48 protein-coding genes (1 of these 48 running past the window's edge) are annotated in these 57671 nt (G+C 70.6%); 19 read left to right on the top strand and 29 right to left on the bottom strand.

Annotated features, from left to right (window positions below):
- Nucleotides 1-1141, top strand: the 3' portion of a protein-coding gene (locus tag VFW71_03555; protein HEU5001841.1) for a DUF4232 domain-containing protein. The gene continues 359 nt to the left of window position 1, outside the view; only the last 1141 of its 1500 coding nucleotides appear in the window; its start codon lies beyond the left edge, outside the window; the stop codon is at nucleotides 1139-1141.
- Here VFW71_03555 and kdpC read toward each other — a convergent pair.
- From kdpC to VFW71_03530, 5 genes are all read right to left on the bottom strand, one after another.
- On the bottom strand, nucleotides 1138-1719 hold the full coding sequence (gene kdpC / locus VFW71_03550; protein HEU5001840.1) for a K(+)-transporting ATPase subunit C: 582 nt from the start codon (nucleotides 1717-1719) through the stop codon (nucleotides 1138-1140). The two genes, VFW71_03555 and kdpC, sit on opposite strands and share 4 nt — an antisense overlap.
- On the bottom strand, nucleotides 1719-3860 hold the full coding sequence (kdpB, locus tag VFW71_03545; protein HEU5001839.1) for a potassium-transporting ATPase subunit KdpB: 2142 nt from the start codon (nucleotides 3858-3860) through the stop codon (nucleotides 1719-1721). The genes kdpC and kdpB overlap by 1 nt, the downstream gene beginning before the upstream one ends.
- Before the next feature lie 16 nt (nucleotides 3861-3876).
- Nucleotides 3877-5592 (bottom strand): potassium-transporting ATPase subunit KdpA, encoded by a 1716-nt coding sequence (gene kdpA / locus VFW71_03540; GenBank protein ID HEU5001838.1) that lies wholly within the window; start codon nucleotides 5590-5592, stop codon nucleotides 3877-3879.
- An 87-nt stretch (nucleotides 5593-5679) separates the two neighbouring features.
- Nucleotides 5680-5874 carry a hypothetical protein gene (locus VFW71_03535; protein HEU5001837.1) on the bottom strand — a complete coding sequence of 65 codons (195 nt, stop codon included), beginning with the start codon at nucleotides 5872-5874 and terminating at the stop codon, nucleotides 5680-5682.
- 197 nt (nucleotides 5875-6071) lie between these two features.
- Nucleotides 6072-8246 (bottom strand): PQQ-binding-like beta-propeller repeat protein, encoded by a 2175-nt coding sequence (locus tag VFW71_03530; GenBank protein HEU5001836.1) that lies wholly within the window; start codon nucleotides 8244-8246, stop codon nucleotides 6072-6074.
- Between the two features lie 242 nt (nucleotides 8247-8488).
- Between VFW71_03530 and VFW71_03525 the strand changes: the two genes are divergently transcribed.
- Genes VFW71_03525 through VFW71_03515 form a run of 3 tightly spaced genes read left to right on the top strand, consistent with a single transcriptional unit; the run spans nucleotide 8489 to nucleotide 11441 of the window.
- Nucleotides 8489-9682 carry a nucleotide sugar dehydrogenase gene (locus VFW71_03525; protein HEU5001835.1) on the top strand — a complete coding sequence of 398 codons (1194 nt, stop codon included), beginning with the start codon at nucleotides 8489-8491 and terminating at the stop codon, nucleotides 9680-9682.
- Nucleotides 9679-10422, top strand: coding sequence for a glycosyltransferase (locus tag VFW71_03520; GenBank protein HEU5001834.1), 744 nt, complete (start codon nucleotides 9679-9681; stop codon nucleotides 10420-10422). Before VFW71_03525 ends, VFW71_03520 begins: the two co-directional genes overlap by 4 nt.
- Entirely contained in the window at nucleotides 10419-11441 is a 1023-nt protein-coding gene (locus tag VFW71_03515; protein HEU5001833.1) for an NAD-dependent epimerase/dehydratase family protein, read from the top strand. Before VFW71_03520 ends, VFW71_03515 begins: the two co-directional genes overlap by 4 nt.
- On the opposite strand, the gene VFW71_03510 is transcribed toward VFW71_03515, so the two are convergent.
- On the bottom strand, nucleotides 11398-13635 hold the full coding sequence (locus tag VFW71_03510) for a hypothetical protein (protein ID HEU5001832.1): 2238 nt from the start codon (nucleotides 13633-13635) through the stop codon (nucleotides 11398-11400). The two genes, VFW71_03515 and VFW71_03510, sit on opposite strands and share 44 nt — an antisense overlap.
- 68 nt (nucleotides 13636-13703) lie before the next feature.
- Between VFW71_03510 and VFW71_03505 the strand changes: the two genes are divergently transcribed.
- Nucleotides 13704-16712 (top strand): glycosyltransferase, encoded by a 3009-nt coding sequence (locus VFW71_03505; protein ID HEU5001831.1) that lies wholly within the window; start codon nucleotides 13704-13706, stop codon nucleotides 16710-16712.
- A 5-nt stretch (nucleotides 16713-16717) separates the two neighbouring features.
- Here the strand turns inward: VFW71_03505 and VFW71_03500 are convergent, their stop codons facing one another.
- On the bottom strand, nucleotides 16718-17914 hold the full coding sequence (locus VFW71_03500; GenBank protein HEU5001830.1) for a hypothetical protein: 1197 nt from the start codon (nucleotides 17912-17914) through the stop codon (nucleotides 16718-16720).
- Nucleotides 17915-18094: 180 nt separating this feature from the next.
- On the opposite strand from VFW71_03500, the gene VFW71_03495 reads away from it, so the two are divergent.
- Both VFW71_03495 and VFW71_03490 read left to right on the top strand, forming a co-directional pair.
- A complete protein-coding gene (locus VFW71_03495; protein ID HEU5001829.1) occupies nucleotides 18095-18733 on the top strand; it encodes an SIS domain-containing protein in 639 nt (212 codons plus the stop codon).
- 64 nt (nucleotides 18734-18797) lie between these two features.
- A complete protein-coding gene (locus tag VFW71_03490; protein HEU5001828.1) occupies nucleotides 18798-19568 on the top strand; it encodes a glycosyltransferase family 2 protein in 771 nt (256 codons plus the stop codon).
- On the opposite strand, the gene VFW71_03485 is transcribed toward VFW71_03490, so the two are convergent.
- The 7 genes from VFW71_03485 to VFW71_03455 are packed head-to-tail and all read right to left on the bottom strand — an operon-like array spanning nucleotide 19565 to nucleotide 25350.
- Nucleotides 19565-20275, bottom strand: a complete 711-nt coding sequence (locus VFW71_03485) for an NTP transferase domain-containing protein (protein HEU5001827.1) — start codon at nucleotides 20273-20275, stop codon at nucleotides 19565-19567. The two genes, VFW71_03490 and VFW71_03485, sit on opposite strands and share 4 nt — an antisense overlap.
- Entirely contained in the window at nucleotides 20276-21253 is a 978-nt protein-coding gene (locus tag VFW71_03480) for a galactokinase (GenBank protein HEU5001826.1), read from the bottom strand.
- Complete coding sequence (locus tag VFW71_03475; protein HEU5001825.1) at nucleotides 21250-22245, bottom strand: Gfo/Idh/MocA family oxidoreductase; 996 nt, start codon at nucleotides 22243-22245, stop codon at nucleotides 21250-21252. Before VFW71_03475 ends, VFW71_03480 begins: the two co-directional genes overlap by 4 nt.
- Nucleotides 22242-23204, bottom strand: coding sequence for an NAD-dependent epimerase/dehydratase family protein (locus VFW71_03470; protein ID HEU5001824.1), 963 nt, complete (start codon nucleotides 23202-23204; stop codon nucleotides 22242-22244). Before VFW71_03470 ends, VFW71_03475 begins: the two co-directional genes overlap by 4 nt.
- A complete protein-coding gene (locus VFW71_03465; protein HEU5001823.1) occupies nucleotides 23201-24073 on the bottom strand; it encodes an SDR family oxidoreductase in 873 nt (290 codons plus the stop codon). Before VFW71_03465 ends, VFW71_03470 begins: the two co-directional genes overlap by 4 nt.
- A gap of 1 nt (nucleotide 24074) precedes the next feature.
- Nucleotides 24075-24746: a transaldolase family protein gene (locus VFW71_03460; GenBank protein HEU5001822.1), complete on the bottom strand. Its 672-nt coding sequence runs from the start codon at nucleotides 24744-24746 to the stop codon at nucleotides 24075-24077.
- 49 nt (nucleotides 24747-24795) lie between these two features.
- Nucleotides 24796-25350, bottom strand: a complete 555-nt coding sequence (locus VFW71_03455; protein ID HEU5001821.1) for an HAD-IIIA family hydrolase — start codon at nucleotides 25348-25350, stop codon at nucleotides 24796-24798.
- A gap of 85 nt (nucleotides 25351-25435) precedes the next feature.
- On the opposite strand from VFW71_03455, the gene VFW71_03450 reads away from it, so the two are divergent.
- From VFW71_03450 to VFW71_03435, 4 genes are all read left to right on the top strand, one after another.
- On the top strand, nucleotides 25436-26968 hold the full coding sequence (locus VFW71_03450) for a hypothetical protein (GenBank protein HEU5001820.1): 1533 nt from the start codon (nucleotides 25436-25438) through the stop codon (nucleotides 26966-26968).
- A complete protein-coding gene (locus VFW71_03445) occupies nucleotides 26965-28863 on the top strand; it encodes a glycosyltransferase family 2 protein (protein ID HEU5001819.1) in 1899 nt (632 codons plus the stop codon). Before VFW71_03450 ends, VFW71_03445 begins: the two co-directional genes overlap by 4 nt.
- A 159-nt stretch (nucleotides 28864-29022) precedes the next feature.
- On the top strand, nucleotides 29023-29751 hold the full coding sequence (locus VFW71_03440) for a hypothetical protein (GenBank protein ID HEU5001818.1): 729 nt from the start codon (nucleotides 29023-29025) through the stop codon (nucleotides 29749-29751).
- Nucleotides 29748-31505, top strand: a complete 1758-nt coding sequence (locus VFW71_03435; protein ID HEU5001817.1) for a glycosyltransferase — start codon at nucleotides 29748-29750, stop codon at nucleotides 31503-31505. Before VFW71_03440 ends, VFW71_03435 begins: the two co-directional genes overlap by 4 nt.
- Here the strand turns inward: VFW71_03435 and VFW71_03430 are convergent.
- The 3 genes from VFW71_03430 to VFW71_03420 form a co-directional block, all read right to left on the bottom strand.
- The gene (locus VFW71_03430) at nucleotides 31500-32672 is read right to left on the bottom strand and encodes a glycosyltransferase family 4 protein (protein ID HEU5001816.1); all 1173 of its coding nucleotides are present in this window, start codon (nucleotides 32670-32672) and stop codon (nucleotides 31500-31502) included. The genes VFW71_03435 and VFW71_03430 overlap by 6 nt on opposite strands.
- The gene (locus VFW71_03425) at nucleotides 32669-33616 is read right to left on the bottom strand and encodes a glycosyltransferase family 4 protein (GenBank protein HEU5001815.1); all 948 of its coding nucleotides are present in this window, start codon (nucleotides 33614-33616) and stop codon (nucleotides 32669-32671) included. Before VFW71_03425 ends, VFW71_03430 begins: the two co-directional genes overlap by 4 nt.
- Nucleotides 33617-33732: 116 nt before the next feature.
- The gene (locus VFW71_03420; GenBank protein HEU5001814.1) at nucleotides 33733-34146 is read right to left on the bottom strand and encodes a hypothetical protein; all 414 of its coding nucleotides are present in this window, start codon (nucleotides 34144-34146) and stop codon (nucleotides 33733-33735) included.
- Between the two features lie 75 nt (nucleotides 34147-34221).
- Between VFW71_03420 and VFW71_03415 the strand changes: the two genes are divergently transcribed.
- On the top strand, nucleotides 34222-35304 hold the full coding sequence (locus VFW71_03415; protein HEU5001813.1) for a glycosyltransferase: 1083 nt from the start codon (nucleotides 34222-34224) through the stop codon (nucleotides 35302-35304).
- 506 nt (nucleotides 35305-35810) lie between these two features.
- Here the strand turns inward: VFW71_03415 and VFW71_03410 are convergent.
- From VFW71_03410 to VFW71_03375, 8 genes are all read right to left on the bottom strand, one after another.
- Complete coding sequence (locus tag VFW71_03410) at nucleotides 35811-36458, bottom strand: hypothetical protein (protein HEU5001812.1); 648 nt, start codon at nucleotides 36456-36458, stop codon at nucleotides 35811-35813.
- Nucleotides 36455-37645, bottom strand: coding sequence for a glycosyltransferase family 4 protein (locus VFW71_03405; GenBank protein ID HEU5001811.1), 1191 nt, complete (start codon nucleotides 37643-37645; stop codon nucleotides 36455-36457). Before VFW71_03405 ends, VFW71_03410 begins: the two co-directional genes overlap by 4 nt.
- Nucleotides 37638-38798, bottom strand: coding sequence for a glycosyltransferase (locus VFW71_03400; GenBank protein ID HEU5001810.1), 1161 nt, complete (start codon nucleotides 38796-38798; stop codon nucleotides 37638-37640). The genes VFW71_03405 and VFW71_03400 overlap by 8 nt, the downstream gene beginning before the upstream one ends.
- Nucleotides 38795-39277 carry a hypothetical protein gene (locus tag VFW71_03395; GenBank protein HEU5001809.1) on the bottom strand — a complete coding sequence of 161 codons (483 nt, stop codon included), beginning with the start codon at nucleotides 39275-39277 and terminating at the stop codon, nucleotides 38795-38797. Before VFW71_03395 ends, VFW71_03400 begins: the two co-directional genes overlap by 4 nt.
- 74 nt (nucleotides 39278-39351) lie before the next feature.
- Nucleotides 39352-40497, bottom strand: a complete 1146-nt coding sequence (locus VFW71_03390; GenBank protein HEU5001808.1) for a glycosyltransferase family 1 protein — start codon at nucleotides 40495-40497, stop codon at nucleotides 39352-39354.
- The gene (locus tag VFW71_03385) at nucleotides 40494-41702 is read right to left on the bottom strand and encodes a hypothetical protein (GenBank protein HEU5001807.1); all 1209 of its coding nucleotides are present in this window, start codon (nucleotides 41700-41702) and stop codon (nucleotides 40494-40496) included. The genes VFW71_03390 and VFW71_03385 overlap by 4 nt, the downstream gene beginning before the upstream one ends.
- On the bottom strand, nucleotides 41699-44026 hold the full coding sequence (locus VFW71_03380; GenBank protein HEU5001806.1) for a glycosyltransferase: 2328 nt from the start codon (nucleotides 44024-44026) through the stop codon (nucleotides 41699-41701). The genes VFW71_03385 and VFW71_03380 overlap by 4 nt, the downstream gene beginning before the upstream one ends.
- A gap of 110 nt (nucleotides 44027-44136) precedes the next feature.
- Nucleotides 44137-44466 (bottom strand): hypothetical protein, encoded by a 330-nt coding sequence (locus tag VFW71_03375; GenBank protein HEU5001805.1) that lies wholly within the window; start codon nucleotides 44464-44466, stop codon nucleotides 44137-44139.
- 81 nt (nucleotides 44467-44547) lie between these two features.
- Here VFW71_03375 and VFW71_03370 point away from each other — a divergent pair, with 81 nt between their 5' ends.
- Complete coding sequence (locus VFW71_03370) at nucleotides 44548-45837, top strand: FkbM family methyltransferase (GenBank protein ID HEU5001804.1); 1290 nt, start codon at nucleotides 44548-44550, stop codon at nucleotides 45835-45837.
- 23 nt (nucleotides 45838-45860) lie between these two features.
- A complete protein-coding gene (locus VFW71_03365) occupies nucleotides 45861-46664 on the top strand; it encodes a class I SAM-dependent methyltransferase (GenBank protein ID HEU5001803.1) in 804 nt (267 codons plus the stop codon).
- 141 nt (nucleotides 46665-46805) lie between these two features.
- Here the strand turns inward: VFW71_03365 and hypF are convergent, their stop codons facing one another.
- A complete protein-coding gene (gene hypF, locus VFW71_03360; protein HEU5001802.1) occupies nucleotides 46806-49157 on the bottom strand; it encodes a carbamoyltransferase HypF in 2352 nt (783 codons plus the stop codon).
- A gap of 80 nt (nucleotides 49158-49237) precedes the next feature.
- Between hypF and VFW71_03355 the strand changes: the two genes are divergently transcribed.
- From VFW71_03355 to VFW71_03340, 4 genes are all read left to right on the top strand, one after another.
- Entirely contained in the window at nucleotides 49238-50167 is a 930-nt protein-coding gene (locus VFW71_03355) for an ABC transporter permease (GenBank protein HEU5001801.1), read from the top strand.
- The gene (locus VFW71_03350; protein ID HEU5001800.1) at nucleotides 50168-51382 is read left to right on the top strand and encodes an ABC transporter ATP-binding protein; all 1215 of its coding nucleotides are present in this window, start codon (nucleotides 50168-50170) and stop codon (nucleotides 51380-51382) included.
- A gap of 113 nt (nucleotides 51383-51495) precedes the next feature.
- On the top strand, nucleotides 51496-53001 hold the full coding sequence (locus tag VFW71_03345; GenBank protein HEU5001799.1) for a hypothetical protein: 1506 nt from the start codon (nucleotides 51496-51498) through the stop codon (nucleotides 52999-53001).
- Nucleotides 52998-53903, top strand: coding sequence for a class I SAM-dependent methyltransferase (locus VFW71_03340; GenBank protein ID HEU5001798.1), 906 nt, complete (start codon nucleotides 52998-53000; stop codon nucleotides 53901-53903). Before VFW71_03345 ends, VFW71_03340 begins: the two co-directional genes overlap by 4 nt.
- Before the next feature lie 56 nt (nucleotides 53904-53959).
- Here VFW71_03340 and VFW71_03335 read toward each other — a convergent pair whose 3' ends face one another.
- On the bottom strand, nucleotides 53960-54247 hold the full coding sequence (locus tag VFW71_03335) for a hypothetical protein (GenBank protein HEU5001797.1): 288 nt from the start codon (nucleotides 54245-54247) through the stop codon (nucleotides 53960-53962).
- Nucleotides 54248-54502: 255 nt separating this feature from the next.
- Between VFW71_03335 and VFW71_03330 the strand changes: the two genes are divergently transcribed.
- Nucleotides 54503-55081: a YceI family protein gene (locus tag VFW71_03330; protein HEU5001796.1), complete on the top strand. Its 579-nt coding sequence runs from the start codon at nucleotides 54503-54505 to the stop codon at nucleotides 55079-55081.
- Between the two features lie 72 nt (nucleotides 55082-55153).
- On the opposite strand, the gene VFW71_03325 is transcribed toward VFW71_03330, so the two are convergent.
- On the bottom strand, nucleotides 55154-56365 hold the full coding sequence (locus VFW71_03325) for a glycosyltransferase family 4 protein (GenBank protein HEU5001795.1): 1212 nt from the start codon (nucleotides 56363-56365) through the stop codon (nucleotides 55154-55156).
- A 9-nt stretch (nucleotides 56366-56374) separates the two neighbouring features.
- The gene (locus VFW71_03320) at nucleotides 56375-57319 is read right to left on the bottom strand and encodes a hypothetical protein (GenBank protein HEU5001794.1); all 945 of its coding nucleotides are present in this window, start codon (nucleotides 57317-57319) and stop codon (nucleotides 56375-56377) included.
- Between the last annotated feature and the right edge of the window lie 352 nt (nucleotides 57320-57671).

Here is a 57671-nt window from a genome sequence, read left to right as displayed (position 1 = left end):
GCAGGGCTCGGGGGCAACGCTGGTGCAGCTGGCCGCTTCCGCAGGGGACGTCGTTGCCCTGACGAGTGCGGGCGGCTCGGCCACCGTCAGCCGGAGCGCCATCGGGCGGCCGGCATGGTCCGCCATCCCGGGCGGCTCTGCGCCGGCACCCGGCAACCCTTCCTCGCTCAGTATGGGGATCAACGGTGGCGCCGGCTACTTGCTGAGCGGCACGACACTTGTCGGCGGCGCGGTGACCGGCACCTGGACGTCGGCGCCCGCCCCCTGCCCGACGGGGCTCGACGCCACCCAGAAGGTCGCTGTGGCCAGCAATGGCGCAGTGGATGTCGCCTGCTCCGGTCCAGGCCAGGGGGGCCAGTACCGAAAAGAGGTGCTGACTACCTACGAGTTCGGGGCTGCATTCGGGCCCGCCAACGGTACGGCATCGAATGCCCCGGCTGCCGGCGCAGTGCAGTTCATCGACGCCGGCGGGCCGACAACCCTGGCAGTCACATCGGCAACGACCAGTGTCTTCCTCCTGAACGGGCAAGCCTGGGACCAGGTCTTCGGTCCTGCAGGGGCAGGGCAGCCGGTAGCCGATTTCGGGTTCACGAACAACTTCCAGGGCCTGCTCATCCTGGGCAACCCGTCGGGGGCGACGGGCCCCGGCGACGGCCTCTACCTCACGGCCGACGCCGGCGAGACTTGGCGTTTGGTCGATTTCACCGCAACCGCGCTCCCCGGCCCATGCTCGGCAGGAAACCTCACCCTGAAGCCTGGCTCCACGATGTTCGGGCTGGGCAACACCGCGTTCAGCCTGTACTTCGAAACCACGGGTGCCCCGTGCAGCCTGCACGGGTATCCCGGCGTGACCGCCGAGGGTTCCGGAAACCGGCCCCTCGCCACGGCGACCAGGAGCCCAACGAGCTACATGGTCCAACCGCACCCGGACGTCCCGGTGGTGGTCAGCCCCGGGCACCCAGCGACCTTCTACATCAGCGACACCGACAACCCGGCGGGGGGTGCTACTTCGTGCCCGACCACAACCCGACTGGTCGTATTCCCGCCGGGAGCCACCGCCACAGTGTCGGTCACGACACAGCTCAGTCTGTGTTCGTTGCCTCCCGTGGTGTCGCCGGTTTTTCCGGGCCGCCAGCACTAGGCGCGCCAGGTACGGTCCAGGGCCAGGTTCAGGGTCAGCACGTTGACCCCCGGCTCGCCGAAGATGCCCAACGACCGGCCCTCGGTGTTTGCTTTGACCAGCCCCATCACTGCCTCGAGGGAGACCCCCCGGGCCTGGGCCACCCGGGGCCCCTGGTCGTCGGCATTGGCGATCGAGATCTCCGGGTCCAGCCCCGAGCCCGATGCCGTCACGGCATCGACGGGCACCGGGGCGTTCGCCGGCAGGCCGTTCTCGGCCCGGTAGGCCGTCACCCGCTGATCGACGTCGGCGAGCAGCGTCGAGGACGACGGCCCCAAGTTCGACGCCCCGCTGGCGAGAGCGTCGTACCCGCTGGCGCCGGCGGCCGAGGGCCGGGGGTGGAAGTACCGGGGGTCGGTGAACTCCTGGCCGAGCAACGTGGAGCCCACAACCGCCCCGTTCACGGTGATGAGCGAACCGTTGGCCTGGCTGCTGAACAGGGCCTGGGCGAGCCCGGTCATTACCAGCGGGTAGCCCAGCCCCAGCAGGATCGTGAGGACGATGGTCACCCGGAGCGCGGGGACCAGCTGGCGGCGCATCAGTGCACCCCCAGTCCGGCCAGGACTACGTCGATGGCCTTGATGCCGAGGAAGGGGGCGAGGACCCCGCCGAGCCCGTAGATCAGCAGGTTGCGCCGGAGCACGGCGGCGGCGCCCAGGGGCCGGAACTTGACCCCCTTCAGGGCGAGCGGGATGAGCACCACGATGATGAGGGCGTTGAAGATGACCGCCGACAGGATGGCCGAGTGCGGGTTGGCCAGCCGCATGACGTTCAGCGTCCGCAGCTCGGGGAAGACCCCCTGGAACATCGCCGGGATGATGGCGAAGTACTTCGCCACGTCGTTGGCAATCGAGAAGGTGGTGAGCGACCCCCGGGTGATGAGCAGCTGCTTGCCGATCTCGACGATCTCCATCAACTTCGTGGGGTTGGAGTCGAGGTCGACCATGTTGCCCGCCTCCTTGGCCGCCTGGGTGCCGGTGTTCATGGCCACGCCGACGTCGGCCTGGGCCAGCGCGGGGGCGTCGTTGGTGCCGTCGCCGGTCATCGCCACCAGGAAGCCGCCCTGCTGCTCCTGGCGGATGAGGGCCATCTTGTCCTCGGGCGTGGCCTCGGCGAGGAAGTCGTCCACCCCCGCCTCCTGGGCGATGGCGGCGGCGGTCAGCGGGTTGTCGCCGGTGATCATCACCGTGCGGATGCCCATCCGGCGGAGCTGCTCGAAGCGCTCGGCGATCCCCGGCTTCACCATGTCCTTCAGGTGGATCACGCCCAGCACCCGGGTGGCTTGCCCCTCGGAGGCGGCCACGACCAGCGGCGTGCCCCCGGTGCGGGCGATCTGCTCGACGACGGGCTCGAGGCCGTCGGGCACGTCACCGCCTTGCTCGCGGACCCAGCGCCGGACCGAGTCGGTGGCCCCTTTGCGGATGCTGCGGGCCGGGGCGCCGTCCGCCGCCCCCAGGTCAACGCCGCTCATGCGGGTCTGGGCGGTGAAGGGCACCAGGGTGGCATCGAGCAGGTCACGCCCGGCCAGGCCGTACCGCTCCCGGGCGAGCGCCACGATGGAGCGGCCCTCGGGGGTCTCGTCGGCCAGGCTGGAGAGCTGGGCGGCCTCGGCGAGGTCGCCCTCGGACACGCCGCCCACCGGGAGGAACTCGGCGGCCTGGCGGTTGCCCAGGGTGATGGTCCCGGTCTTGTCCAGCAGGAGGGTCGAGCAGTCGCCCGCCGCCTCGACCGCCCGCCCGCTCATCGCCAGCACGTTGCGCTGCACGAGCCGGTCCATCCCGGCGATGCCGATGGCGGACAGCAGCCCGCCGATGGTGGTCGGGATCAGGCAGACCAGCAGGGCCACGAGGACGGTGACCGACTGCTCGGCGTGCGAGTACACGGCGAAGGGCTGCAGGGTCACCACCGCCAGCAAGAAGATGATCGTGAGCCCGGCGAGGAGGATGTTGAGGGCGATCTCGTTCGGGGTCTTCTGCCGGCTGGCGCCCTCCACCAGGGAGATCATCCGATCCAGGAAGCTCTCGCCCGGCTTGGCGCTGATGCGCACGACGATCTCGTCGGACAGCACCCGGGTGCCGCCGGTCACCGAGGAGCGGTCACCGCCCGACTCCCGGATCACCGGGGCGGACTCGCCGGTGATCGCCGACTCGTCCACCGAGGCGATGCCCTCGACCACCTCGCCGTCGCCCGGGATCAGCTGCCCCGGCCGCACGACGCACAAGTCGCCCACCGCCAGCTTCGACGACGGGGTCTCCACCAGCTCGCCGGCGGCGTCCCGCACGTAGGCCACCGTCTCGGAACGGGTCTTGCGCAACGTGTCGGCCTGGGCCTTGCCCCGGCCCTCGGCGACGGCTTCGGCGAAGTTGGCGAACGCCACGGTGAACCACAGCCACACCGACACCAGCCCGGTGAAGGCGCTGTCCGCAGCCGGAGCTGAGCCCAGGTACCAGAAGAACAGGAGCGTGGTGAGCACGCTGCCCACCTCGACGACGAACATCACCGGGTTGCGGAGCACGGAGCGGGGATCGAGCTTGCGGATCGAGCCACCCACCGCCCGGCGCAGGATCACCCGGTCGAACATCGACCTGGACGCAGCGGCGGAGCGGCGGTGACCCGAGCCGGGCGGCTGGGCCGGGGTCGGGGCAGCTGCGGTGTGGGGTGCAGTGGTTTCGGTAGCCATCGTCAGGGTCACCGCTCTAGAAGTGGCCCGCCAGGTGCTCGACCAGCGGGCCCAGGGCGATGACCGGGAAGAAGGTGAGGCCCACCACCAGGATCACGACGCCCAGCATCAGGCCGAAGAACTGCGGGCTGCCGGTGGGGAAGGTGCCGGTGGAGGCGGGGACAGGCTGCTTGCGGGCCAGTGACCCACCGATGGCCAGGACCGGGATCATGAGGAAGAAACGCCCGATCAGCATGGCGAACGCCCCGGTGACGTTGTACCAGTCGGTGGCGCCGTTCAGCCCGGCGAACGCCGAGCCATTGTTGTTGGCCATCGAGGTGTAGCCGTAGACCATCTCGGTCAGGCCGTGCGGGCCGGCGTTGGTCAGCGAGCCCAGCGCGGTTTTCAGCAGGATGGCGGTGCCGGCGAAGACCAGGATGGCCAGCGGCGCGGCCAGGAGGTAGACGACGACCAGCTTCATCTCGGCCGCCTGGATCTTCTTGCCCAGGTACTCGGGGGTGCGGCCCACCATGAGCCCGGCGATGAACACCGCCAGCAGAGCGAAGATCAGCATGCCGTAGAGGCCCGAGCCCGTGCCGCCGGGATCGACCTCGCCGAACATGATGTTGAGCAGGGCGGTGCCCCCTCCGAGCGGGGTCATCGAGTCGTGGGAGCAGTTGACCGCCCCGGTCGAGGTCCCGGTGGTCGCGGCGGCGAACAGCCCGCATGAGGCCGGGCCGAAGCGCACCTCCTTGCCCTCCATGTTCCCGCCCGGCTGGGTCGCGGTGGCGGTCTGGCTGGTCCCGGCGGCGGCCAGCTTCACCGAGCCGCCGGTCTCGAAGTGCATCGCCAAAAGGCTCATGCCGAGCCACAGGGCGACCATGGTGGCGACGATCACCCACCCCTGTTTGCGGTCGCCCACCATGCGCCCGAAGGCGAACGGCAGCGAGAACGGGATCAGCAGGAGGAGGAAGATCTCGACGATGTCGGTCAGGCCGTTGGGGTTCTCGAAGGGGTGGGCCGAGTTGGCGTTGTACGGCCCGCCGCCGTTCTCCCCGATCTCCTTGATGGCCTCCTGGCTGGCCACCGGACCGCCGGGGATCTGCTGGGCGGCGCCCTGCACCGTGGTGGCCCGGGTGTCCTGGCGGAAGTTCTGCACCGCCCCCTGGCTCACGAGGAACAGCCCGGCGACGATGGCCATCGGCAACAGCACCCGGGTGCAGGTCCGGGTGAGGTCGACCCAGAAGTTGCCCAGCCGGCGGGTGCGCCGCCGTACCAGCCCCCGCACCAGGGCGATGGCGACCGCCGCCCCGGCGGCCGCCGAGACGAAGTTGTGGAAGGCCAGCCCAGCCATCTGGGTGAGCTGGGCCATCGTCGACTTGCCGGCGTAGTTCTGCCAGTTGGTGTTGGTGAGGAAGCTGACCGCGGTGTTGAACGACAGCAACGGGCTGACCCCGGCGAGGTGGTCCGGGTTGCCCGGCAGGTGGCCCTGCAGGCGGAGCTGGGCGTACAGGACGAGGACCGACACCAGGCTGAAGGCCAGCAGCGAGTAGGCGTAGACCTTCCAGTCCTGCTCCCGGTCGGGGTCGACGCCGCAGAACCGGTAGACCGCCCGCTCGATGGGGCCGAAGATCCGGTCCCCGGGCGCCTTCCCGCCCCCGTAGACCCGGGCGAGGTAGCGCCCGAGCAGCGGGGCGGCCACGGCCAGCGCCCCGACGAGGACGCCGAACTGGGCCCAGGCGGTCGCGGTCACCGGGCTACAGCTTCTCCGGGAAGATGAGGGCGTAGACCAGGTAGGCCGCCAGCGCCACCGCGATGATCAGCCCGATGACGTCGGCGTTCATACCGCCGCCGGGGCCTTCCCGCCGGCCGGTTCGGCCCCGGCGCAGGAGGTGTCCGCGGGAAGGGGCAGCTCGGCGACGGGCTCCTCCTCGAGGCCGGGGTCGGCTCCGATGATGCGGTCGCAGCCCGCCACGAACGCCGCCGCCACGGCGAAGAACGCCACGACCATTGCCACGCTCAGCACGTCCAGCATCCGCCGCCTCCTCGGGAGACCTCTCGCCCCCACTATCGGGGCCGGTCGGGGCGGAACTAGCCGGATGGACGCTTCCTTAACGCCCGCACGCCGGTTCTTGACGGGGCCTTGATGGAGGGGGCCGGGTCGGGGTCGGCCGGGGCGGCCGGGGCGTCGCCACCAGTCCGGCCACGGCGGGCAGGGCCCGCCCGAGACGCCTAGCCGGCCGCCATGCCGACGATCGGCGAGTTGAGCCGGATGGAGCCGGCCGACCCGCAGAACTGGGCGTCGCCGTAGCTGAAGATGCCGCCGTCGGCCGCCACCAGCCAGTAGCCGCCGCCGCCGGGCGTCGCCGCCATGCCCACGATCGGCGAGTTCAGGTGGATGCCGCCCGCCGAGCCGTGGAAGCCGGCATCGCCGTAGTTGAAGATGCCCCCGTCGGCCGCCACCAGCCAGTAGCCGCCACCATCCGGCGTCGCCGCCATGCCCACGATCGGCGAGTTGAGGTGGATGCCGCCCGCCGAGCCGTGGAAGCCCGCCACGCCGTAGTTGAAGATGCCGCCGTCCTTGGCCACCATCCAGTAGCCGTTGCCGCCCGGGGTGGCGGTGGCCGAGGGGGTCGAGGCGATGCCCACCACCGGCGAGTTCAGGTGGATGCCGCCGGCCGAACCGTCGAAGGGTGCGCCGTAGTTGAAGATTCCGCCGTCACTGGCCGCCAGCCAGTAGCCGCCACCCGACGCGGTGGAGGCCATGCCCACCACCGGCTGGTTCAGGTGGATGCCGCCCGCCGAGCCGTGAAAGCCGGCGACGCCGTAGTTGAAGATGCCGCCGTCCCTGGCCACCAGCCAGTACCCGTTGCCCCCAGTTGCTGGTGGGGCGCCGGCCATCCCCACCACCGGGGAGTTCAGGTGGATGCCGCCGGCAGAGCCGTCGAAGCTGGCGTCGCCGTAGTTGAAGATGCCGCCGTCGGCCGCCCCCAGGCGGTAGCCGGCATTGCACGAGATCGTGAAGACCGCCGACTGGCTGGTGCCGCTCCGTTGCGGATTCTGCTGGAACATCGGCCAGGACGCGCCGGACAGCCCGGGCAGGTTGTAGGCAATCAGGGAGCCGGGTTTCGCCGTCACCAGGGCGGGACCGGACCCCAGCTGGCCCACGGCGACCGCCGTCTTGTTGGCACCGTTGAAGGTGGCTACCGGGTTCAGGTTCTTGTCGAGGATCTCCCCATCGACGGCCACCTGAGGCCCGGCGCCGGTGAAGTTGCCCTCCACGGGCGAGCCCTCGACCTCGACCGGGGATATCCAGGTCTCCCGGGTGTAGCCCGTCGAGCTCAGGAAGGCGTCGACCGCGCCGCCGGTGGGGTTGTCGTTGACGTAGTTGACCGAGCCGATGACGACGTCGGCCCGCCCGTCGCCGTCGAGGTCCGACAGGGAGGGAGCCGAGAGGAACGTGTTGTAGGTGGTCGCCTTCGGCCAACCGGGGACGTCGGCGCCATTGTCGAGGTAGAACGCCCAGACCTTGGACGAGTCCGAGCACTGGTTGAAATGCCGGCACCAGTAGGCGCCTGACCCGGTCACGACCGCCATGCGGCCGCTGCCGTCAATCGCGCCGATGGAGGAACCGCCCTGGAAGTCCTCCTGGCTGGAACGCTCCCACAGCTCCACCAGCGTGCCGCCCCGGTAGGCGAGCGCCCGGTAGAGGCCGCCGTTGTGGTACGTGCCCCCGCCCCCGGCGCTGGAGTCGCCGCCGATGAAGATGTCGTCCTGGCCGGAGTGCTGGGCGTCGTACAGGGCGGGCGCCGACCAGATGGTGTCGGCGTTGTTGTAGGACGCCAGCACGTGGCAGTTGTTGTCCAGCACATAGACGTTGTGGTCGAAGGAGCCGAACACGATCTGGTTGCGGCCGTTGCCCACCACGTCGCCGATGGCCGGGGCGTTGAACACCGCCGAGGTGCCGGCGACCGTCTGGGTCAGGTACGTGCAGCGCACCTGACCGTTGGCGTTGATGACCGCCAGGCCACCCTGCCCAGAGACGTTGAGCGACCCCATGCCGACGACGACCTCCTGCTGGCCGTTGCCGTCGAGGTCTCCGACCGCCGGGCTCGAGTCGACGGCGTTGGCAATGTGCACCGGCCACCCGGCCAGGGCGTTGCCCGAGCCGTCGAAGGCGTACACGTTGCCGTTCTCGCTGCCGACCACGACCGCGTTCCCGCCCCCGGTGAGGTTGGCGATGACCGGGGAGGACCACTGGTCCGGCGCCGAGCCCAGGGACTGGGACCAGCGTTGCGTCAGCACCGTCGGCGTGGCCGCCCGGGCCGGAGCCCCGGCCAGGAGGCCCAGCACCACAGCCCACCCGGCAATCAGGGCCAACGGCCGAAGCATCGTCCTACGCAGCATCCACATCTCCTTCAGTTGAGTTATCGGCCAACCGCCTCCGGTGGTTGATGGCCGCCACCAGCCCATCCGGAAGTTCCTCATCTGACAAGACGGGATCACAGGGATGCTACGCTCGCTCGCACCCACCCGGCGCTGACCGGAAAGACTGCATGGCGGCCCCGTCTGCACTAGAGTTTGGGCCGCCGGACCCGGGTATTCCGTTATGGTTGGTACTTCCCAAAGGTGCGTACAAAGGTGAAGGTATGAGCTTTGGGCGAGACGTAGTCATTATCGGAGGGTGCGGGCACGTCGGGCTCCCGCTCGGCATCGCCCTTGCTGACAGCAACCTCAACGTGAGCCTGTATGACATCAACCAGGCCTCCGTGGACCGGGTAAATGCCGGGGTCATGCCCTTCCGCGAGGAGGGCGCCGACGAGATGCTGCGGCGGGTGGTCGACGGGGGGCTGCTCACGGCGACCAGTGACGGGACGGTTGTCTCCAGCGCCGAGATCCTCATCCTGGTGGTCGGGACGCCGGTGGACGACCACCTGAACCCCGAGCCCCTGAAGGTCCTGTCCGCAGTCGAGGACCTGGGTCCTTCCCTGGTCGACGGCCAGTTGCTGGTGCTGCGCAGCACGCTCTACCCGGGCGTGACGGCGCTGGTCGAACAGCTGGTGGGCAAGCTCGGCGTCGATGTGGACGTGTGCTTCTGTCCTGAGCGCATCGCCGAGGGGCACGCCCTCACGGAACTCTACGAACTGCCCCAGATCGTCTCCGGGCGGACAGCGCGGGCCGAAGAGCGGGCGGACAAGCTCTTCCGCCATCTCACCGACAAGATCGTCTTCCTGAGCCCGGAGGAGGCGGAGCTGGCCAAGCTCTTCGTCAACACCTGGCGCTACATCCGCTTTGCCATCGCCAACCAGCTGTACATGATCTCCAACGACTTCGGCGTCGATTTCGAGCGGATCCGCACGGCGCTCAAGCAGGACTACCCCAGGGCGGCCGACATGCCGGGCCCGGGCTTCGCCGCCGGCCCCTGCCTGCTCAAGGACACCATGCAGCTGGCCGCCTTCAACAACAACAACTTCGTCCTCGGCCACGCCTCCATGATGATCAACGAGGGCCTCCCCAACTACCTGGTCACCCGGCTGGAGCGCCGCTTCGATCTGGGGCAGATGACGGTCGGCCTGCTGGGCATGGCGTTCAAAGCCGGGTCGGACGACATCCGGGACAGCCTCAGCTACAAGCTCAAGCGGATCCTCAAGATCAAGGCCCGGCAGGTGCTGTGCACCGACCCCCACGTCACAGTCGACCCCGACCTCACGCCCCTGGACGAGGTGCTGGCTCAGGCCGACCTCCTGGTGGTCTGCGCCCCGCACCGCGAGTACGCCGGACTGCAGCCCGCGGTGCCGGTGATCGACATGTGGAACTGCTTTGGTCAGGGTGTCCGGGTTTGACGGCGGAGCTGTCGATTGTCGTCCCTGTCTACAACGAAGGAGCATCGATCGTCGGCTGCCTGGACCAGCTCTTGGCTGACGTGGCCTCCCCGTGTGAAGTTCTGGTCGTGTACGACACGCCCGAGGACACCACCGTAGCCCCCCTCCTCGGTTACGCCGCCCGCGACGCCCGTGTGGTGCCCACCCACAACACCTACGGGCGCGGACCGGCCAACGCCATCCGCTTCGGGATGGATGCTGCCTCGTCGCCGGTGATTGTCGTGACGATGTCCGATGGCAGCGATGAGACCAGCCAGATCGATGAGATGGCTGGCCGGGTCCTGGACGGCGCCGCCGTGGTTGCCGCCTCCCGGTACATGCGGGGCGGCCGCCAAGTCGGTGGCCCGCCGCTCAAGCGCACCATCTCCCGGGCAGCGGGCCTCAGCCTGTGCTGGATCGGGCGGGTGGGCACCCACGATGCCACCAACTCGTTCAAGGCCTACTCCACCGAGTTCGTGCGCTCGGTGGGCGTCGAGTCGGACGCCGGCTTCGAGATCGGCATCGAGCTGGTGAGCAAGGCGAAGCGCCTCGGGCTCCGGGTGGAGGAGATCCCCACGACTTGGACCGACCGCGCCGAGGGAGCCTCGAACTTCAAGGTTGCGAAATGGATCCCCCGGTACCTGCGCTGGTACTGGGCGGCCCTGGCCCCCCGGGGCCGAGGGACCGCTGCCCACCCCCGAGCGAAGGAGCGACAGCCATGACCACCGTTCTCGTCACCGGTTCGGCCGGCTTCATCGGCGGCTACGTCGTCGAGGAGCTTCTGGCGCAGGGCTACCACGTCAACGGCCTGGACAACTACTCGAAGTACGGCAAGGTGGAGAAGTCCTATGACAACCACCCCCGCTACCACTTCGTGGAGGGCGACGCCCGGGACGTGAAGCTGGTCACCGAGTTGCTGACCGACTGCGAACATTTCATCGCGGGCGCGGCCATGATCGGTGGGATCTCCTACTTCCACACCTACGCCTACGACCTGCTGGCCGCCAACGAGCGGATCATTGCTGCCTCGTGCGATGCCGCCATCAACGTGCTCCCCGCCGGCCGCCTGAAGAAGATGACCTTTGTCAGCTCCTCGATGGTCTACGAGGCGACCGACCACTGGCCCAGTGCCGAGGGTGACGAGCGCAAGATCCCGCCGCCCCTATCCTCCTACGGGTTCCAGAAGCTGGCCGTGGAGTACTTTGCCCGGGCGGCGCACCAGCAGTACGCCCTGCCCTATACGATCGTGCGGCCGTTCAACTGCGTGGGCGTCGGCGAGGGCCGGGCCCTGGGTGACGTGGAGATCCCCAGCGGCAACATCAAGCTCGCCATGAGCCACGTCGTGCCCGACCTGGTGCAGAAGGTGGTGAAGGGCCAGGATCCGCTGCACATCCTGGGCGACGGCAGCCAGATCCGCCACTACACCTACGGCGGCGACCTGGCCAAGGGCATCGTCGGCACCCTCGAGCACCCCGAGGCGATGAACGAGGACTTCAACCTGTCCACGGCGCAGTCCACCACGGTGCTGGAGCTGGCCGAGATCATCTGGCGGAAGATCCGCGGCGACGAGCCGATGCGCTACGTGCGCGACACCCCCTTCGAGCACGACGTCCAACGGAGGGTGCCGGATGTGGGGAAGGCCCGCCGGGTGCTGGGCTTCGAGGCGACCACCAGCCTGGAGACCATGCTGGACGAGGTCATCCCGTGGATCGTGCACGCGGTTGAGAATGGCTTGCTCTGAGCCTCGGCAACAGCCAGAGGAGGATGAACCCGCAGATGGCGACAGCGAATAATAGCCAGGCCTCCCGCATGTAAGGTGGAACATAGGCGAACGAAACCAGGCTGGCGCCGGCAGGCACGTTCACCTGTTGCAGCAGGGAGTCCTTGGCAGAAATTGCAACCGGCCGGCCATTAATCGTCGCTTTCCAGCCCGGCATAAACTGGGCGTTGCGCACAAGGACGCCGGGACTGGCGCACTGGAGGCCTACGCGGTCCGGGCCCTCCGGCGTTACCTGGCACGCCGCTTGGTCGCTCGTCTTGTAGTACGGATCCGGAGCCGGAAGCTCCCATATTTCGAACAACGGATCCCGGTAGACAGGCTGCACGCCCTGCTGCGCCGCATTGTCCGGCAGGGTGCCGGGGTTGCCGAAGATGTAGCGGACCCCGATCGCCTCGTACTTCGGCAGCCGCGCCAGGAGCATGGCCGCGGGTGATGGACCGTTGGGGTCGGGCTGATAGATCCCATTGAACACCAGGGAATTGGAGTTCGGATCGAGATCGTTGGTGATGTAATGTGACCAAGACCTCGGGATCAATGCGTCGTTGACGTCAATCTGCGGAACGGCAAAGTAAGACCCGTAGTCCGGAGCCATTGGGCCGAGCGAGTAGACGCGGCTCAAGCCAATGTGGCTCCTCAGGAAGTTCACCGGGGCCTGGTCGATCGGTGCCGCAGTGGGTGTCGAGAACTGCGGCACCATGTACAAGCCAAGGGTCTCAATCGCGACCGCGGCGGAGACGATCCAGGGGCTGGCGCGGGGTAACGTCAGGGCGGCGCCGAAGATGAGAAGCATCACACCCAAGGCAGCGACCGCTGAGGCCACTGCCCAGGTGTGGTGATCGGGAGCACCGATAAGGACCCGCACTTCGCCGCGGGCACCCACGGTAAATCCAGCACAGACACCCAGGCCTGCGATGCTGCCGAGGGCGAGGCCGAGCCGGCTCAAGACGCCGTCCCTGAGGTCGTCCAAGCCGGCCATGGCGAGGACGATGAGGGCAAATTCCACAGACACCAAGGCATAGCGGTAAAAGGCGGTCGGCCCGACCCCCGGAATCAAGTCGATGGCACGCCCGACAGGCTTGAAGCCGTAGATCTTGAGGCAGACCAGCAGTGACCACAGGGCCAGATAGGCCTTGACGCCTCGATCGCGGCGCCCGGCCAGGCCGACCACACCCAACGCCACAACGCCTGCGGAGAGATACCCCCCAATACTGCCCCAGAACAGACCTAACCGGCTTGTATGATCGAACGAATGGAATCCGAAGATAGGGCCGTAGATGTACGGCATGAAGAGAGCAAACAGCGAGATGTTGACCAGGATCCCGGCGCTGATCTCCGCATGGGCGTTATTGGCCTGGGCCAAGTAGTCGGCGAACGGAATGAGGATGGGCGCAGACAGCACCAGTCCCAAAAGACCTCCCGCACCCAAGCGTAGGGTGAAGGCAAGCCGCTTGTTCCCCGGGAGCTGTAAGCAGCGCAGAACTGCCCACCCCGCCACGAACAGCAAATCCAGAAACGCGACTTCTGGGAACCCCGCATAGGCGGCCAGCGCAACGGCCACGCCCAACAGACCCCAGCCGAGTCGTTGATCGCCTTGCACGCGCGAGCGGATGCGTTCCAGAGCAAACATGATGAGAGGGAGGAACGCGATAGGGTTGAAAATTGCGTTGGTCAGCCACCCGAAGGTGCCGGACAAGGCAAAAAGACACCCGCCCAGCATCGCCGAGGGGCGCGACCTGCCTAGCTGGGCGAGGAAGAAAAATGTCGCTATTCCTGCGGTGATTTCGAGGACAACATGCATGTACAGGAGGCCGTCTGGGAAGACGAGTAAGGGCACCAGAGGAAACATCGCGGCCGACTGCATCTCGCCCGCCAACGGGGTTCCCAAGCCCTCATAGCGATTCCAGTAGGGGACATGACCGTGCAACCAGTCCTCGGCAGCAAGCCGCCCCAGGGCCTGCGACGTGAACCCGTCGTTGGGATCGATGGTGTAGTCCCCAGGAAGCGGGCCCTGCTTCACGTTGGGCGACAATCCCGATCGGTAAAGGGCCGGGTTCGCGCGGAACACTCCAATAAGAAAAAGAAGGTTCCCCAGAAGAACGAAGGCTGCGATAACAAGTGCCGGGATAACCGCACGATATTTTGCCCCGGGGCTCACAAGGACTGCGAGTATAGCGGTGCGGGTGGACCCGCAGCCCCCGGAGCGGCTTCCCCGAGCCTGATAGCGTGAGGGATGCTGGAGAAACGTTAGAGGGAAAAATTGGTATGGTCGATTTTGATCTCAGAGGCTATCCCGCCTTGTGGGCAGCCCCACGGCGACTGACCACCGAGTCGGCGTGGGTTGAGCACATCCCGTTCGCCTTCTTGGTCGTGCACCTCACCCAGCCGCGGCTCCTCGTCGAACTCGGCACGCATGCCGGCGATTCGTACTGCGCGTTCTGCCAAGCTGCCTCAGAACTCACCCCGCCCACCCGCTGCTACGCAGTCGACACCTGGGAGGGAGATAGCCAATCGGGCCGCTACGGCCCCGAGGTCCTGGCCGACCTACGTGCGCACCACGATGACGCCTATGGCACCTTCTCGTCACTTATCCAAAGCACATTTGATGAGGCAGCCCAGCAGTTTGAGGACGGATCCATCGACCTGCTCCACATCGACGGCTTCCACACCTATGAGGCCGTCCGCCATGATTTCGAGACTTGGCGCCCGAAACTCAGTACGCGCGCCACTGTGTTGTTCCATGACACCAATGAGCGCGGCGGCGACTTTGGGGTGTGGCGTTTCTGGTCCGAGATCTCAAATGACTATCCTCATTTCGAGTTCCTTCATGGTCACGGCCTTGGGGTGTTGTCGGTTGGACCGGATGAGCCCTCGCAACTTACAGGATTGCGAGAATCGCTCCACAACGACCCAGCGTTGCGCCAACTCTTCTTCGAACTCGGGCATCGTTTCTCCCTGAAGCAGAACCTCATTCACGCCGGCGCCCGGGAGCGTGCCGATGCCGCGGAGCGGGAAAATCTTCACGCCATCATTCGTCGAGAGCACGACGCCGTTGTTGCCAAGGACGAAGCGATTGCCGTGCAACATGCTGCTCTGACGGAAAAGGACCGGGGCCTGGAAGACCAGCGGGCTGCGCTCCAGGAGAAAGACCGGGGCCTGGAATCGCAACGCGAGGCGCTCGCCGACCGGGATCGCCAGATCGCTCATCTCCGCGATGAGGTAGCCACCCAGGAACGACTCCTCGAGGAGGCGCTGTCCGCTAGCACGGCATATGCGCAACGGGAAGAAGAGCTTGTTGCAGTGCGCGCCGAGGCGACCGCTCTGCGGGCCGAGCTCGACCTGATTCGCGGCCGGACGAGCTACCGGGTCGTCCAGCGTGCCATCCGTGAAATGGATCGCATGGCACCGTGGCCGACCCGCCGTCGCCAAGCCCTGCTCGTCGGCGTCCAGGCCCTGCGGGTGGCGGGATCCGAGGGTCCTCGCGGCGTGCTCAAGCGCATGGCCCGCTTGGGGGCCGGGATGCCATCGTTCAGCGCGGCAACTCGCTCGCCTCGGGTGCTACCCGCCGGCCTGCCCGCCGGATCCAACCTTTCGTACAACGACGAGTACCAAATCTGGCTCGAGCACCATCAGTTGTCCCCCGCCGACCTGGCCGCCCAAGCCGAGGAAGCCGTTCGTTTCGCGTACCGACCAAAGATCAGCATCGTCATGCCGGCCTTCAACACGCCTCCCGGCTGGCTGGTCGATGCCGTCGAATCGGTGCGCGCGCAGACGTACTCGAACTGGGAACTTTGCATCGTCGACGACGGCTCCTCAGACCGCGCGATGCTGAAGACCCTCCGGCGGTACCGGGGCCGTCGGGGCATTCGGATTATCCGCTCGGCAGGGAACTCGGGCATCTCCGTGGCGACCGACCTCGGGGTTCAGGCAGCCAGCGGTCAGTTCATCGGATTCCTCGACCACGACGACGAACTGAAGCCCAATGCCCTGTTCGAAGTCGTGCGCCTCCTGAACAAACAGCGGGATCTTGATTTCATCTATAGCGATGAGGACAAACGAGATCCAGACGGTCGCCTGACAGATGTATTTTTCAAGCCGGACTGGTCACCGGAGCTTCTCTTGACCACGAATTATGTGACCCATTTTGCGGTTTACCGGGCGACTGTCTTGAACCGGGTGGGTGGGCTGCGGCCCGGCTACGACGGGAGTCAGGATCACGACTTGGCGCTGCGGGTCACTGAAGCCACCGATCGCATAGCCCACATCCCGCTGCCCCTGTACACATGGCGAAAGGTGCCTGGATCGGCTGCAGCGTCGCCCGAAGCGAAGCCTTGGGCCTATCAAGCGGGAGCGCGGGCCTTGCAGGACTGCCTCCGCCGGCGAGGCCATGAGGGCGATGTCACCAATGGACTGTGGAAGGGCAGCCACCGGGTGCGCTACCGGGTCCAGGGCGAACCCAGTGTTGCGATTCTCATCCCGACGCGGGACCGGCTGGACCTCCTCCGCCCATGCGTGGAGAGCATCCAACGGTTATCTACGTACCGGAATTTCGAACTGATCATCATCGACAACGAATCCGCCGAGGAGGAGACTTGGGAGTACCTTGCCTCCGTCAAAGGCCGAGTGATCGAGTACCCCGGCGCCTTCAATTTCGCCCACATGATGAATGTCGCCGCGGCCGAGGCACGCACCGACTTCCTACTGTTCCTCAACAACGACACGGAGGTAATTAGCCCAGGTTGGATCGAGGCGATGCTGGAGTATGCGCACCAGGCTGAGATCGGCGCAGTGGGCGCCCGGCTGCTGTATCCCGAGGGTCATCCCCAGCACGAGGGCATCATCATGGGCCTCGGCCGGGGTACCGCAGGCAACGTCGACCACGGCGGGTACTTCTCGCTCGGGCAGTCGATCCTCAACGTGTCGGCAGTGACGGCAGCGTGCCTGATGACGAGGACCAGCGTCTTCGAGGAATTGAGGGGCTTCGATGAAGGCCTCCGGGTGGCCTTCAACGACGTTGACTACTGCCTTCGGACATGGAGGGCGGGCTATCGGGTCGTGTACACACCGTATGCCGAGCTGTTCCATTACGAGAGCGCGAGCCGGGGCAGGCTTCATCCCGAAGCGGATGAAACCTTCTTTCGGGCTCGATGGGGGAATCCGGGGGAGATCATTGACCCTTACTATAATCCGAATCTAGACCTTATGCGGCCTTTCCGGATCAACATCGAGGCATAGCATCCTTACTGGCGCGTGAACTCGATCGACCACCCGGGCGGATTGATGGGAATCCGGCACGGGCTGCCGCGTGGCTCAGCGAAGCAGCGGGCAACCTGCGTGGAGAAGTGGTAATCGACGTAGTGCGGCTCGACCCAGTCGAGGGGCACCCCTACACACACGATCACAGCGACGACAATGAGGGCGGCTCGGCGCACAGCTCTCCGCCGGGCACCTAGCAGGGAGCCCAGCGCTGCGACCACGGCCAACATGGGAACGAAGAAATAGCGCCCGCCCAGGCCGGGCATCGCAAGCGCTCCCCACTGGTTCTTGACCGATGATCCGACGGGAACCACCAGGAATGCGGAGCCCAGCATCAGAACGCCGTACACGAGGAACACCCGGAGCTCGAGTGAGCCATGGAGCCACGCCAGGGCGAGAATGACGATGCCAACGACCAGCGCGCTAGTCAGGATCAGGGTCAGCGGCCAGCCTCTGACCGACGAAACCAGGGCAGCATAGCCCCGCTGGCCTACGGCCAGACTCACGATCGTCCGACCAGCCGCCGCCCGGACAAGCAGTGGGATCTGGCCCCCGAACACGAGGCGTCGCTGCCCTGCGGATTGGGCGATGGCGTGGAGTTGGATCACGACCGCAACCATGTCCAGCCCGCAGACCACTCGCAACCAGAGTGGCCACCTCCGCGCCCAGGCGTACCAGACCAGGAGCGGGAGCATGAGCAGGCAGAAGGGACCAGTGAGCGCGAGAAGCAAAAACAGTGCCCCCTCGACAATCCGGCCCCAAAGGCGCACGGGAGGAAGGGCAAACGCCAGGAGCGGGAGCATGACCGCCGCGTGCCATTGGGCATTCGTGAGGTTGACGTCGATCTCGGCCGACGCTGGAATCGCCAGGTAGAGCGCGATCAACAACGCCCGCACCCGCCAGTCCGGGATGAGATGGTCGAAGCGTCGGGTGGCAATGTAGACAGGCGGCGCAAGTTGCAAGGCGAAGCCTGCCAGATTGTAGAGAAGTGGGGCGCGGCCCACCGGGAACGCCTGAGCTCCCCAGGCCACCAGCCGAGCCCAGGCGATCACGTAGCCCCCATAGGGCGCCGTCAGTACGTGCAGTCCCCCCTTCTGGTAGGCCTGCGCAAACCACGTCGCGCCGTCCTCCGCCCAGAACTGCGGGTTGGTCACGGCATCCGGCCGGCGAGCGATGATCACAAGGGCGGAGACCGATGCGACGATAAGGGGCACGGCCCACGGGGGCAATCGTCTCCATGGGAGTCGGGCCGCGTCCCGGGATCGAGCGGCCCGGGAGACGGTGAGCGATGCGTCGGCCGGGGCGTCCACGAGTGGGTCAGGATATGCGGGGCGGGTCGCCTGCGGATACAATGCGGCTCAATGTCTGACAGCTCCTTCACATCGGCATTTCTAGCTGAATCGGTTGAAATACTTCAGGGTTTGTCCAGGGCGCAGATCGATGCTGTGATCGACCTCTTGGCTGACACACGCGAGCGCGGCGGTCGCCTGTTCCTGGCCGGATCAGGGGGCGGTGCTGGCCATGCCTCGCATGCTGCCTGTGACTTCCGCAAACTGGCCGGCTTCGAGGCCTACTGCGTCTCCGACAACGTCTCTGAACTGACTGCCCGGGTGAATGATGAGGGGTGGGGGCGGGCATACGCCGACTGGCTGACGGCCTCCCGGGTGCGGGAGGGCGACTGCCTGCTGGTCTTCTCGGTCGGCGGTGGCGACGAGACCCGCGCGGTCAGCCCCAACCTGGTGAATGCCATGCGGGTGGCCCAGGCTGCGGGGGCCCACGTTGCGGGGATCGTCGGGCGGGACGGCGGCGCCGTGGCCCGGTGGGCCGATGCCCATATTCTCGTGCCCGTGGGCGATCCCAACAACATCACTGCCCAGACCGAGTCGATGCAGGCTCTGCTCTGGCACCTGATGGTCACCCACCCCGCCCTGCTGCGCGGTACGCCGAAGTGGGAGTCTCTGGTCCCGGCAGCTCCGAGCGGGGAGACCGCTCCGCAGTGACACCCCAACGACCCACCGAGATCTTCCCTCCCACTCAGCCCGCCAAGTTCCCGGGTATGCGCTCATGCGGCTGAGTGTCATCCTGCCGGCCTACAACGAGGCCGCAACAGTCGGGTCCGTCATTGACCAGGTCCTGGCGCAGGACCTGAGCCCATTGGAGACGGAACTCATCATCGTGGAGAGCCACTCGACCGATGGAACCCGAGACATCGTCTCGCAGTACGCCGACCACCCCCAGGTACAACTCGTGTTCGAAGACGCCCCCGGAGGCAAGGGGCGGGCTGTCCGCTTGGGGTTGCAGCGGGCCAGTGGGGACCTGATCCTGATCCAAGACGGCGACCTCGAGTACCGCATCGACGAATACCCGATCGTCCTGGCCCCCCTCCTGGCGGGCGAGGCATCCTTCGTCCTCGGGTGCCGCCACACGCCAGGCAAGGCCATGCGGGCGCTCCCCGAATCGCACCTGAAGAGCACCCTCATGAACGGCGCCCATTGGGCCTTCACCGGGATGTTCAACGTCGTGTACGGCACCAAGCTCCGTGACCCGTTCACTATGTACAAGGTCTTCCGGCGGTCGTGCATCGACGGAGTCGAGTTCACGGCCAACCGCTTCGACTTCGATTGGGAGCTTGTAGCGAAGCTCGTGCGCTTGGGTCACCGGCCTGTGGAAGTGCCGATCACGTACGAGTCCCGGGGCTTTGCGAGCGGCAAAAAAGTCCGGTTTTTCAAGGACCCGATGACGTGGATGGTCGCGCTGGTGCGCTACCGATTCGCACCCTTGAAGTCGCCTGCGGCCGCCCCGGCGACTGACGCGATGGATGCCGAAAGCGCTTAAGACGCCCCTCGAAGGAACGCTTCGGTGTCGGCGAACCCGGACTCCGATCCAATCTCGAAGAACCGGCGCCCAACCGGAGCTGCGCCCAGCCGACCCGCCGCGATGAGCCCCTGCAGAACGCTACTGAGATCGAAGGCCTCACCCTCCGGATAGGCAAGGAAGGCGTCGGCCCTGAGCAGGCTCATCCCGTAGTCGATGAAGGCGAAGCTCGATGGCGGGGCTCCCTTTCGGTACTCCACCACCTTGCCCTCGGCCACCGCGACGTTGCTTACGTCCCATCGGTCGTGGTTCTCCAACACCGTCATGACGCCGTCCAGGCCGGCGGCGTCGAAGGTGGCCTCAATCTCCAGCATCGGCACCGCCAGCAGGGTGTCGCCGAAGGTCACCCAGAACACCTCGCCGAGATGCGCCAGCGCTCGCCGGATGGCGCCGCCGGTCCCGAGCAGGCGGTCCCCGTCGGGGACGAGCTCGGCGGTGAGCCCGAAGGCCGCTCCATCACCGACGTGGGCCGCGAGTTCGTCGCTGCCATGGCCGGTCAGGAGAATCACCCGCTGGGCCCCCGCGCGCCGGAGCTCGATCAGCTTGTGGTCGATGAATGGTCGACCCGCCACCGGCAGCAGGGCCTTCGGAAGGTGCGGTCCGGTGCGCTGGGCCATCCGGGTCCCCAGACCACCCGACAGGACGGCGACCGGGTAACGCAAGTCCATTTACGAAACGACCAGCGTCGAACCCTCGTAATCGAAACCGAAGCGCACTTCGGGCAATCCCAAGCGGGCCATGGCTGAGCGCAGGTCGGCCTTGGTCTCCGAGTAGAAGAGCAGGAAGCCGCCGCCCCCGGCGCCCACAAGCTTGCCGCCCGAGGCACCGGCATCGAGTCCGGCTTCGATCCAGCGATCAATCTCCTGCGTCGTGGCCCCGGGCGAGCGCTGCCGCTTGAGCTCCCACTGCATGGTCATGAGCTTGGCGAAGCTATGCAGGTCGCCCGACACCAGGGCGTCGAAGCTTTCCTCGCCAATCTCGCTCACCCTCCGGAGGTTGCTGGACGTGCCGCTGTCCTTAGCTTTGGACTTGGCGTCCTGGTCGGCGAGCACTTCGGACGCTGAGCGGCGCATCCCGGTGTAGAAGAGCGTGAGGTTCTCTTCGAACCGCCACCGGGTGTCGTCGTCCATCGGGACCGGGATGACCTCGACCGAGTCATCGGGCGCGAAGCGGAAGGCGGTCACCCCTCCCAGGGCGGCGATGTACTGGTCCTGCTTGCCTACCGGCTCCCCGAGGCGCTCGATCTCGATATGGCAGGCCTGCTCGGCAAGGTGGAGGTTGGAGACCGCCTGGTGCTGATGAGCGTAGAGGGCCTTGAGCACACCCACGGTGAAACTCCCGGAGGAGCCGAGTCCGGTATTGGCGGGGATGTCCGCCATCGACGACACCTCGACGTGGCGATCGACGCCCGCGACCAGCAGAGCCTCCCGGAGCAGAGGATGCCGCACGTCTGCGACCCTCGAAGACCGTTCGATCTGCGAGTATTTGAGCAGGATGCCATCATCGAAGTTGCGATTGACCGCGATGTAGACGTGGCGGCTGATCGCAGCCGCGACCAAGAACCCACCCGATTCCCGGTAGTGCGACGGCAGGTCGGTGCCGCCCCCTCCGAGCGAGATGCGAAGCGGGGTGCGGGAGATGATCATCGGCGGTACGCCTCCTCGACAACGGTCCAAGCAGCCAGGCAGTCCTGAACATCAGCCCCCAGCGATGCCGATCCTCCGAGTGTCGCCAGGACGTCGGCAGTCTCCAGCTCCCAGGAACGGTCCGCCTGCGGCCACTCCCAGATGGTGGTGCGGGGAGGTCCCATCTCGGGCAGCATCTCATACAGCGCGAGGCGCTCTGTCCCGTAGCTGCCCCCGAGCCCGCTCACCTCGATTTTCGCTCGCTCGAGAGCAACCTCCAGGGAGAACAGGTTCTTCCACTCCGTCCACGAGGCGTGGAGCCAGGCAAACCCACCTGCGCGGGGGCGGAGGGCGAGGTAGGCGTTGTCCTCCACCTCCATGGGCCAGAAGTCGGTGCGCACCTCCGAGAAGACGAGATCGACATCCCCCACGAGAAACCGCGTGAGATCGATGAGGTGCATCCCCTGATCCACCAGCTCCCCGCCTCCCGAGAGCGCCCGCTCGGCCCGCCACTCCCGCTCGTAGCCCGGGCGGCCCCCGTGCCCGTAGCGGGCACGGACCGACAGGAGCTTGCCGTGGCCCCCATCGCCCACCAGTTCGTGGGCGCGCAGGAGGGCTGGGTGGAACCGGTGGTTGAAGCCCACCCGTACCTGGTGGCCGGCCGCCGAGGCCGCGGCCACGAGGTCGGCGGCCTCGGCCGCGCACCGGGCGCCGGGTTTCTCGACAAGGACGTCGCAGCCAGCCGACAGCGCCTCCAAGGTGATCGGGGCAAGAGCGGCGTGAATGGTCGCCACAATGGCGAGCCCGACATCACCGCCTCCCAACACCTCCGAGGCCGACGCGCCGACGCGTGCCGGATAGGGGAGGGTGGCGGCCAGCGCCTCGGCACGCGCCCGGTCGGAGTCGGCGAGGGCCACGACGCGGCAACCCGGGGGTAGGGCGGCCACCCGTTTGCGGCCGATGAGGCCGCATCCGATCACCGCTACCCCGATGCTGTCCGGGAACCGGGTCACCGCCGAACCTCGCGTTCGACGATCCAGGTGTGCTCGGCGAGGTAGTCGACAGTCCGCTCCACGGCCGCCCGGATGCCGTAGTGCGGTTGCCAACCCGTCGCCCGCATCTTCTCAATGGCCAGGTGGATGTGGGGATTGTCGCCGATCCAGCCCCGATCCCCGCCCGTGTGGATGACTGTGGGCTTGACCCCCATTCGCTCGCAGATCCAGCCCGCAGATTGGTCGACGGTGCAGGACTCTGGTACCCCGAGGTTGTAGACCTCGAAGGCACCGATGCGGCCCAGCATGCTGGTGACCGCGCGGGCGCAGTCCGACACGTCGAGGTAGCTCTTCCGCTGCCGCCCGTCCCCCAGGATCGTGAGCGAGGTGGGATCGGCCCGTAGCTGGCGCACGAAGTCGACCACATGCCCATGGGTGTAGCGGGGGCCGAGGATCGATACAAAGCGGAAGACAGTCGCCGTGATCCCGCACCCTTCAACATATGCCGCCGCCAGACCCTCCCCGGCGAGCTTCGACGCTCCGTACAGCGAGGTCTGCACAGGGAAGGGGCAGTCCTCTGGGGTCGGCACGACGGCCGCCTCGCCGTAGACGGATCCGGTCGATGAAAACAGGAACCGAGGGACGCCGCCCCGGCGGACGCCCTCCAGGACTTGATGGGTGACGATGGTGTTCTGCTTCAAGTCCTGGTCCGGCATGTGCCAGCCGAAGCGCACATCGGCGTTGGCGGCGAGGTGGACCACGGCGTCGGCCCCGGCGAAGGCGTCGGGGAGCGCCGCGCCGTCCTCGAGCAGGTCGAGCTTCCGGAGTTCGAATGCGGCATTCCGGGTGGCGTCCTCGAGGAACCGCTCGTCGCCGGTGGAGAGGTTGTCGATCCCGAGCACCGTATGGCCCGCGGCCAAGAGAGCATCGGTCAAGTTGGAACCGATGAACCCCGCGGCCCCGGTCACGACCACTCTCACGAACCGGGCCCTTCAGCGAAGAGCTCGCCGTCGATCCGGCGAAGGGTGTAGCGGGATCCCGTGTTGAGTTGCTCGGCCTGGGCAGACATGACGTCGAGAGGATCCCACTTGGCGCTGATGAGCTTGCCGGTCAGGCCATCCGACGCCTCTGAGGCCAGGAACAGCATCGCAGCACCCACCTTCTCAAGGGAGTCGCCTCCCTGACGCTGGCGCATGGTCGACTGGTAGAGCGCTTCCCCGGCCACTTCTGGCCCGGCGGCAAGGACCGGGTCCACAAAGCTGGTATTGATCGCTCCTGGAGCCAGGGCATTGATCCAGATGCGGTCCGGGGCAAGCTCCCGCGCCAGCGTCTCGGTCAGACCGACGACCGCAGCTTTCGATGCGGTGTATGCGCTGAGCCGGGGGGCCACCCCCGGGCCACCCACGCCTCCACCGGACAGGGTGACAATGCGCCCGCCGCCGGCCGTACGCATCCCGGGCACGAATGCGCGGATGGCATGCACCACGCCGAGCAGGTTGACCGCGAGAGTTCCCGTCCACGCCGCCATGTCGATGTCGACCACGCTGCCGACGGGCCCCTGCACTCCGGCGCTGGTCACCAGCACGTCGGCCGGCCCGAACTCAGCCGTCACCGCGGCGCCGAATTCCTGTACCGAGCCCTCGTCGGCGACATCGACCACCCGGGACAGCACCGGGCGGCCCACTTCGGCGCCAAGGGCATCCGCAACTGAGGAGAGTTCGGACCGCGTGCGGGCGCAGATGGCCACATCGGCACCGTGTCGAGCGAAGGTTTCGGCCGTGAACCGACCGATCCCCCGGCCGGCGCCGGTGACAACGCAGACCCGACCCTCAAGGTTGGGCGCAGGCAGCTTAGGTCATCCAGCGGGCGAAGTCGGTGCAGAACTGCGCCACCACCTCGTCGGTCTTGGGGTGCTGACACATCTTGACGAGAAAGGCGCTGGGCACGGTCACGATGTGGGCACCCGCCTGCATGGCCTCGTTGACATCCATGATGTGGCGGATAGAACCCACGATGATCTCTGCCGACGTGCCGATGCGGTCCATACCGGCGCGCACGTCGGCGACGATCCGGCCGGCGTCGTAGCCCGTGTCCCGGATCCGGCCCCAGAACAAGCTCACATACCGCGCCCCGGCGTTCAATGCCATCACTGCTTGATTGAAAGACATGCACGCAGTGGCGTTGACTGCGATGTTCTCGTCGGTAAGGCGGGCAATGAGCCGCAGCTCGTCCCACCCCACAGGCACCTTAATGGTAAGACCGGGATAGTCGCCGAACTGGGACACCAGCTCCTCGGCCTGCCGGATCATCTCGTCCGGATCAGTGGTGAACACCTCCACCGACAGGGGCAGCGGGGGACCCCATTTGCGGATCAGGTCGATGATGTCGCGGATGTGCTCACGGTAATCCCGCTTCTCTTCCTTGGCGAGGATGGACGGGTTCGTGGTCACGCCCGAGGCGAACCCGCGGGCGAGTGCGGCCTCGATGTCGGCAAGATTGGCCGAATCCACGAAAATCTTCAATAGTCCACCCCGGGTGTGTGCGAGAACCCCGAGACCTTACAGCAAGACTTCAAGACGAGTCCAGGATCTGGGTGATGCAGCCAGCGAGCCTGACATCGCTGAAGACGGGGGCAAGCCCCCTCGGCGGTGCGCCTTCGCTGGTGGGTGCCCAGCTCCAGGCGCACTCCAGCAGGACGCCGGCCACCCCGGCGGCTTCCGCCGCGGCCAGATCCACCCAGCGGTCCCCGATCAGCCAGCTCCGCGACAGGTCGATCCCCCACTCCGCCGCTGCCTGATGGATAAGACCAGGCTTCGGCTTCCGGCACCCGCAACCGTCGGACCGGTCGTGAGGACAGACGTAGATGGCGTCGACGGGCAAGGCCTCGCGCAGAGCCTCGTTGATGGCAGCAAGATCCTGGGGGAGCAACCCGCCGCGGGCGACGTCCGGTTGGTTGCTTACAACGATCAGGGCAAACCCCGACTCCCTGAGCCGGCCCAGTTGGTACGCCGTCGACTGGTCGATGACGAGGTCTTCCGCTGACCGGGGGGTGCTCGCCACGCCGCCATGGAAGCAGACCTCATTGAGGACCCCATCGCGGTCGAGAAAAACGGCTGGGCGTGCCACGGGGTCCACAGGATACGGATTATGCTGGCACTCCACGTTTCTGGCGTAGCTGCACCAACTGGCTGGGTCGGGAGTAGGGCAAGTCTTGAGTGAGATCCGTTCCATCCAGAGCCGGCGCCTGGTACCGTCGGGCGAGGTCCCGTGCCGTGTCGGCGTCTGGGGCAGTTTCGGCTCGGGCCAGTTCGGCGACGCCCTGATCCCCCAGATCCTGCGACGGGAGTTGCGCGCCCGCCTCCCTGCAGTTGACATCCGGGTGGCGGCGCCCTCGGCAGAACCCCTGTCCGGCCGGGACCACGGCGACACCGTCACCGCACTCGGCCCGTGGAGCGAGCAGCGCTCCCGGGAGCTGGCCGCCGAATTCGACTGCGTGATCGTCGCCGGGGCCGACCTGTTCGCCGACCCCGACGCCGGGCGCTTCTTTGTCGAGGGGCCGGTTCCCGGGCCGGGCGGGGCACCGTGCCCGGTGGTGTGGCTCGCCGTCGGCCTCCCCGCTGTCCTCACAGCCGAGCAGCGCGCCCGCCTGGCTGCGGTGGCCGGGTCCCGCCACCGGGCGACCGCCACCGACCCGGCCGCATCCCTGCACCTGCTCGAGGCCGGGGTCACCGAGGTGGGCGTGGTGGCCGACTGCTGCCTGCTGGCATCCCGCCTCTGGGTGCCCGAGACCCTGGCGAAGCGCCTGGACTACCTGCGGCTCATGGGCTGGTACCCCCGCGACGGGGCCCCCCTGGTCGTCGAGTGCGGCGTGGTGCCCGCGGGCGGATTGCCGGCACTCGCCGCCGGGATCGCCGCCTTCCTGGGCGACCACCCGGGCATGGGTGCGGTCCTGGCGGAGACCGGCCTGCCGGGGGGCGACGCCGCCTTCGTGCGCTCGCTGGCCGCGGCGCTGATCGAGGCCGGGGTGCCCGAGGGCGGTTGGCACCACCTGCCGGCGTGCGCCAGCCTTGAAGACCTGGGTGCCGCCCTGGCGGCGTGTGGCGCCTTCGCCGGCGGCGCGTTGCGCAGCGCGGTGGTGGCCCGCTCGTTCGGTCGCCCCGCGGTGCTGATCAACGACGGGGACGGCAGCGAGTCGGACCGCCCGCCCGGCGACGGCGGCCCGGGCCTGGCCCTCGGCCTGGCCTTGCGCCGGGCTGTTGCCGGCCCGGTGTGGGCCGGGCACCTGGCCACCGAGCTGGACCGGCTCGATGAGGCCCTGGATGGAGCGGCCTTCATCGCCGTGTCGGCGGCCCGGCACCGCCAGGCCCCCGCGATCTCGGACGAGGACCGCCTCCAGGCCCTGGAGGAGCAGCTCGCCACGCTGGAGGTGGCGCACGATGCCCGCAGCCGGCGCCTGGCCACCGAGCGCATGGTGTTCGCCAACCAGCTCCACAAGGCCGAGCAGGAGATCGCCGCCCTGAAGGCCGAGGCCGCCCGCCTGCGGGAGGAGGTCTCCTCGGCCCTGGCCAAGCTGGCGCAGGCCGAGCGCTCCCTGCACGCCGAAGCCGGCGGCCGGGCCGCCACCGAGGCGGAGCTGCTCGCCCTGCGGGCCACCCGGACCTTCCGCTACACCGCCGAGCTGCGGTCGGTCTACGGGCGCCTGCGCCGCATCGCGGAGTCGCCGGAGCACCCGATCACCCGATGAGCTCCCCACTGGTCTCCGTCGTCATGGTCACCTACGGCGGCAAGCAGTGGATCCGGCCCGCCATCGAGGCCCTGGCGGCGAACACCGAGGCGCCCTACGAGCTCATCATCGTGGACAACGCCTCGGACGACGAGACCGTGTCCCTGCTGCGGGAGGTCTCCCAGGAGTCGCCTGCGGTGACGGTGCTGTTCAACCAGGCCAACGTCGGCTTCGGGCCGGGCGCCAACCAGGGGGTCCTGCACGCCCGAGCCCCCTACGTCTGCATCCTGAACAGCGACGCATTCGTGGGACCGGGCTGGCTCCCGCCGCTCATCGAGGCGCTGGAGCTGGACCCCTCCGCCGGCGCCGCGGTCCCCCGGTTGCTCCATCTGGACGGGCACCTGCAGGAAGCGGGCGGCGTGGTGGGCCGGGACGGGTCCACCCGGGCGGTGGGTGACGGCGACGACCCCGAAGCACTGCCCTACCGGTTCCGGCGCTACGTGGACTACGGCTCGGCGGCGTGCCTGGTGATGCGCCGGTCGGTCTTCAACGAGGTGGGCGGCTTCGATCCCGCCTACCCCATGGGGTACTGCGAGGACGTCGACCTGTGCTTCGCGCTCCACGAGCGGGGCCTGCGCACCGTCTACGAACCCCGCTCGAGCGTCCGCCACGTGCGGTGGGGGTCCAGCAGCCGCATCGAGGCAGAGCGCCGGGTCTTCGCCAACCAGCCCATCCTCCTGGCCCGGTGGCAGGAACGCCTCGCCGGCCGGCCCTCCTTCGCCGAACCCCCCTTCGAGCCCTACGACGTCCTGCAGGCACGCGACGCCGAGGCGACCGACCGCATCGTCGTGGTCTCCGACTCCGCCTGGGGCTGGCCGTCCCCGCCCTCAGGCCGTACGCGGGAGCTGGCTCGGGCCATCGTCCAGGCTTGGCCGGGCTGCCGGGTCACCTTCCTGGTCGGGTCCGGCCACGCCGGCTCAGCCCAGGTCGGGGCGCTGCTGCGCGCCGGGGTCGAGGTCGCCGCCGAAACCGATTGGGACACCTGGTTCGAAGGGCGCCGCTACCACTACTCGATGGCCCTGGTCTCCGGCCCGGCCGCCTTCGAGCGCTTCGACCCGCTGATCGCCGCCAGCCAGCCCCAGGCCACCCGGGTGTACGACACCACCGGCGTCTCCCCGACGTGGGCGGCAGCGCTCACCAGCTGGTGGCCCTCCCTGGCGAGCGGGCCCACCGCCCGTCTGGCCGAACGCCTCGCATCCCTGGAGCGGTGGGCGATGTCCACCGCCGACATCGTGCTGTGCGCCACCGAGGCAGGCTTGGCTGATGCCGCCCGGGCCACCGCCGCGCCGGCCTTCCTCGTCCCCGATCCGGCGCCCCGGGTGACCGCCGGAACCGGCGTGCTCGTCGCCGGGGCGCTCCCCCCGGGCCCCCGCTTCGGCGGGCTCGACCCCGGCGCCCGGGCGCTGTCCGGTCCGGTCCGGACCATCCTCGACGCACTGCCGGGCCCCCTGCGGGCAACCGCGCGGACGCCGCCCGGGGGCGACGCCGCCCGGCTGGCCCCCTGGCTCCCGCCGGGAGAGCAGGGGCGGGTCTGGCTGCTCCCTCCACCCCTCACCGGGGGCGGCGCGGCGGCCGCCCTGGCGAGCGGCATCCCGGTGGTGACGTGGGCGGGTGGGGCTGCCGGTCTCGACCTTGGGGGGCTGGAGTCCCGGCTGGTCGCCACTGATGCCCCCGGCGCCGCCCGGCTCCTCGAAGACCTGCTGGAGGACCCGGGCCTCTGGGACGAGACCCACCGCCAGCTCCTCGCCCGGGCCCACCCGCTCGACCGGGGTGGGGAGCGCATGGCGCTGTGGGCCGCCCTCGCCCCCGGCGGCTTCGGGCGGCCAGAAGCGGTGCTGCCCGGCCCTCCCCGGTAGCCGGGGGCCGGCCCGGTGTCCCGGTAGAATCGCCCGGTCGCCGGCAGCCAGGAGGCGCAAGCGGTGAGGACCCCCAGTGACTGACCCGCGTGACCGAACTTCGTGACTGAGCCCGAGCCGGCATCGGCCCGCGTGCCTGCCCGCCTACCGGGCGGGACCATGACCTCCCTGCTGTCGCAGCGGGTGCGCGACGCCCTCCTCCCCGCTCGCCGCCTCCTGTCCCGGGCGGTGCTGGTCTACGAGGAACGGCATTTCCGGGAGCTGGCCGTCGGCGCCCTCTACGGTGCTCTCGCCGCCGAGGCCGGTCGCCTGCGGGACGAGGTCCGGGCGTTGGAGGAGCGGGTCATCATGCGGGTCGACATCGTCCTGGAAGAGCTCTGGCGGCGCACCGAGGGCGTCGGCGCCCGCCAGGCCACGGAGCTGCAGCGGCTCGCCGCCCGGGTGGCGGAACTGGAGGCGCAGGGCAGCGCCCAAGCCCCCGAGCTGGAGCGCCTGGCCCGGCAGATGGCCGAGGTCCACCGCCTGGCGGGCGAGGTGGGTGCACTCCGGGCGGGCGGGCAGATGGTCGTCTCGCTCAACGGCCAGGGCGACCTGGAGCCGCTGCTCGCCGGGGTGGCCTCCCAGTTGGCGCCGGGCGCGACCGCGGTGATCCACTACGCCGGCGCTGCCTCCCGGGAGTCACTGGCATCCGGCATCTCCGGTGCGGGTCTGGAGATCGTCGAATGGCTTACGCCGAGCCCCGAACAGCCCCCCCTGGCCGGCGTGACGACCGAGCTGAGCGACCCCGCGATCCTCCGGATCGCCACCGCCATCAACGGCCTCGTGGCCCAGCTCAACGACACCCTGCACGCGCCCCGGGAACCCGGCGTGGTGGTGCGGCTCGCGTGACCGCCGGCTTCCACGTCGGCCTGGCGACCACCCTGCCCCCGGCGCCCACCGGCCCCGCCGAGTTCGTCGCCGGGGCACTGCCCGCCCTCGCCGCGGCGGCGCGCATCACCTGCTTCGTCAGCGACCCGGAGGCGGTGGAACCGGCCCTGGCCGAGCGTTTCGCCATGCGTCCGCTGTCCGAGCGGGGCGACCCGTCGGTGGACCTGCTCGTCTACCACATCGCCAACAACCTCCATCAAGTGGCGATCTACGACGCCGCGATGGAAGGGCCGCCGGGACTCCTCGAGATCCATGACGGGTCGCTGCATCACATGCTGGCCACCCGGTTGCTGGCCTCGGACGACGTGGACACGTACCGCCACCTTCTCGCCCGCACCCACGGCCCGGCGGGCGACCGGCTGGCCCGGCTGCGGCTGGGCGGCCAGCCGCCGGGGGTGGAGCTGTTCCTTCTCGACGCCCTCGGTGACCTCCTGGATCGCCACCTGGGCGTCGTGGTCCACAACCGGTACGCCGCCGACCTGATCGCCCTGCGGGCGCCGGCGATGCCCACCTGGGTGGTGCCCCTCTCCGCCCCGGCGCCCGTCCCCGCCGCCCCCCGGGCGGCCCTCGGGCTGCCGGCCGGCACCCTGCTGGTGGCCCACTTCGGCTTCGTCACCCGCCCGAAGCGGCCCTTCCTGCTCCTGGATGCCTTCGCCGATCTGCAGGCGCGGGTGGGGGGCTGCCACCTGCTGTTCGCCGGCGAGGATGACACCGAGGGCGAGCTGCTCCAGGCCATCGCCGCCCGGGGCCTGGAGGACGCGGTCACCGTCACCGGCTACCTGGCCCGGGAGGAGATGGACGCCCTGATCAGCACGGTGGACATCGTGGTCAGCCTGCGGTTCCCCCACGTCGGCGAGACCTCGGCCACCCTGGGCGCCGCCCTGGCCGCCGGCCGCCCCGTGGTGGTACAGGAGACCGGGAGCTGGGCGGAGCTGCCGGAGAGCGCCGTGCTGCGGGTCCCGGCCACCGGCAACGAGGCGGGGGCACTGGCGGACGCCCTGGAGGGCCTCGCCCGCGACCCGGGCGCCCGGGCCCGGCTGGGCGAGTCCGCCCGCAGCTATGCCGCCGAGGCGCTGGGGAGCGGCCGCTACGCCGGCGGGATCGTGGCCGCCGCCCAGGCGCTCGCCCTCGGCCCCCGGGTGCCGCCCGCCCGCATGCTGGCCGAGCGGCGGGCCGCGGTGGCCGACTTCCTGGCCGCCAGCCAGTCCCGGTTGACCACGGGGTCCCTCCTGGCCAACGCCTGGTCCGAGGCGACGCTCCCCGGCCCCCGGCGCACCGACGTCGAGGCCCTGGAGGCCCACCTCCCGGCACTGGCCCGGCTCCCGGCGGGTGGCCCGCGGGCCCGGTTGCTCAGCCTCGGGGCGGCGCCGTCGCTGCTCGGGGTCCTGGAGTGCGTGTGGGGCTACAACGTGGCCGGCCAGTGGGCACCGCCCGGCAACGGCGGCCCGCTCCCCTACGCGTGCGCGGCGTTCGACGTGGTGGCCTGCTGGGACCGCCTGCCCCCCGAGGGAGCGGCCGCCGGCCGCATGCTGGGCGAGATCAACCGCGTCCTGGAGCCCGGGGGCCTGCTGATGCTGACCACCGCCGACTTCACCGAGTCCGAGCTGGCGGAACTGCTGGAAGGCGCCGGCATGGCGCCCATCCCCCACGCCGAGGACGCCGCCCGGCCGACCCGGGCGGTGGTGGCGGCCCGGAAGACCGGCCTGCCCTCATGAACCGCTCGCCCGGACCCGTTCGAGGAACGCCGTGTAGCGGTCCATCACCGCGTCCCAGGCAAAGGAGGCGGCGTAGGCCTTCCCGTTGGCCCCCAGACCCCGGGCGACGCCGGGATCGCCCAGGAGCAACTCCAGGGCCGCGCTGAACTCGGCGAAGTCCCGGTAGGCGAGGCCCCCCCGGGCCCGGGCGGCGTGCCCGGCGGTCACGGGGCAGGCGCCGTTCACCAGCACCGGGAGGGCCTTGGTCCAGGCCTCGAAGAGCACGATGGCGAAGCTCTCCAGCGGCGAAGGGTGGACGAATGCGCGGGCCCCTTCCATGGCCCCCCAGCGCTCGTTGTCGGTGAGCGTGCCGGTGACCACGATGGCCTCGTCGGGCGGCGGGGCCTGCACCACCGGCCCGGCCACGACGAGCTTGAGCGGGCCGGGATGCGACCGGGCGTAGGCGGAGAACATCCGGCCGAGATCGCCCGTTCCCTTGCCGTCCTCCACCCGGCCGAGGTAGAGCAGGTAGGGGGCATCGCCGATGCCCGCCCGGGCCCGGAAGGCGGCGACATCCCCGGAGCCCTCTTCGACCCCCAGCCCCACCAGGCCGAGCTGGGCCGGGGGCCACCCCGCCCGGGCCACCACCAGCTCCCACTCCTCGGGCGAGTGCAGGTAGATCCCTGCGGCGCACCGCAGGACCTCCCGCACCCGGGCGAGCCGGGCGGGGGGCTCGTCGTGCAGGGCGGGATGCAGGACGGCCCGGCGGGCGACCTTCGGCAGCCCCACCAGGGTCGGGTAGTACAGGTAGGTGTAGAAGACCCACAGGTCGGGGTCCATCCTGGCCATGGCCGCGATGAGGTCGGGCACCAGCGGCCCCTGGGCCTCGATCCAGCGGTCCTCGAGGTCGGGGTCGGGCTGGGCCTGGGAGAACAGCCGGTGGGACAGGCGCTCGAAGCCCGGATCCCGGGGCCGGGTGGTCGCGTAGCGTACGACGCGTACCCCTTCGTCCATCGACTCCCCAGGGGGCAGGGCATTGGCCCACGTGACGGCATCGGTCGCACACGACGTGAGCACGGTGACCTCATGGCCGCGGGCGGCGAGCCGTGTGGCGAACTGGCGGCAGGCGGCCTCCGCTCCGCCCACGATCTGCGGGCCGTAGCGTTGCACCACATAGGTCACCTTCACCCGAGGCCCCCCAGGAGCTCGACCCAGGCCCTGCCCACGATGTCCGGGGCGAACACGGCGAGCCGGCCCCGGCCGGCAGCCGCCAGCCGGGCGCGCAGGTCGGGGTCGCCCAGAACCTCGCCCACCACCGCGGCCACCTGCTCGGGGGCCTTGTCGGCGATCACGACCGCCCCGTCGCCCACCGTTTCCGGGAGCCCGCCGGCGGCGAACGCCACGACCGGCACGCCGCACGACATCGCCTCCAGGCATGGCACGCCGAAGCCCTCGTGCTCGCTCAGGCAGACGAACACGTCGGCGGTGGCGTAGTACGCCGCCAGGTCGTCGACGGGCACCGACCCCATCAGGTGTACCTCCTCGATCCCGAGCCGCTCGACGAACAGCTCGAGCGCCCGGGCGTAGCGCGGGATGTCCGGACGCCCGACCACGAACAGGCGGGCAGCCGGGCACCAGGCCCGGCGGTAGACACAGAACGCCTTGATGAGGTCCTCCACCCGCTTGTTGGGCGCCAGGCGGGAGACGAAGAGCCAGTCGTGGCCCCGGTTCCCGGCGGCCAGGGTGTCGAGCAGGACCGGGTCCGGGGCAGCGGCGAGCCGGTGGGCATCCATGAGGATCGGCAGGGCGGCGGTGTCCCGGAACCCCATCGCCACCAGCTCCCGCCGGGTGAACTCGGAGTGGGCGACCCCCAGGGCGGTACCGGGCCCGAGTGCCGCCAGCTCGGCCCGCCCCCGCGCCAGCGCCACCGCCAGGCCCGGCTGCCAGGCCCGCAGGAACTCGGGCGGCGTGATGCCGTGGTAGTCGATGACCTTGACCGCCTCCACCCCGGCCAGCCACTCCCCCAGCGCCGAGGCGTGGGCGGCGTGATAGACGAGGACGTCGTCCGGACGCACGGCAGCCTCGGTGTAGTGCCGGGCCTCGCCGGCGAAAACCGGGGCCGCCCGCTCCACGAGGTACCCGGCGTGGCCATCGCCGAGTGCCCGCGCCAGCTGGCGGGCGTGCTCGCCGATGGCGTCGTCGGCCTCCAGGAAGGCGACGAGCTGGAAGACCCGCCGCGGCGAGGTGCTCAGGACTCCGGCGAGGCCGGCCCTGCGCCCTCCCGCTCGTCGACCAGGCGCCGGAGCAGCTCGATCTCGGCCAGGTGGTAGGCGTTGAGCTGGTCGGTGAGGTGGCGGAGCTGCCAGGCGGTGATGGGCTGCAGGGCCTGCTTCACCAGCCCGGTCAGCCGGCCCCGCCAGCCGGGCGGGGACTGCACCGGGATGGCCGGGTCGAAGTGGTACCGGCCGAGCATCTCGACCACCGCCTCCAGCCCGTCGCCCGACATCCGGGCGCCGCCGGGAGCCACCTCGCCGAAGAGGCGGTCCAGGGCCGCCCCGGTGCCGTCGGGCACCTCCCCGCTCGCCCGTTTGGCCGCCGCCGCCCGCCGGGCGCGCTCCACCACCGCCTCATAATCAATTGCACCGCCCTCGGGGCTCGCCATCTCTCGCTGCCCTCCTCGGGGGAAAGTCTATGCGTGCCCGCCCGGGTTGCGATTTGCCGTCTAGGCTTCGCCGTCATGCGCATCGACCAGGTCATCGTGGCCGCCGCTCCGGGCGACGCCATTACCACGCAGGCTCTGGAGATCGCCCGCCTGGTGCGGGCCCGGGGCCAGCCGTCGTGGATCTTCGCCCGCTACATCGACCCCCAGCTCGCCGGCGACGTCCTCCCCCTGGACCGCTACCCGCCGCCTGCCGGGCCGGCCGACGCCCTGCTCTACCACGCCTCGATCGGGGAGCCGGTGGTCACCGCATTCCTGCACGAGCGCCCAGAGCCCCTGGCGATCGTGTACCACAACATGTCGCCCGCGGAACCCTTCGCCCCCTACGACCCGGGCTTCGCCGACCGGTTGGTGGACGGCAGGCGGGAACTCGCCGCCCTCCGTCCCCGGGTACGCCTCGCCCTGGCCGTCTCGGCGTTCAACGCCGCCGACCTCGCCGGCCTGGGCTACACCGGGATCGGGGTCGCCCCCCTGATCGTCGACCCCGATCGGCTCCTGGCAGTGGCGCCGCACGAGGAAACCGTGCGCTGGCAGGCCGAGGTCCCGGGATCGACGCTCCTGTTCGTGGGGCAACTGCTGCCCCACAAGCAGGCCCATGTCCTGCTGCAGGCCTACCACATCCTCGTCACCTACCTGCTGCCGGAATCGAACCTGTTCCTGGTGGGAGCCGCCCGCCTGCCCCGTTACAAGGAGTGCCTGCAGTGCTTCATCGAGGAGATGAACCTCACCCGCTGCGGCATCATCCGGAGCCCGGTGAGCGACGCCGAGCTGGCCGCCTACTACCGGCGGGCCGATGCCGTGGTGACCCTGAGCGGGCATGAGGGCTTCTGCGTGCCCCTGCTGGAGGCGATGTCGTTCGGCAAGCCCGTCCTGGCCCGGGCGGCGGGGGCGATCCCCGAGACGCTCGCCGGCGCCGGCCTGCTCATCGGCCCCGACGACGGGGCGGGCGTGGCCGCCGAGGCGATGCTGGAGGTCCTCACGAACCGGGCGCTGCGGGCGTCGCTGGTGGCCCGGGGCCGGGATCGGCTGGCGGCGTTCCGGCCTGAGGCCGCCCGGGCGACCCTCGTGCAGCACCTCGCCCGGCTGGAGGCCGGGCCCTAGGCGAGGGGATCTACGACGGATGGTGACCGCAACCGCGGCCAGCCCTACCAGTGCGGTGACCCCCGATCGCGCCCGGCGGCGCCGCGGCCGGGTGGCCTCCGCAACGGCATCTCCAACGACCTCCGCCATGATTGGTCCTCCCGCAGCAGCCGTATCGCCGTACCCAGGTCGGGCTTGTCCGAATCCTCAGCCCTCAGCCCATACGACCCCTCGTCTGCCCAAGTCGGACGAGTTCTGGGATGCTCCTATAGATAGTCAAGCCGCGGCGGCGACCGGTTGGGGGACTTGGGGAGCAGCGCTGCGTTGGCCTGCCGGTCCAGGAATTTTCGGGTCAGGCGCCAACCGGGCCGCCGCCTACATCATTCGGGGGACATTTGTCCCACTGGGCGGGACGAAAGTCCCCGACTTCAGCCGAGGGGCCGCCGCCCACATCATCGCAGGGCGGTTTTCCGCCAAATTGACGGCAGAAAGCCCCAGAACGGTCCGTACCCAACGCACGTATCCGGCTAAGGAGCGTCGCCCCGGTCCGCCGCCGCCCGGGTGCGGATCTGCTCCTGCAGCGTCGCCCAGTCCGGGACCGTCTCGGGGTCCCATGGGTCGAGGGCGGGGGCCGGGCCCTCACCCCCCTGCCGCCGAAGCGGCCCGGCCGGTGCCTGGGCCGGCGCCTCGGCATCCGGCGACACAACCACCTTGCTCGCCGCCACGCCCAGCACCGTCACCACGTGGTTGCGCACCGGCTCGGCCGACACCAGCACCGTCCCCACCGCCTGCCACACCAGGCGTCCCGAAACGCCGCCGCCCCCGCCGGGCACCTCGCTCAGGTCGCCCAGGTCCACGCTGGTGCGCTTCCAGGCCCGCAGGGCCGCCGCCATCAGGCCGCCCTCGGCCACCCGCCGGGCCTTGGGCAGCTCGGGCCGGAACAGGATGCCGGTACTCACCACCAGGTGCAGGGCGTCGTAGCGCCGGGCGGCCCGGCCCAGCCAGGCTGCTCCCGGCCCCCCGGCCAGCGGGGCCACCAACTCGGCGGCGCTGGGCAGCGGGGAGACCACGGTCACGTCATGGCCCTCGGCCAGCAGGCGGCGGACCGTCCGGACGGTCACCGGGGCGGCGACATCGGCTGAGGGCGGGTAGGGGCCGGCCACCAGCACCCTCACGCCATCGTCTCCAGCGCCGCCTCCATGCGGTCCAGCACCCGGCTCCAGGGATACTCCTCCAGGACGTACGCCCGGCCCCGTTCGGCGAGCGCCCGGGCAGCCCGTGGGGCCTCGGCCACCAGCAGCAGGCACTGGGCCAGCTCGGCGTCATCGGCGTAGACCAGGCCGCCCTGGGAGCGTTCGCAGTGCCAGCGGACGACCGCCCCGGAAGCGGTGGCGATCACCGGCGTCCCCGCCAGCCACGCCTCCATGACCGTGCGCGAGAAGCTCTCGTTGGCGCTCGGCTGCAGGTAGGCGGCGGCGGCGGCGAAGGCGTCGTTGCGGTCGGCCTCGTCCAGGAAGCCGAGGTCCCGGACCCGGGGGGCGATCGACGCCGGGATGATCGGCTCGCCCGCCCCGATGGTGACCAGGTCGAAGGGCACGCCATGGCGCTCGACCGCCTGCTCGAAGCCGGCCAGCAGCCGGTCCCATCCCTTCTCGGGCTCCCGGCGGCCGGCGTAGAGCACGAAGGGGCGGGTGATCCCGTACTTCTGGCGGAACCCCGCAGGGTCGTAGGAGCCCGGCACCTCGACGCCCGCCCCGGTCACCGTGTGCCGGGGCAGGGTCGCCAGCCGGTGGGCGAGGTCGTGCTCGGGCTCGGAGAGGAACCACAGGGCGGCCGGCCGGGCCAGGGCGTGGCGGAAGAGGTCCAGGTAGGCATAGGACTCGTCGTGGACGCAGGGGACCAGCACCGTGCGCTCCGGGACGATCTCCACGCACGCCACGGTCAGCCAGGAGAGGTAGGGCGACACCACCACCGCCCGGTAGTCCCCCGCCCGCTCCAGCAGGTACCGGAACAGAGCGGGCACCCGGAGGGTGGCGTTGATCCAGGCACACTGGTCGACGTAGGAGAGCGGGAGCCCGAGCAGGATCCGCCGCCCGAGGGCGTCCCGCTCCGCCACCGCCGGGGCCGCCGCCGGGAAGCGGCGCAGCGTGAGGCCGGCGGTGCGGCTCACCCCCTCGGGGTACACGTTGCGCCAGGTGTAGTGGTCCCGGGCGCAGGTGGTGAGCACGTCCACCTCCCACCCCCGGGCGGCCAGGCCCTCGGCCGCCTCCCGCAGGACTGCCTCCGAGCCGCCGACGACGTCGTCGCCGAAGCGGGGCGTGACGAAGGCCAGCCGGCCCAGGCGGGAGCTTCCCTCAGCCACGGGCCGCCGTCCCGCCCGACTGGACATTCGTTGCGTTCGCAGGCGGTGGGGCGTCCAGGAAGGCGCCGAGCGCGCCCCTGAGGGTCTTGCGGGTGTTGTCGAGCGCCAGCTCGGCCACCCGGGCCCGCCCGGCGGTGAGCAGGCGCCCGCGCAGCGCGGCGTCGGCGGTCACCCGGCGGCACGCCACCGCCACGGCGGCGGGGTCCTTGGTGTTCAGCAGAAGCCCGGCGCCGGCCACCGTCTCGGGCACGGCGGCTGCCGCATAGGCCACCACCGGGATGCCGTAGTGCATGGCCTCCAGGAGGGGTACGCCGAAGCCCTCGTGCTCCGACATCGACACGAACAGGTCCGCCGCCCGGTAGTGCGCCCGGAGGATGGCGGGTGACACCGTGTCGGCGAATTCCACCGAGGCCCGCAGCTCCAACTCCCGGCAGAGCGCCTCGAGGGCGCCCCAGTACGACTCTGAGGTCGCCCCGCCCACCAGAGCCAGCCGGGCGGCGGGGTCGAAGACCGCCCGGTAGACGGCGAAGGCGGCGATGAGGTCGTGGTGGCACTTGTTCGGGGCCACCCGGCCGACGTACAGCCACTGGGCACCCCCGGCGGCCTTGGCCCGGTCCAGGCGGGCGGCGGTGCGCCGGTCGGTCGGGCCGTCGTAGCGGGTGAAGTCCACGATGATCGGCGCCACGTGCGGCTCGGGGAAGCCCAGGTGCGCCAGCTCGGCGGCGCTGAAGTGGGAGTGGGCCAGGGCGACGTCGCACCGGGCGGCCAGCTCGGCGAGCTGCTTGCGGGCGAGGCGCATGTTGTCGGCGGCGCCCGGCGACCAGCGCTCGAAAAAGGCCGGCTCGGTGATGTTGTGGTAGTCCACGAACAGCGGTCCGCTCCAGCCCAGGAGGGCGTCGAAGTTCCGGCACCCGGTGGAGGCGTGATAGAGGAGCGCCACCGACGGGTCCCGGGCGGCATCGGCCAGGGCGGCGAACGGTTGCCCCACCGAGCGCATCTCGGGGTGGATGTCCTCCGAGTAGATCCCGGATTCGAAGCCCAGCCCGCGCAGGAGCTTCTGCACCTCCAGCACATGGCCGCCGATGGCGTCCCGGTCGGCGAACGTCGGCAGGAACTGGTGGACCGCCCGGGGGCGGTGACGACCCGCGGTCACGCCGGCTCCTCCGGCGGCCCGCCATCGGCAGGTGGCCCCGCCTTCGCGGAGCCCTCCAGGGCCGCCAGCCGGCGGCGGAGGTCGGCGAGTTCCGCCTGCGTGGACCCCAGGTCGGCCTCCACACCGTCCACCCGGTCGGCAAGCGCCGAGCCCAGGTGGACGAGGGCCTGGCCCAGGTCGCCCACCTGCTCGGCCACGTAGGCCAGATAGAAGGCGGTCAGCCGCTTCACGGCCAGCTTGGCCACCCGGGCGCCCCGGCGGCGGGTACGCAGCGGGACATCGACGTCGATGCGGGCCTCCTGGGTCACCAGCGCCAGGGCCTGCGGGATGTCCATCGGCATGGGCGGGAAAGGGTCCAGGCGGCGCACAGCCGCCCGCACCCGCGCCACATAGGCAGCCGGGAAGCTGGGCTGGGCCGCCAGGGCCTCCGCCTCGTCCTCCAGCCCGGCCGCCAGGACGACCGCGGGCGCCTCGCTCACCGGCTACGCCTCATGCCCGAAGTTGTACCAGGTGACCACCGCATCCGGCAGGGACGACACCCTCCCGGTCCGCCTCACAGCAGCCGTTCGTAGACCGGCAGGGCCCGGGCGACGGTCGCCTCCCAGGTGGGCGGTTGCCGGCCGGCGGCCTGCGCCAGCGCCTGGGCGGTGGGCGGGTCGGTGAGCGCCCGGCCGATGACGGCGGCGATCGCCGTCGGGTCGGCGGGGTCGAACTGCCCCTCGGGCGGCGTGATCTCCCCGAGGGCCGAGGTGGACGAGGCGACCACCGGCGCCCCGCATGCCATTGCTTCGGCCACCGGGAGGCCGAAGCCCTCATAGAGCGAGGGGAACACGAAGAGGGCGGTGGACTGGTAGAGGGCGATAAGGGTGGCGTCGTCGACGTATCCGGTCAGCACCACCCGCCCTGCGACCCCGGCTGCCCGGGCGTGATGCACCAGGTGGTCCCGGTAGCCGTCGGTCAGCTGGCAGGCGATCACCAGCTGGTGGGCCTCCCGGAGCGCCGGAGGGAGGCCGGCGTACGCCGCGACCAGGCCCTCGAGGTTCTTGCGGTCGTCCTCGCCGCCCACGCCGAGCAGGAACCCGGGCCGCAGGCCGGGCACGCCCCGGCGGGCCGGTTCGAATGCTTCCTCCCGGGAGGCGGCCGGGACGAATGCGGGTGAGATCCCGCACCCGACCGCCGTCACCCGACCCGGTTCGAGGCCGAGCCGCTCGATGCCGTCGCGGCGGGTCGCCTCGGAGATCGCCAGCACGGCATCGGCCGCCCGGACCAGCTCCTGGCGGGCGCGGTAGCGGCGCCGGTGGCCGGGGTCGGCGAGGTACCGGCCGGCCAGCACATCCGGGATCAGGTCGTACAGGGTGACCGCCAGGGCCATCCGGCGGGCGAAGCCGGGCCACACCGCGTCCAGGCCTTGGCGGAGCTCGAAGGGCGACAGCACGTGGTACACGCGGGCGTCCCGGTCGATGGCCGGGTCCGGGAAGCGGAGGTGCCCGGTCGCCCGGAGGGATGCGATGTCTTCCCCCACGGGCACGGGGAGCGCCGGGTTCAACAGCAGGCCCCCCACCAGCTGCGGCGCGGCCGACCACAGCGTTACTGCAAACTCGGTGACCCACCGCCCGATGCCCCGGCCACGGTGGTCGGGGCTCTGGACTGCCTGGACGTCAAGGACGACCGGACCCCGCGAGACATCGGAGGAGGTCACGGGACCAGTAGCGTCGTGCCGCCTGCCACCAGGAGCAGCCCGGTCATGAGCGAGGCCGAGGCGGCGGCGACCGCCCAGAACGCCGGCCCCCGCAGCCGCCGGGCTGCCGCGATGAAGAGCGGGAAGGCCGCCAGCGCCAGGCGGGGCAGGGCGAGGAAGGTGTTGAACCACACGGCGACCAGCAGGATCGGCGCGGCGTACAGCCACAGGATCAGCGGCGGGCGCCACTGCACCATCAGCACGACCGCCCCGGCCACCAGCAGCAGGGCCAGGATGCTCGTGAGGGCGTTGAGGTGGACGGTGGGGTGCGTGATCGTCGCCCACAGCGTGTGCCAGGCGGCCCCGGGGTGCAGGCCGATGCCGCCGTAGGTGAGTCCGGCACGTTGCGCCTTGAAGGCGGCCAGCGGGTTGCCCGTGCGCAGACGCAGGTAGAAGAAGAAGCCCACGGCGCCCAGCGGCGCCAGGAAGGGGGCGAAGAGGGCCTCGGATCCGTAGCGCCGGAACCTGCGGGCGGCCGCCCAGGCGCAGGGCAGCACCAGCATCGCCCCGAGGAAGCCCGCCATCCCCGCCAGCAGGGCGGCGAGCCCGGCGGTGATCCACTGCTCGTCCAGCAGGGCCAGCAGGCAGATGGCGCACAGCAGGAGCACGAGCCCGTCGGCGTAGGTCATCGAGAAGACGAAGCCCCACGGGAAGAACGACAGCAGCACGATGGTGCGCGATGCGGTGTGCTGGTCGGTGACCCGCTCGACAATGAGCCACAGCACCACCATGGCGAGCGCCGAGGCCACCAGCCCGATGGCGAGCCCCGACCGGAGGAACGAGATCCCGGTGGCCTTGTGCAGGGCCCGCACCAGCATGGGGTACAGGGGGAAGAAGGCCAGCCCGCTGGGGGCGGGAGGTTTGGCGAGGGCATGGGGGTAGCCATGGGCGGCGACACCCAGGAACGACGTGCCCTGCCCGGCGCTCAGGAACCGGCCCGCCTTCCCCACCCCGGGCAGGCGCAGGATGAGGAAGAGGGCGGCGAAGACCGCCGCCCGGGAGGCAGCGAAGATCCCGAGGGGGATACCCAGGCGCTCGGTCCGGCGCACCAGGCCGTCGCCCTCCCGGTGGGAGGGGCCGCGGCGGCCTGCACCCTGGGCGGTGACCGCCGGGAGCGAGTACCAGTCACCGCGCGGGAGGTAGGGGTTGGCCTCGGGGTCGCTCATGTCGTCCGTCCCGCCAGGGTAGGGAAATGGTGCCACGGCTCCCCGGCGGGCGCCGCCGCCCGGCGGATCCCGGTGGCCAGCTCGGCCGCCACCATGGGGAAGGTCCGGGTGAGGGCCCACGCCCGGGCGGCGGCGCTGCGGGCCTCGAGCGCCGCCGGATCGTCGAGCAGGTTCCCCAGGGCGACGGCCACCGCGGCGGGTGCGGCGTGGGCCGGCACCTTGACCACGGCGGCGTCGGGGAGGTCGCCCGCCGCCCCCACGCCGGTGACCACGGTCGGGACTCCCGCCGCAAGCGCCTCTGCCACTGCGCCGGAGAACTCGCCCTGGGTCGCCCGCCGGAGCTGGACCGCGACGGTGGCCCGGGCGAGGTAGCCGTCCCAGGTGGCCGCGTCCACGCCCCCGGTGGCGGTGACCCGCCCGCCCACGCCGGCGGCAGCCGCCCGGCGGGTGACGCCCTCGAGGTCGGTCGCCGACCCGTGACCGACGAACACCAGGCGGGCATCGGGCTGGTCGGGGGCCAGCAGGGCGAAGGCCTCGATCAGGGTGGCGGTGTCCTTGGCGTCGTTCACCACCCCGAAGCTGACGATCAGGGGCCCACCGCGTGCGGGCGGGTGGGGCGCCAGCACCCGGCAGGCGTGGACCAGGACCCCGATGCGGTCCGCGTCGATGCCCCCGGCCGCGGCATCGAGCCGGGCCAGGTCGGCGGCGAACTTCGAAGTCGCCAGGTAGGCGATGGAACCGGCGATCAGTTCCCGGGCCATGGGCACCGGGAAGGCCGCGAAGCGTTGCGGGGCAACGAGGAGCGGGTCGGGCCAGACGGAGAGCTCGGCCCGTTCCGGGTACCAGGTCCGCAGGACCTCGGCAAAGGCCGCCCCGGGCCCGAGCACGCCGTGGTGGGCGGCGAAGGCGTAGAGCTGGGCGGCGGCGACGTCGTGGGCCAGCACCACGCCGGGGCGTTCCCGGGCGGCCCCCAGGGCGCCGGTGTGGTACTCGGAGTTGCCCACGGTGTAGACCCAGACGTCGTAGCCCCCGCGGGCGGCCTCGACCGGCACCCGCTGGGCGACCGGGTGGACCGCCATGGCGGGGGGCGCCGCCACCGCCGCGGTGGGGGTGTGGCCCTCCAGGTTGTCCAGGAACAGGTCGACCTCGAGGATGGGCTCGGCCGGGGGCGCGGGCACCGCCGCCAGGGCTTCCAGCAGGCGCCCGTTGTACACGGCCACACCGCTGCGCTGCGGGGGCAGCGGGGTGACGAACCCCACCCGCAGCGTGCGCCGGCGGGCGGGCGCCGGGCCGGCGAGAAGCTCCTCGTAGACCCCGACCGCAGCGAGTGCCGCCGCATCCCACGTGGGCCTTGGGGCGGCAACCGCGGCCGCCAGGGCCCGGGCGGTCCCGGGTTCGGTGAGCGCCCGGCGGATGGCGGCGGCGATCGCCGTCGGCGTCGAGGGGTCGAACTGCCCGGCCTCCGGGGTGATCTCCCCGAGGCCCGAGGTGGACGAGGCCACCACCGGCGTGCCGCATGCCATCGCCTCGGCCACCGGCAGTCCGTAGCCCTCGTAGAGCGAGGGGAACACGAACAGCGCGGCGGCCTGGTAGAGCGCCACCAGGGCGTCGTCGTCCACGTAGCCGGTGAGCAGCACCCGGGGGCCGATGCCCATGTGGGCCGCCAGGCGCTGCAACCGGGCGCGGCCCTCGTCGCTCAGGCGGCACGCGATCACCAGCTGGTGGGCGCTGCGCAGCTCCTGGGGGAGCAGGGCGTAGGCGGCCAGTAGCCCCTCGAGGTTCTTGCGGTGGTCCGGCCCTCCCACCGACAGGAGGAAGCCGGGCTGCAGGCGGCCGACACCCCCCCGGGCGCGGGCCCAGGCGGCCTCGGTGGAGGCGGGCGGGCGGAACGTTTCCCCGACCCCGGCCCCGATCACCGTGATCCGGTCCGGTTCGATCCCGAGGCGGTCGATGGCCTCCGAGCGTGTCGTCCGGGACACCGACAGCACCCGGTCCGCTGCCCGCACCAGCTCCTCCCGGGCCAGGTAGCGGCGCCGCAGGCCCGGGTTCGAGTGGTAGTGCTCCGGGAACACCCGGGGGATCAGGTCGTGCAGCGTGACCACCAGGCGGGCCCGTCCCCGGGAGGCGGCTCCCGGCCAGATCCGCTCGAGGGGCTGCTCCAGCTCGAAGGGGGCGATGACGTGGTAGACCCGGCACGCCGCCCAGTCGGCGCCGGTGGCCACCCGCACCCGGCCGGCGGCCACCAGGTCGTCGACGCCCTGCGGTGCCGGCAGGTCCGGGTTGAGCAGCAGCCCGCCCACCAGGTCGGGCCGGACCCGGCACAAAGCCCGGGCGAACTCGGCGGTGTGCCGGGCGACGCCGCGCTCGGCGTACTCCGGGTTCTGGACCGCCTGGATATCGATCAGGACGGGCCGGTCAGCGGCCAGGAGCGGCCTCAGCGGTCAGCGGTGGATGGCCCGCGCGCGTCCCCTGAATCCCGCGCGTCCCGTGCGTCCCGTGCGTCCAGGCGGGCGTCGATGGTGGCGAGGCGGGCATCGATGGCGTCCAGGCGGTCGCCCAGCCGGGCCAGCAGCCGCCCGAAGACTGCGGTGGTCTCGTTGGCGGCGTCCATGTCGTCGGAGAGGATGCGCCGGAGGTCGGCCAGCTCCGACGCGACGGTGCTCTGGGCCTCCCCGACCGCTTCATTGACCGCAAGACCCACCTCCTTGCGGAAGACGGTGCGGGCGGGCCGGGCGGCGGTCGCCAGGCGCTGTTTTGCGGTCATAGCGTGCCCTCCCTCGACAAGCTGCGTGCGCGATTATAGGGACGCCATCCGACCCCCCCGCCCTCGCGGCCACACCCACCCATGAACGAGACCGTCGAGGTCCGCCTCAGCGCACCCCACGACCTGGTCCCCTACCACCTCACCGGGCCGGCCAGCGACCAGGGCGTGATCGGCGAGATCCAGCGCTCGGGCGGCGCCTACCAGCCGCAGGTGATGGCCGCGCTGCGCCGGGTCCTCGACCCCCGCTCGGTGGTGGTCGATGTGGGTGCCAACATCGGCGTCTTCGCCCTCGTGCTGGGCCGCCTGGTGCCCGGTGGGACGGTGTTCGCCTTCGAGCCCGACCCGCAGAACTATGCCTACCTCCGGGCCAACATCGCCCGCAACCGGGCCGCCAATGTGGTGGCGGAGCCCCTGGCCGTCTACGACCGTGCCGGCGAGGTCGCCTTCGTCTCCGTGCCGGAGCGGCTCTCGGCGTCCTTCGTCTCCCCTGCGCCCGGCACCAACGGATCGGCGCAGCAGGTCGGCAACCCGGTCGAGGCGGTGCGCCTGGACGACTACGTGGCCGCCCGGGGCGTGCGCCGGATCGACCTGGTGATGATCGACGCCGAGGGAGCGGAGTTCGCCGTGCTCCGGGGAGCCCGCACCACGCTGGCCGTCTTCCAGCCGGCGCTGCTGGTGGAGGTCAACCCCGTGTCCCTGCGCCGGGTCGGCGGGGCCTCCTTCCGGGACCTCGTCGGCGAGATCGCCCAAGAGCGGGCGGTGTACGCCATCACGGCGGGCGGCCACCTCGCCCGGGTGGTCTCGGAGCGCCACGTCGAGCTGCTGCTGCGCCGGGAGGGCCTCGTGGACCTGCTCTGCCTCCCCCGGGGCCACCCCGCCCGCCATCTCGCCCGCCCGGGGGGCCTGCAGGCGTGGGCCCGGGGAGCCCGCCAGGTTGCCCAGCTGGAGGCCGCCTTCAGCGGCGGAGCCCCCCCGGAGAACAACTTTGTGGCGGAGCCCTCGTTCTCGCTCTCGGCCCCGATGGCATCGGTCTGGGGGCTCCCGGACATGGATATCGACGTGGCCACCACGGTGCACAACACCGGGCCGTACTGGCTGTCGAGCGATTTCGTCTACCACCCGGTCCACGTGTCCTACCGGTGGTTGGACGAGGCCGGTGCCCCGGTCGAGGTCCTCGCCCACCGGGCCCGCTTCCCCGCCCCGCTCGCCCCGGGCGCCTCGGCGACCGTGCGGGTGATCGTGCGCACGCCGCCCGAGGTGGGCTTCTACACCCTGGCCCTGACGATGCTGCAGGAGGGCTTCTCCTGGTTCGACGACCTGGACCCCTCCCTGCGCTTCACCCTCCCGGCGGAGGTCGTGGCGCCGCAGTAGCGATTCCCTAAGATTGCGTTCCTATGGCCTGGCGGGAGCGGAACGAAGTGGTGGCGGGGCGGCGGATGGCCGCCCAGGCCTCGCGGGCCGCGGCCCGCGGCCTCGCCCGCCTGGCCGGCCGGCTGGCCGGGGCCGGGGACACCGGTACAGACTGCGCCCCCGGTGATTCCGGTGCCGGCAGCGAGTTGAAATACGGCGACCATTGGTTCCCGGGCGACCTCGCCGCGGCGCGCTCGGTGATCCTGGACGTGGCCGACGCCGAGTTCTTCGAATCCTCCGGGAAAGCGGACTGCGCGGAGCTGATCGCGCCGCTGCTGACCCCGGACCTGACCGTGCTGGACCTGGGGTGCGGGGTGGGCCGCATCGCCCTGTACGTGGCGCCGCTGTGCCGCACCCTCTGGGTCGTCGATGCATCGTCGGGGATGTTGAGCATGGCCCGGGAGCGCCTGAAGGACCAGGAGAACGTGCGCTACGCCCTGAGCCTGGACACCCGGGTGCCGAGCGTGCAGGCGGCGTCGGTGGATCTGGTCTACTCGATCCTGGTCCTGCAGCACCTGGAGAAGGAGGATGCCTTCCTGCTCATGCGCGACGTGCTCCGCATGCTGGTGCCCGGGGGGCGGGCCCTGCTGATGTTCCCCAACATCTTGTCGGACGACTACCTGCAGTCCTTCATCCAGTGCGCCGAAAAGGGCCGCAAAGCCATCGACAATTCCGCCCGCCCGCATTTCTACACGCCGCCCGAGGTGGAGCGCATCGTGCAGGCGGCCGGCTTCAGCTCCGTCGAGGTCAAGGACGGGACGAACATGCTGGCCCTGTGCGTCAAGTGACGGGACGGCTGTAGGCCGCCTACAGTCCTGTCCGGCCGCAGCGGGCAAAGTGACCTGCGATGATGGGGGCGCTCCGGGTCCGCTGAGGTCGGGGACATTTGTCCCGGCCAGTGGGACAAAAGTCCCCCGAATGATGTGGGCTCATGGAGAGCGGTGCGCCCCGGCGATCGCCGCCTGGCCGAGCGAGATGCCGCCGTCGTTGGCCGGCACCCGCCGGTGGCGGTAGACCGTGAAGCCCGCCGCCTCCAGGCCCGCACTCACCCGCTCGGCCAGCAGCAGGTTCTGGAACGTCCCGCCGGACAGCGCCACCACCGAGAGCCCGCTGGAGCCCGCCACCGCCTCGCACGAGGCCACGAGCGCCGCCGCCAGCCCGTTGTGGAAGCGGGCGGCTGCCGTCTCCAGAGGGACGCCCCCGAGCACCTCCTCCGCCAGCGCCCCGATGAGCGCCACGCCGTCCAGCACCAGGACCCCGTCCGGCCCGGCAGCCACCGGGCACGGGTAGGCGGAGCGCTCCGAGGGGTCGGCGGCCTGCTCCAGCTCGATGGCCGCCTGGCCCTCGTAGACCACCCGGCTGCGCAGCCCGGCGACTGCGGCGGCGGTGTCGAAGAGCCGCCCCGCCGATGACGTCGGGGGGGCGTTGATCCCCTTGGCCGCCGCCTCGAGCACCGGCCCCCAGCGCTTCCCGGTCTCCTGGACGACCGGCAACGCCAGGTCCGGGGCCGACGAGCCGAAGGCCGCCTGCAGGTAGACCGCCGCCATCCGCCAGGGCTCTCGGATCGCCGCCGCCCCACCCGCCAGGGGGAGCACCCGGAGGTGCCCGGCCCGGCGGAACGACGCCAGGTCGGCCACCAGGACCTCGCAGCCCCACAGGGTGCCGTCGGTGCCCCATCCGGTGCCGTCCAGGGCCAGGCCGATCACCGGCCCGGCCACCCCGTTGTCCACCAGGCACGAGGCGATGTGGGCGTGGTGGTGCTGCACCCCCACCAGGTCGCAACCCTCCAGGTCCACCCCGGGTACCGGCACGCCCTCGCCCGAGACCTGGTCCATCGCCCACTTGGTCGACAGGTACTCGGGGTGCAGGTCGTAGGCCACCACCGACGGGGCGATCTGGAAGATGCGGCAGTAGTGCTCCACACCCTCGATGAACGAGGCCATGGTCTCCCAGTTCTCCAGGTCGCCGATGTGGTGGGACACGAACGCCCGGCGGCCGGAGCCCAGGCAGAACGTGTGCTTGAGCTCGGCACCCACCGCCAGCACCGGCTCGCCGAACGCGGGCTCCCCGGACGCATCGGGGACCAGCAGCGGCTCCGGGGCATAGCCCCGGGACCGGCGCAGGAGGTACTCGGCCCCCCGGAACGAGCGGGTCACCGAGTCGTCGCAGCGGATGTGGATGGGCCGGTTGTGGGCCACGATGACGTCGGCGATCGGCCCCAACTGCTCTCGGGCGTCGGCGTCCCGGTAGGCGATCGGCTCGTCGGAGCGGTTCCCGCTGGTCATGACCAGCACCGCCGCCCGCCCCGCCACCGAGGCGCAGGCGTCCAGCACCAGGTGGTGCAACGGCGTGTAGGCCAGCATGACCCCCAGGAAGCGGTTGCCCGGGGCCACCGACGGGGCGATCCCGACCGAGGGCGAAGGGGACCGCCGGAGCAGCACGATCGGGCGCCGGTAGTGCTCCAGCAGGCCCGCCTCGTGCTCCCCCACCTCGCAGAACTCCCGGGCCACGCCGAGGTTCCCCACCATGAGCGCGAACGGCTTCTCCTCCCGCACCTTGCGGGAGCGCAGGGTGCGCACCGCCTCCTCGTTGGTGGCGTCGCACGCCAGGTGGTAGCCGCCCAGGCCCTTCAGGGCGACCACGGAGCCGCCGCCCAGCGCGGCGGCGCACGCCTTGATGGCCTCCTGCCCGGAGAGCGAGCCCATCGATACCGCCGGCCCGCACACCGGGCACGCCACCGGCTGGGCATGGAAGCGCCGGTCGGCCGGGTCCTCGTACTCGGCCCGGCACGGGCCGCACATGGGGAAGGCGGCCATCGTGGTGTTGGGCCGGTCGTAGGGGATGTCGAGGGTGATGGTGAAGCGGGGCCCGCAGTTGGTGCAGTTGGTGAAGGCGTAGCCGTGCCGCCGGGCAGACGGGTCCCGGATCTCGGCCAGGCACTCGGGGCAGGTGGCGACGTCGGGGGAGACGAGGGCCAGGTGCCGCCCGGCGGCCTCGCTGGCCACGATGGCGAAGGACCCGTCGCCCACCGGATCCACCTCGGCCTGGGACACCGACTCGATCCGGGCCAGCGGCGGCGGCCGCTCCCCCAGCGCGGTGAGGAACGCGGCCACCGCACCCGGGGGGCCCTCGACCTCGACGGTCACCCCCTCGGGGTCGTTGCGCACGAAGCCGCCCAGGCCGAGCCCGGTGGCGAGCGCGTGGACGAAGGGCCGGAAGCCCACCCCCTGGACGATGCCGGCCACCTCGACATGCACCCGCCGCGAGCGACACGAACCCATGGCTGTAGCGTAGAGCGGCGCGCCCGCCCGGAGAGGCGCCGGGGTGCAACCGGCCCCGCCCGATATCATTGGGCGATCTCGTGAGTACCATCGAACAGACAAACGTCGCCGTCTCGACGGCCACCGCCCCGAAGCTCGGAGAACGTCTCCGCCGCCTCTGGGTCTACCGCGGCCTGCTCCTGAACCTCACCAAGCGCGACCTGCGCATCAAGTACAAGGAGTCGGCCCTCGGGTTCCTGTGGTCATTGCTGAACCCGCTGATGTACCTGGTGATCTTCTACATCGTCTTCGTCAAGATCGTGCCGGCGGGCATCCCGCACTTCACCTTCTTCTTCCTGGCCGGCCTGGTGCCCTGGACCCTGTTCCAGAACTCGATGTTCGGCGCCACCAACTCGGTGGTGGGCGGCGCTCCCCTGTTGAAGCGGGTGGCATTCCCCCGGGAGGTCCTCCCGCTGGCGCTCATCGGGGCCAACATCTTCACCTTCGCCCTGCAGATGCTGGTCCTGGTGGGCGTGCTGGTGATCTTCCGCTACAACTTCCTCAGCCCCTACATGCTGGCGGTGGTGCCGGCATTCGTCGTCGAGTGCCTGATGCTGGTCGGCTTCAGCCTGATCCTCTCCTCGCTGACGGTGTACCTGCGGGATCTCACGCATTTCATGGAACTGGCCCTGCTGTTCTGGTTCTGGGTGACGCCGGTGGTGTACCCGATCCAACAGGTCTACACGAAGCTCGCCGCCCACCACATCTCCTTCAACTGGGCGTTGTTGAACCCAATGATCGTCCCCATCCTCACCTTTCAGCGGGCCTTCTACCGCAATGCGCTCCAGCCGGTCGGCTGCCCCGCCACCGCCCCGCCGGGCACCAAGTGCACCCAGCCCATTCTCGTGACCTTCCATCTGGGCTGGTACTTCCGCCAGCTCGGCATCCTTTTCGTGGTTTCCCTCGTGCTGATCTGGCTCGGCTTCATCATCTTCGGCAAAGCCGAAGGCAACTTCGCCGAGGAGCTGTAGATGGGCGCCGCCATCGAGGTCCAGGACGTCTCCAAGGTCTTCAAGCTCTACCACGAGCAGTACCACACGCTGAAAGAGCGGATGATCTTCCTGCGGCGGGCCAAGCGCTTCGAGGAGTTCCACGCCCTCCGCAACGTGAGCTTCGAGATCGAGGAGGGCACCACCTTCGGCCTCATCGGGGCCAACGGGTCGGGCAAGTCCACGATGCTGAAGCTGATGGCGGGCATCCTGCGCCCCACCACCGGCGAGCTCCGGGTGCGGGGCCGCATCGGCGCCCTGCTCGAGGTCGGCGCCGGGTTCCACCCCGACCTCACCGGCCGGCAGAACGTCTACCTCAACGGCTCCATCCTGGGCTTCTCCAAGCGGGAGATCGACGCCAAGTTCGACGACATCGTGTCCTTCGCCGAGATGGAAGCCTTCATCGACAACCCGGTGCGCAACTACTCCTCCGGCATGTACATCCGACTGGGCTTCGCCGTGGCGGTGCACATGGACCCCGACATCCTCCTGATCGACGAGGTGATCGCGGTCGGCGACGAGGCCTTCCAGAAGAAGTGCATGACCCGCATGCGCCAGTTCCAGGACGAGGGCAAGACCATCCTGCTGGTCACCCACGCGGTGGACGGCGTCCGGGACCTGTGCTCGCAGGCGTGCCTGCTGTCCAAGGGCACGGTGGCGGCCTTCGGGGATCCCTCCGAGGTCATCCGGGCCTACCGCAACAAGGTCTCGGTGGGCCACGACGGCACCAAGATCGACCACCTGAGCGCGGTCGAGATCGGCGAGGTGACCGTCACCGATCCCCGGGGCCAGCGCCAGGAGTACTTCGTGGCCGGCGAGCCGATGGCGGTGCACGCCGACCTGGAGGTCAACACCGCGGTCAAAGAGCCGGTGTTCAGCGTGAACATTTACGACAGCGCCGGCCAGCACGTCTTCGGGACCAACACCCAGCTCCGCCCCCCGCTGCGCACCAGCATGGACCTGGCGACCGGGCGGTCCCGGCTCCGCATCGACTTCGACAACGTGCCCATGCGGGAGGGCTACTTCAGCCTGCTGATCGGCATCCACTCGCCCGACGGCAAGACGGTCTACGCCGCGGTGGACGGCAGCGTCCGCTTCGAGATGCGCAGCCCCGGCCACGAACCCGGGCGCCTGACCATGGCCTGCCGCTTCTCGATGGAGGCCCCCGCGGAGCAGGCAAGGCGGGCGACCGGCTGAGCCTCTCGCCGCCCGACCTGGCCACACCCCAGACGGCGAGCCCCGCCCGCCCCGCGGGCCCGTCCCGCCCCGAGCATTTCCGGTCCCGCCTCCGGGTCGGCGACCGGGCAGTGGTGCTGGCGGCGGTCCTGTTCGGTGCCGTCACCCGGGTCGCGGTCCTGCACTCCTCGCTCGGGGCGCTCGACTCCGATGAGGCGGTGGTGGGCCTCATCGCCCGCCACCTCGCCCACGGCACCGCCTGGCACGGGGCGGCACGCTTCCCGGTGCTGTTCTGGGGCCAGAACTACGGCGGGATCGTGGAGGCGATCGGCGCCGCCGGGCTGTTCCTTTTCGTGCACAGCTCGCCGCTGGTCCTGAAGGCGGTGCCCCTGGCCCTCTCGGGCCTCGCCGCGGTGCTGACCTGGCGGATCGGGCGGCGCCTGGTCGGCCCGGCCGCCGGGCGCTACGCCGGGGCTCTGTTCTGGGCCTGGCCCCCCGCCTTCGTGTGGTGGTCCACCAAGGCAGGCGTGTACTGGGCGGCGCTGTGCTGCACCCTGGCGGCCGTGCTCCTGCTCTGCCGGCTGGCCGACCGGGTCCGGGAGGAAGCGCCGCTGGACGACACCCGGGAGACCCTGGAGTTCGCGGCCCTCGGCCTGGCCACCGGGCTCGCCTGGTGGGCGAACCCCCAGTCGCTGTACCTGCTCCTCCCGGCCTATATCTGGTTCGCGCCCGCCCTCGGCCGGCGGGCGGGCTACCTGCCGCTCCTCGGGACCACGGCGTGTGTGGGCGCCGCACCCTGGATCGGCTTCAACCTGGTGCACCACTGGGCGTCGCTGCGCTTCCCGCACCAGCCGAGGGTGGCGGGCACCTACGGCCGCCGGCTGGGCGCCTTCTTCACCACCGCCCTCCCGATGGCGCTCGGGTGGAGGGTGCCCTACACCAAGGCCTGGGTGCTCGGCCCCGTGGGGGTGTGCGGCTACGGCGCCACGCTGGCCGGGCTGGGCGCCTGCCTCGGGCTGGGCGCCGCCCGGCGGGGGCAGCGGCGCCTGCTCTTGCTCGGGCTGGCGGCGGTGGCCTACCCCTTCCTGTTCGCCACGTCGCCGCTGTCGTGGTACGTGGACCACCCCCGGTACCTGCTCTTCCTGTCGCCCGTCGTGGCGGTGGTGGCCGCCGCCGGCCTTGCCCGGCGCCGGTTCGGGCTCCCCGGGATGGTGCTCGCCGCCGCCCTCACCGCCGGGGGCCTGGTGGCGATGGCCTCCTCGGGCCTGTCGGCGCCCAACAGCCCGGACGTCCACGTCACGGCCAGCATCGCCCCGCTGCGCCAGATGCTCACCGACTACCGGGTGCAGGACGCCTACGCCGACTACTGGCTGGCCTACCGCACCACCTTCGAGACCGGGGAGTCGGTGCTGGTCGCCCCCACGTGGGCGTCGCGCAGCCCCAGCCTGGACGCCGCGGTGGCCGCCAGCCCGCATCCGGCGTACCTGTTCGTCACGAAGTCGGCCACCCTGCGGAGCTTCGAGCAGGCGGCGGCCCGGCTCGGGATGCCCATCGCGGTGCACAGCCGGGGTCCCTACACGGTGGTCCTCCCCGCCGGGCGGATCCTGCCCGGGTCGGTGGGGTTCGACTGGACGCCGTGAGCTGGTCCCGGCAATGGGTGAAGCTGTGCGACGTCGCCGACTTCGCCGACCCTGTGCTCTGCCGCCTCGCCGCCGAGATCGAGGGCCGGGACGGCCGAGACTCGCCGCCCCAAGCGCTCGTGGAGCGCAAGCAGTGGGAGCGCGCAATGCTCGCCGGCGTGCTCACCGAGAGTGGGCGGCTGGGGCCCAACTGCTCCGTCCTCGCCATCGGAGCGGGCAGCGAGCCGGTGCTGTTTTGGCTTGCGAATCGGGCTGGAAGGGTAGTCGCCACCGACATCTACGGCGAAGGCAAGTTCTCCGGCCTTGAGGCGGCAGAATCGATGCTGCACAACCCTTCCGCCTTCGCACCGGTGGCGTACCCCCACGAGCGCCTGCTCGTGCGCCGAATGGATGCCCGCACGCTGGACTTCGCCGAGGCCACCTTCGACGTGGTGTACTCGCTCTCGTCCATCGAGCACTTCGGTGCCGCCGCCGAGATCGCCCGCTCGGCGGCCGAGATGGGCCGGGTCCTCGCCCCGGGCGGCCTGGCGGTGGTGGTGACCGAATGCCTCGTCCGGCGCCACCCGCTGGACTCAGCGGCGGCCGAGACCGCCATCCGGCTGGCCACCTTCGGGCGCCGGCGGGCGGGCGCCCACCCCCGCCAGCGGGTCGCTCTGGGCGAGGCGTTCACCCTCCACGAGCTGGTCGAGCGCGTCGTGGCCCCGTCCGGGCTGCGCCTGGCACAGCGGGTGGACCGGACCATCTCGCCCGCGTCCTGGGAGAACGTGACCACGGTGCACGCCGGGGGGCGCCTGGAGCCGGCCAGCGGCTCGGTGCACCCGCACGTGCTCCTGCGGGTCTCCCGGTCGGTGTTCACCTCGATCTGCCTGGTCCTCGAGAAGCCCGCCGGATCGCCCTCCTGACGCGCACCGGCGCCCGGCCATCCTGCCGCCGGGCGCCGCGGTGGTTCTGGGGACGGCTAGCTGCTCTTGCGGCGGCGACCCCGGGCCTTGGGAGCCTCCTCCTCGGGAGTGGCCTCCGGCTCGGCCTCGGGGGTGGTTTCCCGGCGCCGCCGGGTGCGCGTCGCGCTGGGCGCGTTCTTGGTCAGGTCCTCCGAGCATGACGGGTGCAACGTGAGCACAACCTCGCGGCCAAGGCCCCGCGCGCCCTGCTTGCGGAGGGCCAGCTTACCGATAAGGATGTTGGTGTCGGTAATCGGCTTGGCGCAGAAATCGCAGACATACTCTTCCTTCACGATGACTCCCACAGGTAGCCTCCTTAACGGTGCCGAACTCCAGTCCGCATTCTACGGGCTATCGCGCAGCCTGCAACGGATCTCGGGTGCAATTCTCTGCACAAATCCAGGTTTCCTAGTCCATGATGGTCGCACGGGGGACGGAAGAGAACCGATCGAAACGATCGATCCTTGCCCGTTGCCACGCTTATGGTTGACACCCTTACTATTTTGCCGTATGCTGTCTGGGACAGCGGCCATCCGGCCGAGACCGACAGGAGACATGCCATGAGCGAGACCCAGACTGCATCCCGCACCGTCGAGGGCGTCACCCTGCCCCCGGTAGGCACCTACGCCATCGACAAGGTCCACAGTGACCTGAGCTTCGTTGCCCGCCACCTGATGGTGGCCAAGGTCCGCGGCCATTTTCGCAGCTTCGAGGGCACCATCGAGGTGGCAGAGGTCCCCGAGGAGTCCCGGGTCACCGCCACCATCGACGCCGCCAGCGTGGACACCAACGAGCCGAACCGGGACAACCACATCCGCTCCGCCGACTTCCTGGATGCCGAGCACTACCCCACCATCACCTTCGAGAGCACCGGCCTGGTGCGCACCGGGGGCACCACCTTCGACCTCCCGGGCCTGCTCACCATCCGGGGCATCACCCACCCGGTGACCCTGCACGCCGAGTTCAACGGCGTGACCGAGCACCCGCAGATGGGGACCCGCATCGGGCTGTCCGCCACCACCGAGGTTGCCCGGGACGACTGGGGCGTGAGCTTCAACGCCGCCCTGGAGACCGGCGGCTTCATGGTCTCCAAGACCATCCGCCTGGAGCTTGAGGTGCAGGCCACCGCCCAGCACTAATTCCCCTTGACGCTGCCTCTCCTGCCGGCCCCGCCTTGCGGGGCCGGAGGCGCGGGGCTCGCCGCAACCCTTTCAGCCCGAGAGGTGAACTCGAGCAGGCGCGCCCAGGCCCTCGAGAAACACCTCATAGCGGGTCAGGATGCCGTCCCAACCGTAACGGCTCTGGGCGTAGCGCCGGCCCGCCTCCCCCATTGCCGCCGCCCGGCCCTCGTCCTCCAGGAGCCACTCCAGGGCGGCCTCGAACTCGGCGAACCCCCGGTACGGGATGCCGCCCCCGCTGCGCCGGGCGTGACCGTCCAGCACCTCGCACCTGCCCTGCACCAGGGCGGGGCGGCCCTGCGCCCAGGCCTCGATGAGCACCAGTGAGAAGCTCTCGAAGTAGGAAGGCTGCAGGAGCGCCCGGGCGCCGGCCACCGCGCCCTGCTTGACCGCGTCGGCCACGAAGCCGCACATGAAGATGTCCGGGTGTGGCTCGGGCGGCTCCACCGGGTCACCGACCACGACGAGGGCGAGGTCGGAGGGGTGGCGGCGCTGGAACTCGCGGAAGTAGTCGAACATCTCCACTGAGCCCTTCCCCGGGTCCACCCGGCCCACGAACAGCAGGTACGGGCGGTCCCCCAGGCCCGGGACCGCCTGCCGGAACACCGCCGGATCGCCGGTGGCGGCGAGGTCCACGCCCAATCCGGTCACCGTCGAGGGCTGGGTCACGTGGAAGCGCCGCTCCACCAGATCGCCCTCCTCCTCGGTCAGGTAGGCCAGGGCGGCGGGCAGGCGCATCACGAGGTCGAAGGTGGATAGGTAGAGCGGGGGCTCGTCGTGCGCCGTCGGATGCAGGACGGTGCGGGTCAGCCCGGCGGCTGCCGGGAGCCCGGCGGTGGTCGTGTAGTACAGGTAGGTGAAGAAGATGGCCCGGTCGAAACCCCCGGCGTGCGCCCGCAGCCAGGGGGCCAGATCCGGGAGGTGCGGCCCCTGGACCCGCATCCACTCTCGCTGGAAGAAGGGCGGGACCCGGTGGGCCCCGAAGGGCACCCGGGCGTGCATCGGCCCGAAGATCCGGTCGGCCCGGGGCGCCGAAACCCCCAGGCGGTGGACGGTGACCCCGTCGATCTCGGTCGTGCCGGCCGGGTAGGAGTCGGCCCAGTCCACGTAGCTGAGCGCCCGGCTGGTCAGGACCTCCACCCGATGGCCCCGGGCGGCGAGGCGGGTGGCGAACTCCCGGCTGGCCAGCTCGGCCCCACCCGGGACTTCGGCGCCGTAGCGCTGGACGACGAAGAGGAGCCGCACGGGCCTGGGTCAGCGGGTGGCGACCAGCAGCCACGCCACCGGCGGCGCCGGGGCCGCCGGCCGCCAGGTGACCGCGACCTCGGTGAAGCCGGCCTGGCGGGCCTCGAAAGCCAGTTCGGCGGGGTGCAGGGGCGGGGCACCGTCCACCACCAGCTTCCCCCCGGGCCGGAGGGCGGCGGCGGTGATGCGCAGCTGGGCTTCCGGGGCTCCGGGCACGGGATCGGCCAGGACCACCGCACCCAGGGAGCCCTCCCCGGCCGCCGCCAACTCGGCGGCGGCAGCCGCCCGGGCGTCGGCGCCGTCGGGCGCCAGGGCGCCCAGCAGCACCGGGATCCACGGCGCGGCCCCCAGCGCCAGCAGCGGCGAGCACCCCTTCAGGGCGGCGGTCAGCTCGGCGATGTCGGGGCCGCCGGGCGCCGCCGGACCTGCACCGCCGGCCTCGAGGGCTTCAAGGCGCTGCAGGATCGAGCCCAGCATGGCGGCGTCCGCCGGCGCCCGCTCGTAGTAGGCCAGGCGGTCGAGGACGGCGTCGAGCTCGGCGGTCAGCTCGCTGTGGACATGGGTCGGGCTGTCCAGGGTCTCGATCATCTTCCAGAGGATCACCCGCACCGACTCGGCGAAGTCCTGCAGCTCCCGGGCCAGCCAGCCGGTCTGGCGGGTCACCACCTTCGACACGCTGCGGTGGAGGAGCTCGCCGCCCGGGACCTGGGACCCGGTCGGGATGCCGGCCGCGTCGAAGGTCAGGTGCTGCTCGAAGGTGGCCATCGCCTCGTGCAGGGAGTCGAGGTCCCGCACCGGGCGGTGCTCGACGATGTGGCGGAAGTGCACGTCGAGGTCGTGCTCCAGGCCCGGCGGATAGGCCCCCGAGGCCCGGCGCCGGTAAGCCCGCGCCCGCAGCTCCTCGAGGACGGCATCGAGGTCGGGGGCGGCGGGCGCATCGTCAGCGGCGGTCACGGTGGGGAAGCATAGACACCGGGCCGAGCCCCGGGGCTGCACCACGATCTCGTGCCGAGTGGATTACGACGCTTGCCGGACTGCTTGCGGCCGGCCGCCGGACTTCGCGGCCGGCCGTGGAGCGGAGCGGCCGCCGCATACCTGGTGGCTTGGTACAGCCAGGGGATGTACTGCTCCGCCAACTATGGCCGGACCGGCGTGGAGCGGGCCTGCGGCGGGCCGGGACTGGCCTGCCGCCGCATACCTGGTGGCGTGGTACAGCCAGGGGATGTACTGCTCCGCCAACTATGGCCCGACCGGGGTGGAGCGGGCCGGGACTGGCCTGCCGCCGCATACCTGGTGGCGTGGTACA

Source organism: Actinomycetota bacterium (assembly GCA_035765775.1).
GTDB lineage: Bacteria > Actinomycetota > CADDZG01 > JAHWKV01 > JAOPZY01 > DASTWV01.
This window is presented reverse-complemented; position numbering and strand designations above follow the sequence as displayed.

Bases quoted from the DNA above. Each gene is read 5' to 3' on its own strand.
- kdpC (HEU5001840.1), bottom strand. From the start codon at position 1,719: ATGCGCCGCCAGCTGGTCCCCGCGCTCCGGGTGACCATCGTCCTCACG.
- kdpB (HEU5001839.1), bottom strand. From the start codon at position 3,860: ATGGCTACCGAAACCACTGCACCCCACACCGCAGCTGCCCCGACCCCG.
- VFW71_03535 (HEU5001837.1), bottom strand. From the start codon at position 5,874: ATGCTGGACGTGCTGAGCGTGGCAATGGTCGTGGCGTTCTTCGCCGTG.
- VFW71_03530 (HEU5001836.1), bottom strand. From the start codon at position 8,246: ATGCTGCGTAGGACGATGCTTCGGCCGTTGGCCCTGATTGCCGGGTGG.
- VFW71_03525 (HEU5001835.1), top strand. From the start codon at position 8,489: ATGAGCTTTGGGCGAGACGTAGTCATTATCGGAGGGTGCGGGCACGTC.
- VFW71_03515 (HEU5001833.1), top strand. From the start codon at position 10,419: ATGACCACCGTTCTCGTCACCGGTTCGGCCGGCTTCATCGGCGGCTAC.
- VFW71_03495 (HEU5001829.1), top strand. From the start codon at position 18,095: ATGTCTGACAGCTCCTTCACATCGGCATTTCTAGCTGAATCGGTTGAA.
- VFW71_03490 (HEU5001828.1), top strand. From the start codon at position 18,798: ATGCGGCTGAGTGTCATCCTGCCGGCCTACAACGAGGCCGCAACAGTC.
- VFW71_03485 (HEU5001827.1), bottom strand. From the start codon at position 20,275: ATGGACTTGCGTTACCCGGTCGCCGTCCTGTCGGGTGGTCTGGGGACC.
- VFW71_03480 (HEU5001826.1), bottom strand. From the start codon at position 21,253: ATGATCATCTCCCGCACCCCGCTTCGCATCTCGCTCGGAGGGGGCGGC.
- VFW71_03445 (HEU5001819.1), top strand. From the start codon at position 26,965: ATGAGCTCCCCACTGGTCTCCGTCGTCATGGTCACCTACGGCGGCAAG.
- VFW71_03440 (HEU5001818.1), top strand. From the start codon at position 29,023: ATGACCTCCCTGCTGTCGCAGCGGGTGCGCGACGCCCTCCTCCCCGCT.
- VFW71_03420 (HEU5001814.1), bottom strand. From the start codon at position 34,146: ATGGCGAGCCCCGAGGGCGGTGCAATTGATTATGAGGCGGTGGTGGAG.
- VFW71_03415 (HEU5001813.1), top strand. From the start codon at position 34,222: ATGCGCATCGACCAGGTCATCGTGGCCGCCGCTCCGGGCGACGCCATT.
- VFW71_03385 (HEU5001807.1), bottom strand. From the start codon at position 41,702: ATGAGCGACCCCGAGGCCAACCCCTACCTCCCGCGCGGTGACTGGTAC.
- VFW71_03375 (HEU5001805.1), bottom strand. From the start codon at position 44,466: ATGACCGCAAAACAGCGCCTGGCGACCGCCGCCCGGCCCGCCCGCACC.
- VFW71_03370 (HEU5001804.1), top strand. From the start codon at position 44,548: ATGAACGAGACCGTCGAGGTCCGCCTCAGCGCACCCCACGACCTGGTC.
- VFW71_03365 (HEU5001803.1), top strand. From the start codon at position 45,861: ATGGCCTGGCGGGAGCGGAACGAAGTGGTGGCGGGGCGGCGGATGGCC.
- hypF (HEU5001802.1), bottom strand. From the start codon at position 49,157: ATGGGTTCGTGTCGCTCGCGGCGGGTGCATGTCGAGGTGGCCGGCATC.
- VFW71_03350 (HEU5001800.1), top strand. From the start codon at position 50,168: ATGGGCGCCGCCATCGAGGTCCAGGACGTCTCCAAGGTCTTCAAGCTC.
- VFW71_03330 (HEU5001796.1), top strand. From the start codon at position 54,503: ATGAGCGAGACCCAGACTGCATCCCGCACCGTCGAGGGCGTCACCCTG.